Below are 56,033 nucleotides of genomic sequence, written 5' to 3' on the forward strand. Positions count from 1 at the left end.
GCGTGAAAGCGGTGCCTCGTTGATCACCTTGTGCCCGAGCCAGACGCCGTTGGCCGAACTGTCTACGGTCAATCTGGCGATCGATGTGCATGAAGACACTGAAATCTATACGCCGCTGACTTCGCGTATCGCCCACCTGGTGGTGATCGACGTGCTGGCGATGGGCGTGGCCATGGCGCGTGGCCCGAGCCTGGTCAACCACCTCAAGAGCGTCAAGCGCAGCCTGCGCAGCTTGCGGTTGTCGCCCAAGTCGGTGAAAGCGCTGGACGATTGAGCCAGGCCTGAGATTGCATGAAGGTCGTTCCGACCTTATCGCGAGCAAGCTCGCTCCCACATTTGATCATGCACGCCGCAGAACCTGTGGGAGCGAGGTCGCTCGCGATGGCGGCCTCGAATACACCGCAATTTTCATCAGTTTGTAACCCCCAAGCCGCCAAACCGTCATCCCCCGCGCCTATCTTGAAACTCCCGTACTCGCCTTGGGAGACTCGAAATGGCCATGCCCTACGAAGAACGCAACAGCGCTGTCAAAACCCGTCGTCAGCAAGAAGATCAGCGCCGCATGGAATTCCGTCGCGCCATCGAAGATCGCTGCGAACGCCGTCAGCTTCTGGCCGAGATTGGCGATTTTCCAGAGCTGGAACTTAACTTTTGGCAGACGTCTCCCGTAGCTTCCCGTCGAAACGCTCAACCAGCGCGCTGATCTGAATCCGTTCGCTACGGATAAACGCCAGGAAGGCATGAGCCACCGGTGACAGGCGCTTTGCCTTGGCCTGCACCAGGCACCAGCTACGGAATAGCGGCAGTTCTTCGACCGGCAATTCGATCAGCCCACCGGTTGCCAGCTCAAGGTTCAGGGCGTGGCGCGTCAACAGCGCAACGCCCAGGCCTGCCAGTACACATTCTCGCTGGGCTTCGGCAGACGAGACTTCCTGAGTCTGGTTGAAGTGCACGCGTTTCTCTTTGAAGTATTCTTCGCACGCCAGCCGCGTCCCGGAGCCTGGCTCGCGCAGCAGCAGTGTGTAGGGTTCGAGATCCTGCAAGCGCAGCGGCCCCATATGACACAGCGGGTGATCCGGTGGCGCCACGGCGACGATCGGGTTGTTCAGGAACGGCAGGAATTCCAGGCCCATGTCCTGAGGCACCATGGACATGATCACCAGGTCATCGCGGTTGTCCGACAGGCGCCGAATGACCTGACCGCGATTGACCACCGTCAGTTGCAGGTTCACCTCCGGGTGCTGGCGTTTGAATGCGGCAAACAAGTGCGGCACGAAATATTTGGCGCTGGATTCCACCGCCAGTTTCAATTGCCCCTGCAACGAACCCTGCATGTCCGACAGCTGCATGTCGAGGTTTTCCAGGCGTCCGAAAATATCCCGGCTGGCCCGCTGTAACGCTTCAGCCGCTTCGGTCATGTAGAGTTTTTTGCCGACGTAATCGAACAAAGGCTGGCCAATCAGCTCCTCAAGTTGACGAATCTGCAGGCTGACGGCAGGTTGTGTGAGCGACATTTCCTCGGCCGCGCGACTGTACGACCGCAAATCACAGACCTCGTTGAAGATCTGCAATTGTCGTAAAGTCATACGCATCAATGACTTACGCATTTTTTGATCACTCTCGTCGCTGGCTGGTGAATCAACTATAAGTCTTTACTTATGCGTGACCCAATAATTATTCATTTTTGTTAATCCCTTGTGAGCGCTAGTGTGGACCTGCGACCAAATTGAAACATTTGGTCACGCGTCGACCTGGTCTAGCAGGTCGTGGGTACCACCGGCTCAAGGGAATTTCCAAGTGATAACAAAGATCCTGATCGCCAACCGTGGTGAGATTGCCGTACGAATCGTACGTGCCTGTGCCGAAATGGGCATTCGCTCGGTCGCGATCTACTCCGATGCCGACCGTCATGCCTTGCACGTCAAGCGAGCGGACGAGGCCCACAGCATTGGTGCCGAGCCACTGGCCGGTTACCTGAACCCGCGCAAGCTGGTGAACCTGGCTGTGGAAACCGGTTGCGATGCACTGCACCCAGGCTACGGCTTCCTTTCGGAAAACGCCGAGCTGGCGGAGATCTGCGCCGAGCGCGGGATCAAGTTCATTGGCCCGTCGGCTGAAGTGATTCGCCGCATGGGCGACAAGACCGAAGCCCGTCGCAGCATGATCAAGGCCGGTGTACCAGTGACCCCGGGCACTGAAGGCAACGTGTCGGGCATCGAAGAAGCCCTGACCGAAGGCGATCGCATCGGTTACCCGGTGATGCTCAAGGCCACTTCCGGTGGTGGCGGTCGCGGCATTCGTCGCTGCAACAGCCGTGAAGAGCTCGAACAGGCTTTCCCGCGGGTCATTTCCGAAGCCACCAAGGCATTTGGTTCGGCGGAAGTGTTCCTGGAAAAATGTATCGTCAATCCGAAGCACATTGAAGCGCAAATTCTTGGCGACAGCTTCGGCAACGTGGTGCACCTGTTCGAACGTGACTGCTCGATCCAGCGCCGCAACCAGAAGCTGATCGAAATCGCCCCAAGCCCACAGCTGACCCCGGAACAGCGCGCCTATATCGGCGATCTGTCGGTGCGCGCAGCCAAGGCCGTGGGATACGAGAACGCCGGCACCGTGGAGTTCCTGCTCGCCGAGGGCGAGGTGTACTTCATGGAGATGAATACCCGGGTGCAGGTGGAACACACCATCACCGAAGAAATCACCGGCATCGACATTGTCCGCGAGCAGATTCGCATTGCCTCCGGTCTGCCGCTTTCGGTGAAACAGGAAGACATCCAGCACCGCGGCTTCGCCCTGCAATTCCGGATCAACGCCGAAGACCCGAAGAACAACTTCCTGCCGAGCTTCGGCAAGATCACCCGTTACTACGCTCCCGGCGGCCCCGGCGTGCGAACCGACACGGCGATCTATACCGGCTACACCATTCCACCGTTCTACGACTCCATGTGCCTGAAACTGGTGGTGTGGGCGCTGACCTGGGAAGAGGCGATGGACCGTGGCTTGCGCGCCCTGGATGACATGCGTCTGCAAGGGGTCAAGACCACCGCCGCGTACTACCAGGAAATCCTGCGTAACCCGGAATTCCGTAGCGGCCAGTTCAACACCAGCTTCGTTGAAAGCCACCCTGAACTGACCAACTACTCGATCAAGCGCAAACCCGAAGAGCTGGCCCTGGCCATCGCCGCCGCCATCGCCGCCCACGCAGGCCTGTGAGGAATAGAACAATGAGCAAACAAATCCACGTTACCGACACTATCCTGCGCGACGCCCACCAATCGCTGCTCGCCACCCGCATGCGCACCGAAGACATGCTGCCGATCTGCGACAAGCTCGACAAAGTCGGCTACTGGTCGCTGGAGTGCTGGGGCGGCGCGACGTTCGACGCCTGCGTACGTTTCCTGAAAGAAGATCCGTGGGAGCGTCTGCGCCAACTGCGCGCCGCGCTGCCTAACACCCGCCTGCAAATGTTGTTGCGCGGCCAGAACCTGCTGGGCTACCGCCACTACAGCGACGACGTGGTCAAAGCTTTCGTGGCCAAGGCAGCGGTCAACGGCATCGACGTGTTCCGCATCTTCGACGCCATGAACGACGTGCGTAACCTGCGCGTGGCCATCGAAGCGGTGAAAGCCGCCGGCAAACACGCCCAGGGCACCATCGCCTACACCACCAGCCCGGTGCACACCATCGAGGCGTTCGTGAACCAGGCCAAGCAAATGGAAGCCATGGGTTGCGACTCGGTGGCGATCAAGGACATGGCCGGCCTGCTGACCCCGTACGCCACCGGCGAACTGGTCAAGGCTCTGAAAGCCGAGCAATCGTTGCCAGTGTTCATTCACTCCCACGACACTGCTGGCCTGGCCGCGATGTGCCAAATGAAGGCCATCGAAAACGGCGCCGATCACATCGACACCGCGATCTCCAGTTTCGCCTGGGGCACCAGCCACCCGGGTACCGAGTCGATGGTCGCCGCCCTTAAAGGCAGCGAGTTCGACACCGGCCTGAACCTGGAACTGCTGCAAGAGATCGGTCTGTACTTCTACGCGGTGCGCAAGAAGTACCACCAGTTCGAAAGCGAGTTCACCGCCGTCGACACCCGTGTGCAAGTCAACCAGGTACCGGGCGGGATGATTTCCAACCTGGCCAACCAGTTGAAAGAGCAGGGCGCGCTCAACCGCATGAGCGAAGTGCTGGCCGAAATCCCGCGCGTTCGTGAAGACCTCGGCTTCCCGCCGCTGGTGACCCCGACTTCGCAGATCGTCGGTACCCAGGCGTTCTTCAACGTGCTGGCCGGCGAGCGCTACAAGACCATCACCAACGAAGTGAAACTGTACCTGCAAGGCGGCTACGGCAAGGCGCCGGGCACTGTGAACGAACAACTGCGTCGCCAGGCCATCGGCAGCGAAGAAGTGATCGACGTTCGCCCGGCCGACCTGCTCAAGCCGGAAATGGCCAAGCTGCGTGCCGACATCGGCGCACTGGCCAAGTCTGAAGAAGACGTGCTGACCTACGCCATGTTCCCGGACATCGGTCGCAAGTTCCTCGAGGAACGCGCTGCCGGCACCCTCACGCCAGAGGTTCTGCTGCCGATTCCTGAAGCGGGTGGCGTGGCCTCTGCCGGTGGCGAAGGCGTGCCGACCGAGTTCGTCATCGACGTGCACGGTGAAACCTACCGCGTCGACATCACCGGTGTTGGCGTCAAGGCCGAAGGCAAGCGTCACTTCTACCTGTCCATCGACGGCATGCCGGAAGAAGTGGTGTTCGAGCCGCTCAACGAATTCGTCAGCGGCGGCAGCAGCAAGCGCAAGCAAGCCACTGCACCGGGTCACGTCAGCACCACCATGCCGGGCAACATCGTCGACGTGCTGGTCAAGGAGGGCGACACCGTCAAGGCAGGCCAGGCCGTGTTGATCACCGAAGCGATGAAGATGGAAACAGAAGTCCAGGCAGCCATCGCCGGTAAAGTCACCGCCATTCACGTGGCCAAGGGCGACCGGGTAAACCCGGGCGAGATCCTGATCGAGATCGAAGGCTGAGTTAACAGCCTCGATACAACGCTTTATACCTCGGGGGGGCATGTGCTCCCCTTTTTTTATGCCTGCAAATCCGTGCCTGAAACCCTGTGGGAGCGAGCTTGCTCGCGATAGCGGAGCATCAGTCTCAACAATTGCTGAATGTGATGCCGCCATCGCGAGCAAGCTCGCTCCCACAGGTGCTGTGTCCCATCAGTGAAGCGGGTGTTAATTGATCAAGAGCTCGCTCGCGATGGCGTAATTCCAGGCGCTGACGATTACCCGCGACACTCCACCAACGACTTCACCTGCCCCGAACCGGTCTGGTTCTCATCGCTCAGCCACTTTTCAAACCCCGCACCAATTGCCGGCCACTCCGAATCCAGGATCGAATACCACGCCGTATCCCGGTTCTGTCCCTTGACCACCATGTGCTGGCGAAACACACCCTCAAAACTGAAGCCCAAACGCTCGGCAGCATATTTGGAGCGAGCGTTGGCGTTGTTGCATTTCCATTCCAGGCGACGGTAACCCAGGGCAAAGGATTCCTTGGCCAGAAGGTAAACCGCCTCTGTGCTTTTCGGCGAGCGCTGCATCGGGGCGCCGAAGGTGACGTGGCCGATTTCGATGCGGCCCTGGGCCGGGACGATGGACATCAGGCTGAGAATGCCCTGGACCTCGCCGCTGACGCGGTCGATCACGCTGAAGAAATACGGATCGCTGCTGGTCGCGTGGTTGTTCAGCCAGTCGTTGAAGACGCTGCGCTCCGGGAAGGGGCCGTAAGGCAGGTAGTCCCACAATTTCGGGTCAGCGCCCGGGCCTTGCAGGGCCTTGAACAGGTCGTCGCCGTGGCGCGCCGGGTCGAGTCTTTCCAGGCGGATGTAACGCCCTTCGATCAGTTGAGTCGTGGGGGGCGGGACGCCTTTCCAGTCGGCGAGTGAAATCGACATGTTGTTCTCCTTGAACCTAGATGGCTTTGCGAAACTGGATGAAACCGGGGCGTTCGGCGATGCGCTCGTAGAGCTGGATCGCGGTGGCATTGGTTTCGTGGGTCAGCCAGTGGACCTTGTTGCAACCGTCGGCCTTGGCTGTGGTGTAGACGAACTCGATCAACTGGCGGCCGACGCCGGTACCACGGGTTTGCGGGACCACCAACAAGTCTTGCAGGTAGCAGGAGTTTTCGATTGCCCAGTTCGAACGATGGTAGATGAAGTGCACCATGCCCACCGCTTTGTCATCGACCCAGGCGAGGGCGGCGTGGGTCGGTTCGCTCGGGTCGAGCATGCGCTGCCAGGTGCTTTGAGTGACGGTATCCGCAAGTTCAGTGTTGTAGAAGCGCAGGTAGGCGTGCCACAGCGGCAACCATGCCGCGTGATCACCGGCGGTGACTTGGCGAATGTCGATCTGACTCATGGTGATTTCCTTAGCGCATCAATTGGGCGAGGGTTTGGTCGTTGACGTCGGGGCTGGCGGCCAGGCCTTTGCGCACGCCGGCGATGTCGGCGGGGCTGCGGTTCTGGCTGAGCTTGCGCTTGCCTTCCAGACGGTCGATGGGAATGGCGAAACCGACGATGGCCTTGAGCATGCCGTCGATGTAATCGGCGGGGGCATCGGCCACTGACCACGGTTGGGCGCGGCCAGCTTCATGACGATCGGTGAGGGTGCTGACGATGTCGAGCAGCCGCCCGCCATCACTGAAGGTTTCGGCTCGGCCATAGGCGTGTACGGCGACATAGTTCCAGGTTGGCACGACTTTGCCGTGTTCGGCCTTGCTCGGGTAGAAGCCAGGGCTGACGTAGGCGTCGGCACCGGCAAAAATCAGCAGGGCTTCGGCGCCGTCGCGCAGGTCTTTCCACTGTGGATTGGCTTTGGCCAGATGCCCGTACAACGTGCCGTTCGAGCCTTGCTCGCAATGCAGCAGCACCGGTACATGGCTGGCTTGCAGGCCGCTTTCACCGTGGGTCACCAATATGGCGAGACGGGTGGCGAGGATCAGTTCATGCAGTTGGGACAGCTCGTCGATGGCAAAAGCACGTGGCGTGTACATGGAGATATTTTTCCTTGGCGAATGTCTGCATCCTAGGCAGGCTATTGGTCTGTTGTAAGAGCCATTAATGACCAATTTCATAGGTCCATTGTGATGACTAGCGAACCACTGTCCCTGACCTTCAACCCGGCAGGTATCGAACTTGATCGTCGCCAGGGGCTGAGTCGTCAGCTCTACCAGGCATTGCGCACGCGTGTGTTGGACGGGCGACTGGCCAGCGGTACGCGTCTGCCTGCCAGTCGTGATCTGGCAGCCGCGCTGGCGATTTCCCGCAACAGCGTAGTGCGCGCCTACGATCAGTTGTACGCCGAAGGGTTTATCGAAGGGCGGGTAGGCGATGGGACTTATGTCGCGCAACTGCCCCAGGCTACCGTGCCGGCAAAAAAACTATCCACAAAAGTATCCACAGGGTTTTCAACAGGGTTACCCACAACCTTATCCACAAATTGGCTCGATTTACCTGTTGATTCATCCAGCAAAGTTATCCACAGCGGTGCATTGACTCGCGTTGAAAAGAACCACTTACCCATGCCGCCCAGTGGTCCGCCCAAGGCTTTTCGGGTTGGTGTTCCGGCGTTCGATCTGTTTCCGTTCGAGGTCTGGGCCAAGTTGAATGCGGCTTTCTGGCGTAAACCGGATTTCCAGCAGCTGTGCTACGGCGACCCTGCAGGTGATGCGCGCTTGCGGGGGATGATCGCGGCGTATCTACGCAGCTCGCGGGGCATGCAGTGCACGGCTGAACAAATTGTGATCACCAGTGGCGCGCAGCAGGGAATCAGCCTTTGTGCACAGCTGCTGGTGGAGCCGGGCGATGGGGTGGCGATCGAAAATCCTGGCTACCGCGCGGCGGGTCATGCCTTCGCCGTGGCCGGGGCGCGCTTGCACGGGGTAGCGGTGGATAGCGAGGGTATCGACTGCGGTGAGCTGGCGGGGCTCAGTGATTGCCGCCTGACCTATGTCACGCCGTCACATCAATACCCGACTGGCGTGGTGATGAGCCTCGCTCGCCGTCTGGAGTTGCTGGCCTGGGCCGAGCGCACTCAAGGCTGGATTGTCGAGGATGATTACGATGGCGAGTACCGCTACAGCGGTGCGCCATTGGCGCCTTTGGCGGCACTCGATCGTCACGGGCGAGTGTTGTATGTCGGCACGTTCGGCAAGGTCGCGTTTCCGGCGTTGCGCCTGGGTTATCTGGTGTTGCCAATGGGGCTGGTGGACGCGTTTTCCCAGCGTCGTGCCGTGGATGTGCGCCACTCCGAGGTCAGCACGCAGGCAGTCATGGCCGAGTTCATGGCGGCCGGACACTTCCAGCGGCATATCCGCCGCATGCGCCGTGCGGCACTGAGTCGGCGCAATACGCTGCTCAGTGGTTGGCCGCTGGATATCCCCGGCGTTGGCCCGTTGCCCACAGTCGCTGCCGGGCTGCACATGACCGTGTCAGTCGAAAGCGTGGCGCGCGAACAGGAACTGATCGAATTGGCGCGCAGTGTCGATGTCGAGATCAACGGTTTGAGCAGCTATTGGCTGCCGGAATCCACCACGCCCTTCGATCAACGCGCCGGGTTGGTACTGGGCTTTGCGGCGGTGCCCGAAAAGTCGGTCGAGGCGGCGCTGGAGCGATTGCGAGAGGCGTGGCGCGCTCGATGAAGCGGGCGGACCAGCAGTCCGCCCGCAGTCGTTCATCAGGGTTGAGTTTCGAGTTTGAGGAACAGATTCGGGTCGCTGATACGCCGCAGCACGTAGTCGATTGGCGCCAGAGTCGTGAGTACCTGGCGGCGTTCGGTCGTGAACTGCTGCAGATGCGCTTCGGCGATTTTCAGGTGCGCCGCCGTGAACTGCTCCATCGGCGCATCAAGCGAATCGTAGTGAAAGTGCGCAAGCCGCAGAGGCTGATCCTTGTTGGTGGTGTCTAGCACCTGGTACTCCTGGAAATAATCCCTGCGCTTTTTGGTCTTGATTCGTCCCTGTTCGTTGCGGACGATACGGACCTGGTCGTTGTCCAGCAGCCACTGCAAGTACGCCTGTCGGGGCTGTCGATCCTTGAGCAGGCTGGCGCGAATACCGATGCCTTGAGCGCGTAGCTGGACGGCGGCACCATTGAGCTCCGAGCTCGGACCAGCGCCTGGGTCAGCGATTCGAACTGTGTGGGCATGGCCACGAGCGTGCCGTCGCGGACCCGCCATTGAGGCGTGCCGATCATGGTTTGGTCAGGGTCGATCTTGCGCTCGGGTTGCAGCGCCTTCAGCGCTTGGCGCAGTAGAAGGGCGGCGACGCTATCGACAGTGGGACCCCTGCTGGTCTGGTAATTCACTTGGCTCTTTTTTAGCAAGCCGGGGGTTTGGGTATTCTCTGGGTGGTCTGTCATCGTCATTTTCCTTTTTGACGTGGCGGCTTACGAAAAGAACAGCGAGCCCGCCAGTTGCGGGCTGATCGCACTGCGATAAATGGCGATCACCTGGCTGCTGGAGGCGGAATTAAGGTCGCCCCTTCCGGCCATCATCCGTTGATCACGCAGTTTCAAATGGGCGGCGGTAAACGCCTCGACGGGCGTGTCGGGGCCGGTGTAGTGAAAATGGGCGTACCACAACGGTTGCCCGGTGCCTCGCTCGCGAACTTCGTATTCCTGCAGGTAATCCTTGCGCGGGCCTTTGAGTCGGCGTCGATCACCACTGCGCACGATATCGATTTCATTTTTGCTCGATAGCCATTCGATGCGGGCGGCCGTGGGCGGCTGTTGCTTGATCATCTGGACGCGAATCCGGTAGCCCTCGGCGTACAGTCGAACACGCGCCGCGTTCAAGTCCGCACCCAGTGCTGTCGCAGCGTCGGTCGTATTCGAAGCGGTCAGGGTTTGCTCGAGTGTCTTCGCGCTTTTGTCGAGCTGTTCGGCTTTGTGCTGGAACAACTCTTCGATTTCCACCGGGATGCGGCCGGGTTTTTTTGCACTCGCTTCGGTTTTCTGGATGAAGCTTTCCACGCCATCGAGCAGCTCCTGACCTTGAGTGATTTGTGTGGCGAGGTCCGGTAGTTGTACCGCTGGGCGGCGACGTCTGGGTTGCACGCGCTCAATCCAGACGCCGGGTGTTTTTTCGTGAAAGGTGGCGATCACTTTGCCGGTCAAGGGCGATTTCACATCCAGCAGGACCGGCTCTCCCGATGCCGAGGGACGCACTTCGCCCACAACCGTACCCTTGAAGCGTGTCTTGACCACTCGTTTACGCGATGCCGATGCGGGCTTTGACGGACCGGGCCGGGGTTCTACCGGCCGTTGTTCGCGCAGCAGTTGCGCCAGATTGGCTTCGGTGTCCTGCTGGAATTCACTGATCCGTGTACGTACGTGTTTGAACGGTTGCTCCAGAACCGCGTCCTTGTGGGTGAGGCTGAAGTCTTCAAAGGCCTGGTCGATAGCGGCAAACTGTTCGAGCATGCCGTTGAGGCCTTCGATACGTTCGCCTGCCGCCCAGGCACTGTTTTGCAGCATCAGTTCTTGCGAGGTCTGTATGACCAGGTTGGTGGTATCGAGCAAGCGCTCGAATGCGCCCCGGGCGTCGATCAGCGCGGCACTGTTTCCTTCTTTCAAGCAGACGTCGCGAGCCAGCGAAACCTGGAGCGCCTTGAGATCGTTAACACTGAAAGCGGGCAGTTTTGCCCGGTAGGTACTGGCCACTTCAGCAGCATTTCTACCGAGTCGACTCAAGTCATGGAGCCGCGATTGGGCAAACTCTATTTTGCCGATCACACCCTCGGTCAGGTCGACCATTTTCCGGTAGGTTGCAGAATTACCGGTCCCGCCTGTCGTTTCCTCGGCATCGAGCAGCGCCAGGGTTTCCCTCAAGGTCTGCGTAAACGTTGCATTGTGCTGATCGAGCCACGTCTGGTTGAAGAACAATTGAGTGCCGAGCATCTCGACCATGGCGGTTCGGTAGTTGGGCACCGTTTCGAGCAGGTTCAGCGACTTCAACTGCTCGATAGGGGCGGCGTATTCTTGGGTACGGCGCTCGAGCTTCTCGAGGAACTGCGTTTGCGCGGCCGACAGTGCTTCGTCACCGACTGATTTTTTCATGGCGTTGTGGGCGTCCGTCAGCTCTGTACGTGCCCGCTCGCGTTCATTGTCAAACTCGGCCAGTTGCTTCTTGAGTTCGGCGATGCGTGCACGGTTTTGTTGCTTCAGTGCCTTGCGTCGGCTCGACAGACCGCCGCCGCGCAGGCGCAGGCGCGTGTCGACGAACCAGTCACCGCGTTGGTTGCTGATCAGTGCCGGACCGCTGCGCACGGGCTGCTGTCGAGAGTCGATGATCGACACTTCGCCCGTGTCCTCGACGGCCACCTCGAACCAGCGCTCGCCCACCGGCGCATAAAAGCTCTTTTCTTTTCGGTAGAGGTGGCGATAGACGCCGTTGCCACTATCGGGCGGTGTGAGCTGTTCGGGTGGAGTGACCTTGAACTGATCCAGGGTTTTTGTCAGGTCCAGGGCCGCATCGGTTGCCACTGTCTGGCGATGTTGCGCAGGAGGGGGCTCGCTGACGATGTCGGGCAATTGCACGACGGTCACAGGTTGCCGGGCCGGTTTTTCCTGTTGCTCGATCGCTTTTGCAATGGGCTTTTCCTGGACCCTGCGCGCAGGCGGATTACGCGTACTGGCGTGATGGGCAAGCACCATGGCCAGGGTCAGCAACAGGTCGGTCATGGCGGATTTTTGCTGCTGATAGTCGCCACTGTCGGCAGCATCGAGGGTTTGCTGCAAGTCATCCAGCACTTGCCAGATCCAGGCGGCCGTCCCGACGGTTCGACCAAGAAAGGGCAGCGCCGCATTGAGCAGCGTCCAGGCTGTACGCTTGAAAGTCGCCCAGCGATTTTGCGCGTTGGACAGCGATTGCCGTTGCGCCAGTTCGACCAGCGCATTGACGTTGGCCTTGTACAGGACGGCCAGGTAATTGCCGCTGAGAACCCGCGAGCCGAGGGAAATCGGGCCGCTCATTTGCAGGGAGGTCAGCGGGTCGCCCAGCAGTTGAGAAATGCTCCAGACCGAAGGTCGGTCACCGGTGAACACATAGTTGGCATAGTTGGCGCGGGCACCGTCCGGCAGCCAGGCGAGTACGGACTGGCGCAACGTCGGCGAGTGTTTGATGGTGTAGACCAGGTTGGCCGGCGTTGGATACTGGCTCAGCGGTTGTTCAAGCATTGGCCGGTAAAGCAGGCAAGGCCCCTTGTCCATCTGGCGGGGCCCGATCACGAACATGTTGGTCACTTCATCGGTGGCGCCACCGATGCGCCAGCCGGGCGCGAATGCCAGTGGGCGAATCACGATCTCCTGGCCATCCACCCAGCGATTGGCGTCGAGCACTTGCACCACGGCGGCGACATAGCGGTAACCGGTCTCGTCGATGCCGTGCTGCTTGCGAATCTTCAGCTGTAAGGCCAGCAGCGGTAACTCGACGCGCAAATGGCTGGTGAACAGGTTCTGACGCCGCAGGCTGTCCACGGGTTCGGCGAGCAGCTTGCTTTTGATCAGCGCCGGGTAGTGCTGGCCGATGTCGACGCGTGTAATCAGCTCCTCCAGATAGCTCACCGTCATCCACTGCGGCAGCGCGGCGGCGCTGGAACTGCGTACGAATTTGTTGCCTTGCGGCAGGGCAATCAGGTTTTGCAGCGCCAGGTCGACCAGGCTCAGGGTGGTGCGCTCAGGGTCCACCGTTGGCACAAAGCTGCCCCAGACCACCACGCTGTCGACCACGATTTCGATGTCCGCCAGGTTCAGATGTGCGGCATCGGCATGTTGCGCGAGCATGGCTTCGCGCAGTCGATCCAGCGCAAATTCGCGGATCGGTTTGAGCCCGTCCAGAAAGGACTTCCCGGCGTTCTGATTGCGCACCGTCACCAGATCCATCAGATGACGGCTGTAAGCGGTGAGATCGGTGGATGACGCATCGGCCATCCAGTCTGGCAGCGATTGCTCGACCTGATTGAATCGCGAGGATGACTGTTTGTCCGTCGGGTCGAGCTCGTTGGTCGTACGGCTGACGTGGGGCGCCAGGTCCGGGTTTGCCGCCGCGGGTTCGTTGGCCAGCGCACCGATTGCATCGGCCTGCAGGGCTATCAGGTTGCACGCCAGGCGGTCGAAATAATTGCCCGGCGGTTCGATCAGGCGCCAATGCAGGACATTTCCCGGTACTTGCCCATCGGTGTCCGCCAGCAACGACGCGCCCAGTTCCTGCAAGGAGTCAAACGCCTGGAAGCCACGGGTGATGGTGTGAGTGAGAACCAGAGTACGGCTACCCAGCGTCCCGATCAGTACTGCCGTGTCGACGATGTTAATGTGCGTCGAAGCCGCGCCGCTTTGGCCGTCCAGGTCAATCAGGCAGGCGCGTGACTGATAAGGGTCATGCGCACGACGTGCGTTTTTGTCCGGGTAGGCGAAAAGCTTGCCGGCCATGGCGTGCTGGTCGCTGTCCCAGTCCGGGTTGGCTTCGATGTTCCATAGGTCGCGCAAGGATTTGGACAGTGCCTGCCAGCGTGGAGCCGATGCGCGGGTGAACTGGTTCCAGTAATCGACTTGTTGCTCTTGAAACGCGACAAACAGCAGTGGCGCCAACTCATTGAGCAGGCGCCCAATGGCATCGATGCTGACGGGCAGTTGCGCCGGTGTCTGCACCTGGGGTTGCAACGTTAGGTAGTGCTCGCCGTCGAGGTAGACCACGGGCGTTCGCGCTACGCCATGGCGCACCAGTGCGTCTGTCAGCGACTCGAAGCGCCTTGACCCAGGCTCGACACTGCCATTGTGCAAGATCCAGGTCGGCGTCACCACCATGGCCAGGCGGGGATCGATTTGCAAATTCGGGTACAGCGCTTTCAGGGCTGGTTGCAGCGCATGTGTGGCGACTTCCCTGATCGAGGGGCCGGTTACCAATTGGGTGAGAAGGGCATCTTGATCAGAGGGGAGGCTGGTTTCAGACGAAGGGCTGGAGGTACTTGTCATGGTCACATCCTTTGTGAGGGTAGCAGGCACCGTGGAAGGTTCGGTGCGCGGTCCATTGCAAAGTAGCGACGGGTATAGCGGCGTTGGCGGTAAATAAATATCGCGGGCAAAAAAAAGACCTGCGCAAGCGCAGGTCAGGATAAACCCGCGTCGGTTATCAGGTGCCCGACTTGATCTTGGTCCAGGCCCGGGTCCGCGCGCGCTCGGCATCGCGCGGCAGCGGTTGCAGGGTGTAGAGCGTACCCATCGCCGCATCGGTCGGGTACAGGTTCGGGTTGTTGCGGATCGCCGGGTCGACCAGCTCCGTGGCGTCCTTGTTCGGGTTCGGGTAACCGACAAAGTCACTGACCGGTGCAATCACCTGCGGCTGTAGCAGGTAGTTGATGAAGGTGTAGGCGTCTTCGGGGTTTTTCGCCCCCTTCGGAATCGCCAGCATGTCGAACCAGATCGGCGCGCCTTCCTTCGGCAAACGCATGTCGACGACCACCCCATTCTTGGCTTCCTTGGCGCGATTGGCGGCTTGCGAGAAGCTGCCGGAATAGCCGACTGCGACACAGATGTCACCGTTGGCAATGTCAGCCATGTACTTGGACGAGTGGAAGTAGGTGATGTACGGACGGATCTTCATCAGCAGTGCTTCAGCCTTGTCATAGTCCGCAGGCTTCTTGCTGTTGGGGTCCAGGCCGAGGTGTTGCAGGGCCAGCGGCAGGATCTCCGAGGGCGAGTCGAGCAGGGCGACACCGCACTGCTTGAGCTTGCTGATGTTCTCTTCCTTGAAGATCAGGTCCCAGCTGTCTACCGGCGCATCGGCGCCCAGGGCTGCCTTGACCTTGTCCGGGTTGAAGCCGATCAGGATGGTCCCGTACATGTACGGCACGGCAAATTTGTTGCTCGGGTCGTTGGCTTCGATCAGCTTCATCAGCTTGGGATCGAGGTGGTTCCAGTTCGGCAGCTTGCTGCGGTCCAGGGGCTGGAATACGCCGGCTTCGATTTGCTTGGCGAGGAACACGTTGGACGGCACCACCACGTCGTAGCCGGAGTTGCCGGTCAGCAGCTTGGCTTCCAGTGCTTCGTTGGTGTCGAAGATGTCGTAGACCAGTTTGGTCTGGGCGTTCTGAGCCTTGAAGTCTTCCAGGGCCTTGGGGGTGATGTAGTCGAACCAGTTGTAGACGCGCAGGGTTCGCTCTTCAGCGTGGGCGGCGCCACTGAGCACCGTGGCGCACAGCGCTGGAAAAATAAAACGCTTAAGACTTTTCATTCTTCTACTTCCTCATCAAGCGCTTTCAAAACCTTCGAGAACGTTCACGGCATTGATGCCGATTTCTTCCACGGCATAGCCGCCTTCCATGACGAACAGCGTGGGTTTGCCGAGCGCCGCGATGCGCTTGCCCATGGCCAGGTAATCCGGGCTGTCGAGTTTGAATTGCGAGATCGGATCATCCTTGAAGGTATCGACGCCAAGGGACACCACGACGATGTCGGCGCCGTAGCTTTCGATCTCTTTGCAGGCTTGTTCCAGCGCTGCGCTCCAGGTATCCCAGCCTGAACCGGCGGCCAACGGGTAGTTGAAGTTGAAGCCTTCACCGGCGCCTTCGCCCAGTTCGTCTTCATAGCCTAGGAAGAACGGGAACTCGGCTTCCGGGTGACCGTGGATCGAGGTGAACAGCACATCGCTTCGCTCGTAGAAAATCGACTGGGTGCCGTTGCCGTGGTGGTAATCGACGTCGAGGATCGCGACTTTTTTGTGGCCCTGATCGAGGAACGCCTGGGCCGCGATGGCGGCGTTGTTGAGGTAGCAATAACCACCCATCAAATCGCTGGCGGCGTGGTGTCCCGGTGGACGGCACAGGGCGAAAGCAGAACGGGCGCCGCGCTGGATTTCAGCTTGGGCGGTGAGCGCGACTTGTGCTGCGCTGTACGCCGCTTGCCAGGTGCCGGCGGTGATCGGGGCGCCGCCGTCGAAGCTGTAATAGCCGAGTTGGCCGTGCAGGCTGGTCGGTTTGATCGGGCGCAAGGTGCGTGCAGGCCAGGTGTAGGGCAGCAGGTCACCGTCGGTGTTGAACTCGGTCCAGCGTGCCCAGGCACCTTTGAAGAAGTCGAGGTAGTCGCGGCTGTGAATGCGCGCGATGGGCTCAAGACCGAAATCCTTTGGCGCTTCGACTGGGCCAAGGTTTTGGTTCTGCACGCGTTGCAGCACATGATCGGCGCGCGATGGCATCTCGAAGCACGGCTTGAGCTGGCCGTCGATGAGTTCGCAGCGGCCATGGTGCAGGTGGTGATCGTCAGAGTAGATCGTCAGCATTTGTTGTTCTCCGCAGGGCTGATTCGGTTGCCCCCAGTGTTGCGGCGCACGGCGAATCGGAGAACGGCAGGAAAGGCCAAAAGGGGATCGATACGGCCAAAACATTTGACCGAAATTCGCCCCTTGATAATGCGGAGCTCTCGCGGCCGCCTTCGCGAGCAAGCTCGCTCCCACAGGTGAGCCTCAGTGCCCGCGATTTTTTTGTAAGACGCATACCCCTTGTGGGAGCGAGCTTGCTCGCGATGGCGGCAGATCGGTCACTACAGCCCTCAGGGCCGGAACTGACTCGGCGCCACACCACTCCAGCGCACAAAGGCATGGCGAAAACTCGCGGTCTCGCTGAAGCCCAACGCTTCGGCAATCTGATAGATCGGCAATTGATCCTCGCAAAGCATTTGCTTGGCCTGCTCGAAGCGCAGTTCGTCGAGCAGCTCCTGGTAGCTGCAACCCATGTCCTTGAGATGCCGGCGCAAGGTCCGCGCCGAACAGTTCATTTGCTCGGCCAGCCCCTCCAGCCCGGGCGCAGCATTCAGTTGCGCGCTGAGCAATTGGCGGATCCGCCCGAGCCAGGCCTGGCGCCCGGTGAACTCGATGTTCTGTTTGCGACAACGTTCGGCCATGGCCTGATGGGTGATCACATCGGCCAGCGGCAACGGCTGGTCGAGCCAGCGCTTGTCAAAGGCGAAGGCATTGTTGCGCGCGCCGAAGTGCACAGGGCAATCGAAGTGTTCGGCGTAGCTTGTCTCGTAGTCGGGCGCGGCATGTTCGAAGCGTGCGCCGAGCAAGGGCAAAGGATGGCCGAGCAGGTCGTCGCAGGTGACTTTCAGCGACACCAGGCAGAACTCGGCGTTGAACACCGCCATGGTCGGGCTCTCGCGGTAATCGGCGGCGGCGAACCAGATGCGTTCTCCATCGTCTTCAAGGCTCAGTTCGAAAAGTGTTCCCAGCAGCGCCGGATAACGCATCGCCAGACGCAAAGCGTCACCGAAGGTGGCACTGGTGAGCAAGGCGTAACCGAGCATGCCGTAGCAGGAGACGTGCATCCGCCGGCCCAGTTCCAGGCCGATGTCACGCTTGAGCGCGACAGCGTTGGCGCAGACCTGCATTTCCTGATTGGTGGTGATGCGCGTGTCGGCACGGTTCAGATCCGCCGCACTGATGCCGCTTCCGGCCAGCAGTGCTTCGCTGGACAAGCCTTGTGCCTTGAAGGCATCGAGTACCAGGGAGACGGCATTGAGGGTGGTGAGGTGGGAGTGGAGCATAAGGACTTCCAGCCTTGGGATAGCTGGAACACAGCAAGTTATATGCCGAGCGCTGGAAACTGTAGGAGCGAGCCCGCTCGCGAAAAGCCTGAGAGCGCCGCGGGGTGTCAGGCTCCCGGCGTTATCGTTAACGACCATCGCGAGCGAGCTCGCTCCTACACGTGGTGTGGTGTGTCAGCTCAATTCGCCGCAGAGGTCGAGTTCAACGAGACGGCGAACCTCGGCAGCTTCGAGTCCGGCTCCCAGCAAGCCATGCAACTTGCCAAACGCCGCCTCACGGGTCATGCCGCCACCGGACAGCACGCCAACGCCACGCAGGCGGCTGCCTGCCTCATACACATCGAGCTTCACGCCACCTTCATGGCATTGGGTAACGGCAACCACCACCACGCCGTTGTCCCGTGCACGGCCGAGGCTGGCGAGGAACTCTGGATTGTCGCTCGGCCCGGTGCCACTGCCGTAGCACTCCAGCACCAGACCTTGAATGCCGCTGTCGAGCAAACCATCCAGCACCTCGGCGCTAATGCCGGGAAACAGCGGCAATACCGCGACCTTCGCCAATTGCTTCGGCTGGTTGTAGTTCAGTTGTGCCGGAATCGAGGCCGCTTTCACACCGCCGCCCTGACGCACCAGTCGCTTGAAGGGATGACGGCCAAAACTGCGCACCTTGGCGCAACGGGTCGGGTCCAGCAGTTCGCCATGGAAGTACAGATGCACGCCCGGCGCCAGGCCCTGGCCCAGCGCAACCAGCGCGCCGCCGAGGTTTTCCCAGGCGTCGCTGTCAGTTACACCTGCCGGCAGCATCGAGCCGGTGAAGCACACGCGGGCATGCAGGCCGAGCAACTGGAAACTCATCGCGGCCGCGCTGTAGGCCAGGGTGTCGGTGCCATGCAGGATCAGCACGCTGTCGCAGCCCTGAACATCCACCGCATCGACCACCGCTTCACGCAACTGCTGCCAGTACGTCGGGGTCATGTTGGCACTGTCGATCAGCGGCGACATTTCACGGAAACGCCATTGCGGTACCACTAGCTCAGGCTGGCTGTGCAGATAGTCACGCATCCGCGCTTCGAAGCCGGACGCCGGGGCCAGGCCGTTGGCGCTGGCCTGCATACCGATGGTGCCGCCGGTGTAAAGCACCATGACGTGCTGAGCGGCGGGGTAGGTCGACGAATTCATGAAGATTCTCCGAAAGGAAGAGTTCCTGTGGGAGCGAGCTTGCTCGCGATAGCGGTATGTCAGACATCGCTCTATTGACTGACAGTGCGCCATCGCGAGCAAGCTCGCTCCCACAGTTTTTCGAACTTTAACTGACGGGCGCACGCGATGCGCCCGTCATTCACCTGTCAGCGTTGCGCTGCGGGTACGCCTTGCGGCTCAACTTCAGTCTTGCCGACAGCGGCAGGCGGGTTGGCCGGCCACGCCTGGCGATCCAGATCCAGATCCGGGAACTTGGCGGAGTCGAACACCGGAGTCTTGATCCCGGCGGCGCGTTGGTCATCGTAGTCACGCAGGATGCGCATGCCGACCTTGAACAGCAGGAAGAGCGCGATCAGGTTGACGAACGCGAGCATGGTCATGGTGATGTCGGCGAAAGCGAACACGGTGCCGAGGTTTTCGATGGCTCCCCAGAAAATCAGCACCAGTACCAGCGCGCGATAGCCCATCAGCGCTTTGCGGTTTTCACCGATCAAAAAGCGCAGGTTGTTCTCACCCAGGTAGTAGTTGTAGAGGATCGAGGTGAACACGAACAACGCCAGGGCTACGGAGATGAACATCCGGCCCCAGTCACCGACCACGGCGGCCAGCGAGTTCTGGGTCAGGGCAATGCCGTCGCCTTCGAAGCCAGGGGTGTAGAAACCGGAGAGCAGAATCAGCAACGCGGTGCAGGTGCAGATCACGAAGGTATCGAGGAACACGCTGAACGCCTGGACCACGCCTTGCGCCACCGGGTGTTCGACCGCTGCAACCGCCGCCACGTTAGGTGCACTGCCCAGACCTGCTTCGTTGGCGAACACGCCACGCTTCACGCCCATGATAATGGCGCTGCCGATCAGGCCACCGAAAGCCTGGTCCAGACCGAAGGCGCTCTTGACGATGGTCATCAGCATGTCCGGCACCTGGTCGAACTGCAGCACGATCACGTAGATGGTCACGCCGATGTACGCCAGGGTTTTCACCGGCACCAACAGGTCGGCGACCTTGGCGATGCGCTTGATCCCGCCGATGAACACCAGGCCCAGCAGTACGGCCAGGCCGATGCCGGTGTAAGTGGTGTCGAGGCCGAACGCGTTGTTCAGCGAGTGCGTCACAGCGTGAGCTTGCAGGCCGTTGAAGGCGAAGCCGAACGTCACCAGCAACAGGAACGCCATCAGCATGCCCAACCAGCGTTTTTGCAAACCGTGCTGGATGTAATAGGACGGGCCACCGCGGAACTGGCCTTCGGAATCGCAGCGCTTGTAGAGCTGGCCGAGGGAGCATTCGAAGAAGCTGCTGGACATGCCGACCAGCGCGGTCACCCACATCCAGAACACCGCACCTGGGCCACCGAGGGTCACGGCAATGCCGACACCGGCGATGTTGCCCGCACCGACGCGGCCGGCGAGGCTGAGCATCAGGGCCTGGAACGAGCTCAGTTGCCCGGCGCTGCTTTTGAGGCTGTCGCGGAACACCGCGAACATATGGAAGAAGTGACGCAATTGAACGAAACGCGAGCGGATCGTGAAGTAGCTACCGAGCCCGACAATGAGCACGATCAGTACTTTCCCTGAGAGGAAGTCGTTAATGACTTCGAGCATGGATTATTCCTCGCTGTTTTTTGTGTAGGCAACAATGCTGGCCGGACAGACACATCGAGTTACACCCCTTGGCGCACGGCACAATGGGCGGTACGAAGTTCGTCCCGGTTTCATATCGCGGGTTTGTTATTAGTTCGGGTTTCGCATGGGTTGTGGCCTCGCTACCGACGACCGCTCATGCGAAGAGGGGCGGCACTATACCGATGACAGTGCCGTCCGTCTGCACGGTTGTGGTGCATGCGGTGAAACGAAGCCTTTGAAACACCTGACATTTTTGCTGTCAGGCTATGTGGGAACTGCTCTTGGTGGGAGCGGGCTTGCTCGCGAAAGCGGTGTATCAGATACGTCATTGTTGAATGTGTCGCCGCCTTCGCGAGCAAGCCCGCTCCCACATTGGTCAGTTCCCAGACATACGGTTTTCACTGGCAAATGGTTAAAAAAAAGGGCCTGGGGACTAGATCCCCAAGCCCTCAAAAGGTGAGAGGTGTCTAGTCCCTCGACCTGGTGAGCGGTGCTACAAGTAACGCGTCGGGTTATGCCTTCAGAGGCACCAGACGCGGCGCAATCATGTTTTCCGGGCGCAGGATGTCGGCGAGCATGGCTTCGTCGAGCAGACCTTCTTCGCGCACCAGTTCCAGCACGCCACGGCCGCTTTCGAGGGCGAGGCCGGCGATACGGGTGGCATTTTTGTAGCCGATGTACGGGTTCAGCGCGGTGACCAGGCCGATCGAGTGCTCGACCAGTTCACGGCAGCGTGCTTCGTTGGCGGTGATGCCGACGATGCAGTGCTCGCGCAGCATGTCCATGGCACGTTGCAGCAGGCGGATCGAGTCGAAGATCTTGAAGGCGATCAGCGGCTCCATCACGTTCAGCTGCAGTTGGCCGCCTTCGGCTGCCATGGTCAGTGCCAAGTCGTTACCGATGACCTGGAACGCTACCTGGTTCACAGCTTCCGGGATGACCGGGTTGACCTTGCCAGGCATGATCGAGCTGCCTGGCTGACGCGCCGGCAGGTTGATTTCGTTGATGCCGGTGCGTGGGCCGCTGGACAGCAGGCGCAGGTCGTTACAGATCTTCGACAGCTTGACCGCGGTGCGCTTGAGCATGCCGGAGAACAGCACGAAGGCGCCCATGTCGGAAGTCGCTTCGATCAGGTCGGCCGCTGGCACCAGCGGTTGACCGCTGATCAGTGCCAGGCGCTGTACCGCCAGTGCTTGATAACGTGGGTCGGCGTTGATGCCGGTACCGATCGCGGTGCCACCCAGGTTCACTTCAGTCAGCAGTTCCGGGGCCAGCGTCTTCAGACGGGCCAGGTCTTCGCCCATGGTGGTGGCGAAGGCACGGAATTCCTGGCCGAGGGTCATTGGCACGGCGTCTTGCAGTTGAGTACGGCCCATTTTCAGGACGTGATCGAATTCTTTGCCCTTGGCCGCAAACGCCTGAATCAGGCTGTCGAGGCTGGCCAGCAGGGTGTCGTGACCGAGCAGCAGACCCAGGCGGATCGCCGTTGGGTAAGCGTCGTTGGTCGACTGCGCCATGTTGACGTCGTCGTTCGGGTGCAGGTACTGGTACTCGCCTTTCTGGTGGCCCATTGCTTCCAGAGCAACGTTGGCGATCACTTCGTTGGCGTTCATGTTGGTGGAGGTACCGGCGCCACCTTGAATCATGTCGACCACGAACTCTTCGTGGAAATCACCGCGGATCAATCGGGCACAGGCTTCGCTGATGGCGGCGTGCTTGGCTTCGCTCAGGTGACCCAACTCACGGTTGGCGTCAGCAGCGGCCTGTTTAACCATGGCCAGACCGACAACCAGTTTCGGGTAGTGCGAAATCGGAACGCCCGAAAGGCGGAAGTTATTCACCGCTCGCAGGGTCTGGATACCGTAATACGCTTGAGCCGGTACTTCGAGGGCGCCAAGCAGGTCATTTTCTGTGCGGAATGATGCAGCGGAGGACATGATAGAAATCATCTCAATATGGACCCGGTCTGTGCCGGAACGCTGTGAATGCTAGGCTTGTGTAGAATTTTGGGCCAATGCTGTTAAGCACTAGCCTATGCACATTCGGCATAATGCCCGTGTGACGCCGGCTTGACGGCGAACGTGTGACCTAAATTGGTGCGTGTCCGGGAGGACGTGATGAATCTGGAAAGCAAATGGCTGGAGGACTTCAGTGCCCTGGCCGCCACCCGCAGTTTCTCCCAGGCCGCCGAGCGGCGTTTTGTGACGCAGCCGGCGTTCAGTCGGCGAATCCGCAGCCTTGAAGCCGCGTTGGGGCTGACCCTGGTCAACCGTTCGCGCACGCCGGTGGAGCTGACGGCGGCAGGGCAATTGTTTCTGGTCACCGCGCGCACCGTGGTCGAACAGCTGGGCGAAGTATTGCGCCATCTGCATCACCTGGAGGGCGGGCAGGGCGAAGTGATGCAGGTCGCTGCCGCGCACTCCCTGGCGCTCGGTTTCTTTCCGCGCTGGATCGCGCAGTTGCGCAACGAAGGTTTGAACATCGCCACGCGGCTGGTGGCGACCAACGTCGGTGACGCCGTGCATGCCTTGCGCGAAGGCGGCTGCGATCTGATGCTGGCGTTCTATGATCCGGACGCGGCCATGCAAATGGACCCCGAAATCTTCCCCTCGCTACACCTTGGCCACACCGAGATGCTGCCGGTCTGCGCGGCAGACGCCGAGGGCAAGCCGCTGTTCGATCTGGAAGGCGAGGGCAGCGTGCCGCTGTTGGCCTACAGCGCCGGTGCGTTCCTCGGTCGTTCGGTGAACATGTTGCTGCGCCAACGGGCGCTGCGCTTCACCACCATCTACGAAACTGCGATGGCCGACAGCCTGAAAAGCATGGCTCTTGAAGGCCTGGGCATTGCCTGGGTGCCACAACTGAGCGTGCGTGCCGAACTGGCGCGCGGTGAACTGGTGGTCTGCGGAGGGCCGCAATGGCATGTGCCGCTGGAAATTCGTCTCTACCGCTGCGCCCTTGTGCGCAAGGCCAATGTGCGGTTGTTGTGGCGCAAACTGGAAGGCGGAGCGGCGGGTTCTGCTTCCTGAGGGCGAAGCGTGATCAAGGCCAATCGAGTTGGCCTTGATCTGTCGAAAACGGCGTCAATCAGATCAAGGGTACTGATTGAGGTAATTGCGAATGTTCTCTTGGTTTTTCTTGCTGAAGACAAGCGCCGACTTTCCTGTGGTTTTGTACATTATCGATTTGTAGGTTCCGTAGTAGGTGGAAACGTTTTCATCGCTATCTTCATGAACGGCATCGAGCATATGCCCAACCTCATGGGATGCCGTTAATTTCGATGTGATCGAGGCAATTCCTAGCGCACCTTGTCTTCGAGCAACACCCAGCGTACTTTTATTGATGTCGTCGCGCGTTAATAGCAAATACTTGTTGATAGTGGCATCGTTAGTGTCGCTCTCTTGATTTTCCAGATGGGTAAGGAGGGTGTCTTGAAATTGACTTATCAAGAGCTCCATATTTTCGGATTTATAGTTGAAGCTACTTAATGTTGGGGCGTCTGAAGGTTGTATTAAAATAACGTCCATTGTGCGGCCTGAGATTCGGGAGACCGTATCTGCCAGCCAGTCGAAATAATCTTGGTGGAGCAAGTCTTCGTTAATGCCTTTCAGATCTTCGTGCAGGAAGACGTTAAGCTTGATCGGTCGTTTTGACATAATATAATCCATTGGTTTTTCAAATCATAAATGGCTCGAGTTGAAATTGGGGGATGCGTTGAAGTTTCAATACAGGCTGTCTACATAGTCCTTGATGCGCTTTCGATTTGCATCGCTAAATACCATGCAATTCGACCTGAGCTGCAGGGCTGGGAGCATGAAGGTTTCGCACCACCAACCGTTATACAAAACTTCGCCATCTTCATGATCGGCGTTGAAGGTGTGCCCCAGTTCATGGCCGACCCCTTGCTTGAAATCAAGAGACGCAATGGCGGCTCTTCCCGGTTGTGCATCCGCGATACCTCCAACGCCTCCGAATAAGGGATGGCCGTTAATCATATCGTTAGTGATCAAAAGCACTCTGTCGTTGCGAGATATTCGAAATTCCTTATCATCATTTTTTTTCTTTCTGTATTGCCAGGCAAGTTCTCTCCATTCCTTTATTACTTTCTCCCGGTCGGAACTTCTGTATTTGAAGTTACTGTATGGGGCTATGTGTTCATCAAAAACCACATGGGCCTTGCGGCCGGTGATGCTTTGAAACTCTTCAATGAAAGGATGAATGTAATCACCATGTATGCTGTCTCTTTTCGACTTGGGTATGTCGTCATGGAAGATGAAGTAAATCCAAATTGGATCGAGACGGTCGTCTTTCAACGGCGGGCTATCGTTAGCGTGAATATTGAGGCTCAAAAGTAATGCAGCTATAAAAGTCATGAATTTCATCAATGGGTTTTGCATTTCGATATCTCATTGTGAATCCGCCTTCAAACTATGTGAGGGGAATTGACGCATCTATAAATAGGTTGGGGCGATTATTAAAAATAACTGTCGTGCAGTTATATATCATCCGGCGCATGGGTTTGCTTTTGATAGTGTTTTAAATAGTATTGCGCAGGGCAGTGATCGAAGTTTATTGGTTTGAAGTTGTTAGTGATCTTCGAGGCTTCATTACTAACTAAAATTCTTGACCTTAGAATCAATAAACCGCTGTTTGGCCCCAGATGACAGATGGTCGCGACAGGGGCTGTTTATCTGTCGTATTGCGGTATACTGCGCGGCCTTCGGCCGGTTACGACCGGCCATAATTCGTACAATCAAGCCACGCATCCTGCGTGGCTTGTTGTTTTTTGATGCGCCTGCGGGCGCCCAGAGAGAAGAGGCACGACGATGAGTGCACTGGTTGGCGTGATCATGGGCTCCAAGTCCGATTGGTCCACCCTTAGCCACACCGCCGATATGCTGGAAAAGCTCGGCATCCCCTACGAGGTGAAAGTGGTTTCTGCCCACCGCACCCCGGACCTGCTGTTCCAGTACGCTGAAGAAGCCGAGGCGCGTGGCATCGAGGTGATCATCGCCGGTGCCGGTGGCGCGGCCCATTTGCCTGGCATGTGTGCGGCCAAGACCCACCTGCCGGTGCTGGGCGTACCAGTACAATCGGCAATGCTGTCGGGCGTTGATTCGCTGCTTTCCATTGTGCAGATGCCGGCGGGCATTCCGGTCGCCACCCTGGCCATTGGCAAGGCGGGCGCGATCAACGCGGCGCTGCTGTCGGCGAGTATCCTTGGCGCCAAGCACCCGCAGTTCCACGCGGTGCTGAAAACCTTCCGTGCTGAGCAGACAGACAGCGTCCTGGACAATCCAGACCCACGCATCGCCTGAGGTTGTTGACGATGAAGATCGGTGTAATCGGTGGCGGCCAGTTGGGTCGCATGTTGGCGCTGGCGGGCACTCCGCTGGGCATGAACTTCGCTTTCCTGGACCCGGCTCCGGATGCTTGTGCAGCCGCGTTGGGCGAACACCTGCGAGCCGATTACGGCGATCAGGATCACCTGCGCCAGCTGGCCGATGAAGTCGATCTGGTGACCTTCGAGTTCGAAAGCGTTCCGGCCGAGACCGTGGCCTTCCTGTCGCAATTCGTCCCGGTCTATCCGAGCGCCGAAGCGCTGCGCATCGCCCGCGATCGTTGGTTCGAGAAGAGCATGTTCAAGGACCTGGGGATTCCTACCCCGGCGTTCGCCGACATTCAGTCCCAGGCTGACCTGGACGCCGCCGTGGCTTCCATCGGCCTGCCGGCAGTGCTGAAGACCCGTACTTTGGGTTACGACGGCAAGGGTCAGAAAGTCCTGCGCACGCCAGAAGATGTGGTTGGCACCTTTGCCGAGCTGGGCAGCGTGGCCTGTCTGCTGGAAGGCTTCGTGCCGTTCACCGGTGAAGTCTCGCTGATCGCCGTGCGTGCCCGCGACGGTGAAACCCGCTTCTATCCGCTGGTACACAACACCCACGACAGCGGCATCCTCAAGCTGTCCGTGGCCAGCACCGATCACCCGCTGCAAGCCTTGGCCGAAGACTACTCCAGCCGTGTGCTCAAGCAACTGGATTACGTGGGCGTGATGGCGTTCGAGTTCTTTGAAGTCGACGGTGGCCTCAAGGCCAACGAAATCGCCCCGCGAGTGCACAACTCCGGGCACTGGACCACCGAAGGCGCCGAGTGCAGCCAGTTCGAAAACCACCTGCGGGCCGTTGCCGGTCTGCCGTTGGGTTCGACGGCCAAGGTCGGCGAAAGCGCGATGCTCAACTTCATCGGCAAAGTGCCTGAGACCGAGAAGGTCCTGACCATCGCCGATTGCCATCTGCATCACTATGGCAAGGCGTTCAAGGTCGGTCGCAAGGTCGGTCACGCCAACCTTCGTTGTGCAGACCGCGAGACGCTGAGGGCCCAGATTCTCAAGGTTGAAGCACTGATAGCCGAATAGTATTTATGTGCAACGGTGGAACCTTCAGGTTGCACCGTTCTCTCATGGCAGGTCACGAAAGTCTGACTAGGCTTTCCAATAGCGACTTCATTGAGAGGGGAATGCCATGGGAATTATCGGAACCATCTTTATCGGCTTGATCGTCGGTCTGCTGGCACGGTTCCTGAAACCGGGCGATGACAGCATGGGCTGGATCATGACGATCCTGCTCGGCATCGGCGGTTCGTTGGCGGCCACTTACGGCGGTCAAGCCCTGGGCATCTATCAGGCCGGCCAAGGCGCAGGTTTCATCGGTGCGCTGGTGGGCGCCGTTGTGTTGCTGGTGATCTACGGCCTGGTCAAAAAGAACTGATCCAGGCGACAAAGTCCTCTCGGCCGCACAAGCCGGGAGGGCTAGAATGCTCGGCGTTTCCTGATCCTTCCTATACCGAGCACCTTCATGCGCCGTCTTCTGCTGATTCTACTTTTGTTGGGAACGGGCCTTGCCCATGCCGGTGAACTGCCGGAAACCGACTGGCTCGAATTGATGCCCAAGTCGGACCAGAAGGCCCTCGAGGCCATGCCTGAAATCGACCACAACTCCCCTGAAGCCAATGGCACTTTCACCGACAAGGGTGGGATGAAGCAGGCCAAAGGCTTGCCGGCGGTGATGTACTCGACCAAGACCGTTGCGTCGATGAACGACAAGAACATCCGCATTGGCGGTTACCCCGTGCCGCTGGAGTCCGATGCCAAGGGCCGCAGTACGTTGTTCTTCCTGGTGCCGTACCCGGGCGCGTGCATCCACGTGCCGCCGCCGCCGCCCAACCAACTGGTGCTGGTGCGCTATCCAAAGGGCCTGAAACTGAACGATATCTACACGCCGCTGTGGGTCACCGGCACGCTGAAGGTCGAGAAGGTCAGCAATGACTTGGCGGATGCGGCGTATGCGCTGGATGCGGCGACGGTACGGGTGGTGAAAGAGTCGGATTTGTAACGCGCCGTCAGATGGCATGGCACAAAAAACTGTGGGAGCGAGATTGCTCGCGATGAGGCCATAACATTCAACATTCATGTTGCCTGTTACGCCGCCATCGCGAGCAAGCTCGCTCCCACATTGGTTTTGTGGTGTTGCTTAGAGCGGCTTGCTACCGACGCTCACACCCAGGGTATGGCTGGCCCCTGGTTTCAGGTTCACCACATCGTCCATCACGTTCGCCGTCTCGATGCACAGCATGCGCTGCCAACCGTCGTCGGCCATGTCGCTGAACGCGGCGGCGCGGTCGATCCATGGGTTCCAGATCACTGCGGTGCGCGAGCCCGTGCTGGTCAGTTCGATGCGTCGCTCCCAGGCCGGATCGACGATGCTCAGCAGTGGCGGGGCATCGAGATAGATGCGGTCGGTTTCGCCGGTAAAACGCAAATCACCGGTCTGGGTTACGGTTTTCCAGTTATCTAGGGTTTCGATGTACTTGAGACCGCCCACACCTTCGACATGCACCTCGCGCACATCGCTGACGGCAAAATAGCTGTGCAGCGCCTGGCTGATGCTGACGGTTTCAGCGCCCCGGTTATGGCTGGTCAGGTGGATGTGCAACTGCTCGTCGAGGCGAATGCTCAGCGTCAAGTCCACCTGGTGCGGCCAGCCAGGAAAGCCGCCGTCGGGGTAGGGCAGGAGGAATTCGACTTTCAGGCTTTCGCCTTCGGCTTCGATGCCGCCCAGCTCCCAATCCATCGCTCGCACGAAGCCGTGAGCCGACGGCGCTTCATTGCTGACGCGCATCGCCTGCACGCTTTGCGGGTTACGGTCGAAGACGCCGAACCACGGCCAGCACACCGGCACGCCGGCACGGATGCTCTTGCCGGTCTTGAACACAGCCTCGTCATTGAGCCAGATCAGCGGCGGCTGGCCGGCCAGTTGATAACTGAGGATGTGCGCGCCTTGCTGGGCCACCAGTAATTCAGCCTGACCGTGGCGAATTCGCCAGCAGTTCAGTTCATCCAGTTTTACGGCTTCAACATTGGGCGTGCTCATGGGACAGCTCTCGATCAGTAACGTGGACGACTATCGACCGCAAAACGGCTACCAGGTTTAGAAGTTCTTTCAGCGAGCCCGGGGCGGAACCGAACGGGTGCGACCGCTGCCGTCGATGGCAACGAACACAAACACCGCTTCGGTTACTTTACGCCACTCGCTGGACAGTGGGTCGTCGCTCCAGACCTCGACCATCATCTTGATCGAGCTGCGGCCGATTTCCAGGGCCTGGGTATAAAAGGAGAGCTGAGCGCCCACCGCCACCGGAACCAGAAACGCCATGCGGTCGATTGCAACGGTGGCAACGCGTCCGCCGGCGACCTTGCTGGCCATCGCGGTGCCTGCCAAATCCATCTGCGCCACCAGCCAGCCGCCGAAAATATCGCCAAAGCCGTTGGTTTCGCGTGGGAGCGCGGTGATTTGCAAGGCCAGGTCGCCTTGCGGGATCGGATCTTCTTGTTCGAGTTCTATCATGCCGGGGGGCCTCTGACCCGTGACTCTTCGTTGGTATTGCTGGTGGTAGCCGTCTTCGGGAAAAACGATTCAGCACCGAACATACTACGTTCGTCACGTTTTCCATCAGGCGCCTAAAGGGAAACTCTGCGAAATCGCCTATGAACCTGACAGGCGCTTTCGCACAGCAACCCCTCAAAAACCGGAGCAGGCTTTGAGTATATCGGTCGGTAGACTCCGCGACGACCGTCCGGTTCTCATTTTGACTGTCAAAAACGCACCTCTATGTGCTTTTTCGAACAATTTGCTATCGTGCCGGACCTGCCCAAACCTCAGCCAGCGTTGTTGAGGTAGCAGATCCGACTATAAGAGAAGCCCTTGCCATGACCACAGCGCCCTCGAGCATCGCGCAGCCAGACCAACCTGCACGTCCACTGACGCGCAACGACTACAAGACTCTATCGTTGTCGGCCCTGGGTGGCGCGCTGGAGTTCTACGATTTCATCATCTTCGTGTTCTTCGCTACGGTGGTGGGCAAGTTGTTCTTCCCGGCGGACATGCCTGAGTGGCTACGCCTGATGCAGACCTTCGGCATCTTCGCCGCCGGCTACCTGGCGCGGCCGCTGGGCGGCATCGTGATGGCGCACTTCGGTGACCTGCTGGGCCGCAAGAAAATGTTCACTCTGAGCATTTTCATGATGGCGGTGCCGACCTTGATCATGGGTTTGCTGCCGACTTATGCGCAGATCGGCATGTGGGCGCCTATCCTGCTGCTGTTGATGCGGGTGATCCAGGGCGCGGCCATTGGCGGTGAAGTGCCGGGTGCATGGGTCTTCGTTTCCGAACACGTGCCGCAACGGCATATCGGCTATGCCTGCGGGACCCTGACCAGCGGCCTGACGGCGGGCATCCTGCTCGGTTCGCTGGTCGCCACGGCGATCAACAGTATCTACACCCCGGTGGAAGTAGCGGATTACGCCTGGCGAATTCCGTTCCTGCTGGGTGGCGTGTTCGGTCTGTTCTCGGTGTACCTGCGTCGCTGGCTGCACGAAACCCCGGTGTTCGCCGAGCTGCAACAGCGCAAGGCCCTGGCCGAAGAAGTGCCGCTGCGTGCGGTGTTGCGTGACCATCGTGGCGCCATCGCCATTTCGATGCTGCTGACCTGGCTGCTGTCGGCCGCCATCGTGGTGTTGATCCTGATGACACCGACTGTGTTGCAGACGGTCTATCACTTCTCGCCAACCACGTCCCTGCAGGCGAACAGCGTGGCGATCGTGTTCCTGAGTTTTGGTTGCATCATTGCCGGCGCACTGGCCGATCGCTTCGGTGCGGGACGAGTCTTCGTGATCGGCTGTACCGCATTGCTGGCCAGTTCCTGGACCTTCTACCACAGCCTGGCCGATCATCCCGACTGGCTATTCCCGATGTATGCCCTGACCGGTCTGCTGGTCGGCACCATCGGCGCGGTGCCGTATGTGATGGTCAAGGCGTTCCCGCCGGTGGTGCGTTTCAGCGGCCTGTCGTTCTCCTACAACGTCGCCTACGCGATTTTCGGTGGTCTGACGCCGATGATCGTCAGCCTGTTGCTCAAAGAAAGTGCGATGGGGCCTGCCTATTATGTGGCAGTGCTGTGCGGGGTGGGGATCCTGGTCGGCGCCTGGCTATGGAAGAAAGGCCGTTGATCCGTTAGTAGTGGCAACGGCGGGCGCTGCGCTCTCGGCTAAATCCAGCCAATTCCAACATTTACAGTTACAACTGAAAGGCCAGCCTTCCGAGCGGAATGCTGGCCTTTCATCCAATTGTCATATTTCAGCCATAGAGTGTTCACACGGCCTGCTGATACTTGGCCCCGACTTAACACACCCTATCTGCTAGGAGTAAGGCATGAAACTGAAGCGTTTGATGGCGGCAATGACTTTTGTCGCTGCTGGCGTTGCGACTGCCAACGCGGTTGCCGCTGTTGACCCTGCTATCCCGAGCTACACCAAGACCACTGGTGTGTCGGGCAACCTGTCCAGCGTCGGCTCCGATACCCTGGCCAACCTCATGACCCTCTGGGCTGAGAACTACAAAAAAGAATATCCGAACGTAAACATCCAGATTCAGGCCGCCGGTTCTTCTACCGCGCCACCTGCGCTGACCGAAGGCACCGCTAACCTGGGTCCGATGAGCCGCAAAATGAAGGACAACGAGCTGCAGGCCTTCGAAACCAAATACGGTTACAAGCCAACCGCTATTCCGGTTGCCGTGGATGCCTTGGCCGTATTCGTGCACAAGGACAACCCGATCAAGCATATGACCATGGAACAGGTCGATGCGGTCTTCTCGTCCACCCGTCTGTGCGGCGGCAAAGCCGACGTCAAAACCTGGGGTGACCTGGGTGTGACCGGCGACCTGGCCAACAAGCCGGTTCAGCTGTTCGGTCGTAACTCGGTATCCGGCACTTATGGCTACTTCAAGGAAGAAGCCCTGTGCAAAGGTGACTTCAAGCCAAACGTCAACGAACAGCCAGGCTCGGCTTCGGTTGTGCAGTCGATCAGCTCCTCGCTGAATGGCATCGGTTACTCGGGTATCGGTTACAAGACTGCCAGCGTGAAGACGGTGGCCCTGGCCAAGAAAGGCAGCACCGAGTTTGTTGAAGACACTGAAGAAAACGCCCTGAACGGCAAGTACCCGCTGTCGCGCTTCCTGTACGTGTACGTCAACAAAGCCCCGAACAAGCCTTTGGCTCCGCTGGAAGCTGAGTTCGTGAAGCTGGTTCTGTCCAAACAGGGCCAGGAAGTTGTGGTGAAAGACGGCTACATCCCACTGCCAGCCAAGGTTGCTGCAAAAGCACTGGCTGACCTGGGTCTGGCGGAAGGCGGCACTGCAGTCGTAAAAAAGTAACAAATTGAGTCCGGGGTGAATCCTTCCGGACTCAAGTAAAAGGCCGGATCTGCTTGCAGGCCGGCCTTTTACACACCTCAAATTTTCGATCCTCTGCCAGTCCCGCTGGCGGTGGATTTGGTGCGTCACTGCATTGTCATCTTTCTGTCATACAGGATCGCTAGGGTGAGCGCATGAATGATCTGGCCAATTCCAACATGACTACTAATCCCCCCAAGCGAATTGACTTCAATACGCCTGAGCTGCAACGCAAGCGCCGCATTCGCGCGCTCAAAGATCGCTTCACCCGTTGGTACGTCCTCATCGGCGGCCTGGCGGTGCTGGCAGCCATCACCCTGATCTTCTTCTTCCTCGCCTATGTTGTTGCGCCGCTGTTCCAGGGTGCCGACCTGACCGCGAAAGAATCCATTACCCCGGCCTGGATGCAGGACGCTGGCAAGCCACTGATGATCTCGCTCGAAGAGCAGAATCAGGTAGCCATGCGCGTTTCCGACAAGGGCCAGGCGTTGTTCTTCGATATTGACAGTGGCGCTGAATTGAAGCGCGTCGATCTGTCGATCCCGGCCGGCACCACCGTGACCTCCATCGGTGAAGACCAGCCAGGTCACCCGCTGGTGGCCGTAGGTCTGTCCAACGGTCAGGCCCTGGTGTTCCGTCACACCTATAAAGTCAGCTACCCGGAAGGCAAGAAAACCATCACCCCGGCCGTCGAGTACCCGTACGGCGAAACGCCAATCGCGGTCAACGAAGCCGGCGGTGCGCTGGAACACGTCAGCCTCAACGCCAATGATTCGACCCTGATGCTGGTCGGCTCCACCGGTTCGCAACTCAATGTTCTGTCGCTGACCAGCGAAGAGAACATGATGACCGGCGAAGTCACCAACGAGCAGAAGCGCATCGAACTGCCGCAAATGACCGAGCCGGTGAAGAATATTTTCGTCGACCCGCGTCAGCAGTGGCTTTACGTGGTCAACGGGCGTGCCCAGGCCGACGTGTTCAGCCTGCGCGACAAGAGCCTCAACGGTCGCTACAAACTGCTTGAAGACGGTGAGGCTCAAGTCACCGCCAGCACCCAACTGGTGGGCGGCATCTCGCTGATCATCGGTGACTCCAAAGGTGGCCTGGCCCAGTGGTTCATGGCCCGCGACCCCGATGGCGAACAACGCCTGAAGCAGATCCGCACCTTCCAGATGGGCACCACGCCTATCGTTGAAATCACAGCTGAAGAGCGCCGCAAGGGCTTCGTCGCCCTCGACGCTTCCGGCAAGCTTGGCGTGTTCCACAGCACTGCCCACCGCACCTTGCTGGTGGAGCCGGTCGCAGAAGGCCAAGGCGTTTTCGGTCTGTCGCCGCGCGCCAACCGCGTGATCGTGGAAGCCGGTGGCAAGTTGCACCCGCTGCTGCTCGACAACCCGCACCCGGAAGTCTCGTGGAGCGCGCTGTGGAGCAAGGTCTGGTACGAGAACTACGACGAGCCTAAATACGTCTGGCAATCGACCGCCGCCAACACCGACTTCGAACCCAAGCTGAGCCTGTCACCGCTGACCTTCGGTACCCTGAAAGCCGCGCTCTACGCCATGCTGCTGGCCGCTCCACTGGCCGTTGCCGCTGCGATCTACACCGCGTACTTCATGGCTCCCGGCATGCGCCGCAAGGTCAAGCCGGTGATCGAGCTGATGGAAGCGATGCCGACGGTGATCCTCGGTTTCTTCGCCGGCCTGTTCCTCGCGCCCTATGTTGAAGGGCATTTGCCGGGCATCTTCAGCCTGCTGATGTTGCTGCCAATCGGCATCCTGGTCGCCGGCTTCACCTTCAGCCGCCTGCCTGAATCGATCCGCCTGAAAGTCCCGGATGGCTGGGAAAGTGCGCTGCTGATTCCAGTGATCCTGTTTGTGGGCTGGCTGTCGCTGTACATGAGCCCGTTCATGGAGAACTGGTTCTTCGGTGGCGACATGCGCATGTGGATCTCCCACGACCTGGGCATCACCTACGACCAGCGCAACGCCCTGGTAGTGGGCCTGGCCATGGGCTTCGCGGTCATCCCGAACATCTACTCCATCGCCGAAGACGCCGTGTTCAGCGTGCCTCGCGGTCTGACCCTGGGCTCCCTGGCTCTCGGTGCCACACCGTGGCAGACCATGACCCGCGTGGTGATCCTCACCGCGAGCCCGGGCATCTTCTCGGCGCTGATGATCGGCATGGGCCGTGCGGTCGGTGAAACCATGATCGTGTTGATGGCCACCGGTAACACCCCGGTCATGGAAATGAACCTGTTCGAAGGCCTGCGCACCCTGGCGGCCAACGTTGCAGTGGAAATGCCCGAATCGGAAGTCGGCGGCAGCCACTACCGCGTGCTGTTCCTCTCGGCGCTGGTGCTGCTGTTGTTCACCTTCGTCATGAACACCCTCGCAGAACTGATTCGTCAGCGTCTGCGCAAGAAATACTCGTCGCTTTAAGAAAGGTAGAAGTCTGTGAAACAGAACTCCCTGAAAGGATGGTTCAAGAGCGGCGCCCCCGGCGTCTGGATCAGCGGTGGCGCGGTGTCCATCGCGGTCATCATGACCATTGGCCTGCTGGCAGTGATTGCCGTGCGTGGCCTGGGTCACTTCTGGCCGGCGGATCTGATCCACGCCAGCTATGACGTGCCGGGCCAGGGCCAACACCTGGTCATTGGCGAAGTGGTGCAGAAAGAAGAAGTGCCACGTGCCCGACTGAAGAGCGCCGGCCTGCCGGTGCCTGACGAAGGCCCGGAGTTCATGACCCGCGAGCTGATCAAGGTCGGCAACCGTGATCTGAACGGCAACGACTTCACCTGGGTCGTCGGCGAGTGGCTGACCAACCAGACAACCCCGGTCGAGTTGATGGCCATCGAGCGTCGCGAGTGGGGCAACTTTTACGGCTACCTCGTTAACGTCAAACAGGACGGCAAGGTTATCGCCGAGGGGGAAGCGGCATGGACTGAGCTGCAAGCGCGGATCGACCGCGTGAACAAGCTTGCTGCGCAACTGAAGTCACTGGAAAAGAGTGATATTGGTGCGATCAACGCAGGTCTGGAGCGCATCCGTCTGCACGGCCGCAAGCTGGAGCTGGAAGGCAAACTCGACGCAACCGCACAAGCGGACATGGAATCCGAGCGCGCTGAGCTGAACGCCCGCTATCAGGATATCGAAGCGCGTCTGACTGACTTGCATGCACAGTTCAACCGCGACGCTTTGACAGCCCGCGACGCCAATGGCAAAGAAATCGAAATCAGTCTGGGCAAAGTGGTTCACGCCTACCAGCCGAACGCCATGAGCACCTTCACCAAGATCGGTTTCTATTTCAGCAAGATCTGGGAGTTCCTGTCCGACGACCCGCGTGAAGCAAACACCGAAGGCGGGATCTTCCCGGCGATTTTCGGCACCGTGATGATGACCCTGATCATGGCGATGATCGTGACTCCGTTCGGCGTGTTGGCAGCGGTTTACCTGCGTGAATACGCCAAGCAGAACGCACTGACCCGAATCATCCGCATCGCGGTGAACAACCTGGCGGGTGTTCCGGCGATCGTTTACGGCGTGTTCGGCCTGGGCTTCTTCGTCTATGTGCTGGGCGGCTCGCTCGACCGTCTGTTCTTCCCGGAAGCACTGCCGGCACCGACCTTCGGTACGCCGGGTCTGCTCTGGGCCTCGCTGACCCTGGCGCTGCTGGCGGTGCCTGTGGTGATCGTGGCTACCGAAGAAGGCCTGGCGCGGATTCCTCGCACCGTGCGTGAAGGCTCGTTGGCCCTCGGCGCGACCAAGGCTGAAACCTTGTGGAAGATCGTGCTGCCGATGGCCAGCCCGGCGATGATGACCGGCATGATCCTCGCCGTGGCCCGCGCCGCGGGGGAAGTGGCACCGCTGATGCTGGTGGGTGTGGTGAAGCTGGCGCCGTCGCTGCCGGTGGACGGTAACTACCCGTACCTGCACCTGGACCAGAAGATCATGCACCTGGGCTTCCACATCTATGACGTCGGCTTCCAGAGCCCGAACGTCGAAGCCGCGCGACCGCTGGTGTACGCCACGGCGTTGCTGTTGGTGCTGGTGATCGCGACATTGAACCTGTCGGCGGTGTACATCCGTAACCACCTGCGCGAGAAGTACAAGGCGCTGGATAGCTGATTTCCAATGTGGGAGCGGGCTTGCTCGCGAAAGCGGTGGGTCAGGCAACATTGATGTTGAATGTGCCGGCCTCTTCGCGAGCAAGCCCGCTCCCACACTGGACCGCGTCCACCGGAATATTGATGGGAACTGCAATAAGCAGCGTTCCGAACCGAATTTGTTAGCACAGGGAGCCTCCCATGCAGCACGAAGCACATACCCACGGCATCAACATGTCGGCGCTGGGTCGCGACAAACAGAGCCTGAACCTCGAGCAGGAAACCGTAGCCATCGAAGTGCCGGGCCTGAGCCTGTTCTACGGCGAAAAACAAGCGCTGTACGACGTCAGCATGAACATCCCGAAACAGCGCGTGACCGCCTTCATCGGCCCGTCCGGCTGTGGCAAGTCCACGCTGCTGCGTACCTTCAACCGCATGAACGACCTGGTTGACGGCTGCCGCGTTGAAGGCGAGATCAACCTGTACGGCAACAACATCTATCGCAAGGGCGAAGACGTGGCCGAACTGCGTCGTCGCGTCGGCATGGTGTTCCAGAAGCCCAACCCGTTCCCGAAAACCATCTACGAAAACGTGGTTTACGGCCTGCGCATCCAGGGCATCAACAAGAAGCGCGTCCTCGACGAAGCCGTCGAGTGGGCGTTGAAAGGCGCGGCACTGTGGGATGAGGTCAAGGACCGTCTGCACGAGTCGGCACTGGGCCTGTCCGGTGGTCAGCAGCAACGTCTGGTGATCGCCCGCACCATTGCCGTGGAACCGGAAGTACTGTTGCTCGACGAACCGTGCTCGGCACTCGACCCGATCTCCACGCTGAAAGTCGAAGAGCTGATCTACGAACTGAAATCCAAGTTCACCATCGTGATCGTGACCCACAACATGCAACAAGCTGCGCGGGTGTCCGACTACACCGCGTTCATGTACATGGGCAAACTGGTCGAGTTTGGCGACACCGATACCCTGTTCACCAACCCGGCGAAGAAGCAGACCGAAGACTACATCACTGGTCGGTATGGCTAGTTGAGGCCGCCGCGAGCTACAAGCTGCAAGCGGCAAGAAAGAAGCGGTGCGATTCCAGGACTTGTACATAACTGCTTGAAGCTTGCAGCTTGAAGCTTGCAACTTTCGCGGAGCGAAAAAGATGATTAGTAAAGAAGGCCTTACCCACCACATTTCCGCGCAATTCAACGCCGAGCTTGAAGAGGTGCGCAGCCACCTCCTGGCCATGGGCGGGCTGGTGGAAAAGCAAGTCAACGACGCGGTGACCGCGCTGATCGAGGCCGACTCCGGCCTGGCACAGCAGGTGCGCGAGATCGACGATCAGATCAACCAGATGGAACGCAACATCGACGAAGAATGCCTGCGCATTCTGGCCCGTCGTCAGCCGGCAGCGTCCGACCTGCGCCTGATCATCAGCATTTCCAAGTCGGTGATCGACCTGGAGCGCATCGGTGACGAAGCGACCAAGATCGCCCGTCGTGCCATCCAGCTGTGCGAAGAAGGCGAAGCGCCGCGCGGTTACGTCGAAGTGCGTCACATCGGCGACCAGGTGCGCAACATGGTCCGCGATGCACTGGACGCCTTTGCCCGTTTCGACGCCGAACTGGCCTTGTCGGTGGCGCAGTACGACAAGATCATCGACCGCGAATACAAGACTGCCCTGCGTGAGCTGGCTACCTACATGATGGAAGATCCGCGTTCCATTTCGCGGGTTCTGAGCATTATCTGGGTGCTGCGTTCGCTGGAGCGTATCGGCGACCACGCGCGCAATATCTCGGAGCTGGTGATCTACCTGGTACGCGGCACCGACGTGCGGCACCTGGGTCTCAAGCGCATGAAGGAAGAAGTCGAAGGAACAACCGGCGAAAGCGCTAATGTTCCGGGCAAAACTGACGATAAGTAAGGTTGCCCAAGTAAAGCGCCCGGCCTTTTGGCCGGGCGTTTTTGTTTGAGCTTCACGAATTCGAAAAGCAGCACCCCGCGAACGAAAAGTCCGGCGTGACTGAAGGTTTTTGGCAATGTGCCATCAGCAAGGCGGTATGCTGGCCGGGATTTTTTAAAGGGGTTTTGGATGAGTAAGGTCAATGTGTTGGTCGTGGACGACGCGTCGTTCATTCGTGACCTGGTGAAGAAGTGCCTGCGCAACTATTTCCCGGGCATGCGGATTGAAGACGCGATCAATGGCAGAAAGGCTCAGGCCATGCTGGCCAAGGAAGCCTTCGACCTGGTCCTGTGCGACTGGGAAATGCCGGAAATGTCCGGCCTGGAACTGCTGACCTGGTGCCGCGAGCAAGACACCCTCAAAACAATGCCCTTCGTGATGGTCACCAGCCGTGGCGACAAGGAGAACGTTGTCCAGGCGATCCAGGCCGGAGTTTCCGGTTACGTCAGCAAGCCGTTCACCAACGAGCAACTGATCACCAAGGTCAAGCAGGCGCTGCACAAGGTCGGCAAACTCGACGCCTTGATCAACGTAGCCGCAACCAAAACCAGCCCTGCCTTCGGTAACGACTCCCTTGCCGCCTTGACCGGTGGCAAGGCACCCGTAGCGACACCAACGGCCGCACCCGCACCGTCCAAAGGCTTGCTCAACAGTCCACCGGTCAAGACGCCTGCGACCTCCTCGGCACCCACCAGTGGCCGTGGCCAGGGTCAACTGCGTTTGCCGAATGGCATCGCGCAATGTGTGATCAAGGCCTTGAGCCTCAAGGAAGCCCTGTTGGTGGTCAAACGCACCGAGACCCTGCCGCAGATCCTCGACAGCGCCGTGCTGGATCTTGAGCAGGGCGACAACGCCGAAATCGCCCGCCTCAACGGTTACCTGCACGCCGTCGTGGCCCACGAACCGAAGCCCGACAGCGACTGGCTGCAACTGACCTTCCGCTTTGTCGACCAGGATGCGCAGAAGCTCGATTACATCTCCCGCCTGATTGCACGGGGTACGGCGCAGAAGCACTTTGTTCCTGGCGCTTGATATAGGGCCGCCTGACAGTCCGCTTTCGCGAGCAGGCTCGCTTCCACATTTGTAATGCGTTCTCTTGTGGGAGCGAGCCTGCTCGCGAAGGGGCCATCACTGTTACCGCACATCTGCTGAACACCTTTTCTGAAACAACTGCCGACTACCCGGGTCCATTGCAGCTGCTAGGCTCAATCCCAGATCTCACTCGACAGAATCCTTGCTCATGTTCACGCGCCTGCTGTTTTTATGTGGCTTGTTCATGGTCGCCACCTCGGCCGTGGCCATGACCATCTACAAGTCCAAGGACGCCTATGGCGTGGTTTCCTACAGCGACCGCCCCAGCAAGGGCGCCCATGTGTTCGTTTTTCGCGATGGCATGGTCGAGCACCTTGAGCGTCAGGTGCGCCTCATCATCATGAAGAAGAACGGCGTGCACAGCGTGTACGTGCGCAATGACCTGTATGCGCCGGTAGAAGTCGAATTGAGTTTTGCCGGGGTGAAAAACGCCAGCGGCGTGCCGGGCGGGACGATTCGGCGGGTGATACCGCTACGCAGCAGCGTTCGTCTGGCGCGGCTCACGGCGACTAAAGGCGGGAGGCCCCTCGCATACGTCCCGAAGTTCAAATACTCCCTGGGCGACCCCTCTGGGCCCACGGTGGGCTATCGGTACCCGTTGCCCTGGCGTGGTGGACCATTCCGGATCAGTCAGGGCGCCAATGGCCCCTACAGCCACTTCGGGCCCAAGAGCCGATATGCCATAGACATCGCAATGCCTGAGGGCACGCCGATCATTGCCGCGCGAGGCGGGGTGGTGGTGAAAACCGAGAACAGGCAGAGCGGGCGCGGCACCGATGCTTCCGGCAATTTTGTGCGGGTGCTGCACGATGACGGGACCATGGGTGTTTACCTGCACCTGAAGAAAGGTTCGGTCTGCGTTCGGGAAGGTCAGCGGGTAACGGTAGGCAGTGCGTTGGCGTTGTCCGGCAACACCGGCAACAGCACCGGGCCGCATTTGCACTTCGTGGTGCAGCGCAATACCGGGCTGGGGCTGGTCTCGATTCCGTACCAGTTCAACCAGCCGGTGGGTGCGCTGCCCAACTTTGCGTTGGGCGGGAAGTGAAGTTTTCGGTGATCAACTGTGGCGAGGGGGCAAGCCCCCTCGCCACAAAATGCCCTTCAGCCGCAGATCAATCCAGCATCAACACCTTGGCCAGAACGATCTTCGGCCCTTTCATCTTCTTGATGATGATCCGCAGGCCTTCGACTTCCAGCACTTCTTCCTCTTCCGGAACGCGCTTGAGGCTCTCATAGACCAGCCCGGCAAGGGTTTCGGCTTCGACGTGGTCGAGGTCGATGCCCAGCAACCTTTCAACCTTGAAAAGTGGCGTATCGCCCCGCACCAGCAGCTTGCCCGGCTGATACGCGAGGATCCCGCGTTCGGCCTTGCGGTGTTCGTCCTGGATGTCGCCGACCAGCACTTCCAGCACGTCTTCCATGGTCAGGTAGCCGATGATGTTGCCGTCGGCCTCTTCGACCACGGCGAAGTGCGAGCCGCCCTTGCGGAACTGCTCCAGCAACTGCGACAGCGGCATGTGCCGCGACACGCGCTCCAGCGGGCGGGTCAGTTCGGCCAGGTTGAACGACTCGGGAATGTGGTCCAGCGCCGCCAGTTCCAGTAGCAGATCCTTGATGTGCAGCAGGCCGACGAACTCCTGGCGCTCGCTGTCGTACACCGGGTAGCGGCTGAACTTGTGGCGACGGAACATCGCCAGGATCTGCTTGAGTGGTGCGTTGAACTCCAGGGTCACCAGGTCTTCGCGGGAGTTGGCCCAGTCGACCACTTCCAGTTCACCCATTTCCACTGCCGAGGCCAGCACGCGCATGCCTTGGTCGCTCGGGTCCTGGCCACGGCTGGAGTGCAGGATCAGTTTCAGTTCTTCCCGGCTGTAGTGATGCTCGTGATGCGGGCCGGGTTCACCTTGCCCCGCAATGCGCAGGATAGTGTTGGCGCTGGCGTTGAGCAGGTAGATGGCCGGGTACATGGCCCAATAGAACAGGTACAGCGGCACGGCGGTCCACAGCGACAGCAACTCGGGTTTGCGGATGGCCCAGGATTTGGGGGCCAGTTCGCCGACCACGATGTGCAGGTACGAAATGATGAAGAAGGCGGTGAAGAACGAGATGCCTTTGACCACTTCGGCCGACTCGACGCCGACTGCGCTCAACACCGGCTCAAGAATGTGGGCAAACGCGGGTTCACCGACCCAGCCCAGGCCCAGGGAGGCGAGGGTGATACCCAATTGGCAAGCCGACAGGTAAGCATCGAGCTGACTGTGCACGGTGCGCAGGATGTGCCCGCGCCAGCCGTTTTTGTCAGCGATGGCCTCGACCCGGGTCGAGCGCAATTTGACCATGGCAAATTCCGCCGCAACGAAAAATCCGTTGAGCAAAACCAGGATCAGAGCAAAAAGAATCATGCCGAAGTCGGCGAAAATTGTAGCGAGGGTCAAGCCAGGGGAAGGGTCCATGATGGAGTTTTGCGGGTTCCGTATATTCGAGAGGGAAGTAAAAAACCGCGCCTGAAAGGCAGGCGCAAGTCAGCCAATGTAGCGGCTGACCGGCCAGTTGCCTAGTGGCGCGTGCTGGCCGGTATCAGTCAGCGGTGCTGATAACCCGTGATTTGGTGACCTGGGCCGGGGCAAAGTGGCAGGTAAAGGTACTGCCGTGGCCCGGCACGCTGCTGATTTCCATGCGTGCCCGATGTCGTAACAAGACGTGTTTGACGATCGCCAGCCCCAGGCCGGTGCCCCCGGTGTTGGAGTTGCGGCTGGAGTCGACGCGATAGAAGCGTTCGGTCAGGCGCGGCAGGTGTTTGGCATCGATGCCGATCCCGGAATCCTGGACGCTCAGGTGCGCCCCCTGGTCATCGCCCCACCAGCGAATGCGGATATTGCCTTCGGCCGGGGTGTATTTCACCGCGTTGAACACCAGGTTGGAAAACGCGCTGCGCAACTCCGCTTCGCTGCCCTTGAGCAGAATCGTCGGGTCGGCTTCCAGGGTGATTTTCTGGTTTTTCTGGCCAGACAACTGCTGCGCGTCACTCTTGATCGATTGCAGCAAGCCGTCGATCGGTACCGGCTGGTTGTCCGACGGATAATCGGTGGCTTCCAGCTTGGCCAGCAACAACAGGTCGTTGAGCAGGGTCTGCATGCGTCCGCCTTGTTGCTGCATCTGCTGCAAGGCACGACCCCAGCGCGGGTTCACCTCGTCGACGTTATCGAGCAAGGTTTCCAGGTAACCGCAGATCACCGTCAACGGCGTGCGCAGTTCATGGGAAACGTTGGCGATGAAGTCTTTGCGCATCTGTTCCAGCTGATGGATGCGTGTCACATCGCGCACCAGCATCAAGTGCTCGTTGTTGCCGTAACGGGTGATGTACAGCTGGATTCGTACACGGTCGTTGGTCGGCGAAGGGATTTCCAGCGGTTCGGCGTAACTCTCTTGCTCGAAATATTCCTTGAAGCGCGGATGACGCACCAGGTTGGTCACCGGTTGGCCGCTGTCCTGTGGCGTCTTGAGGCCCAACAGGGTTTCGGCGGCGCGGTTCCACCATTCCAGGTTGCCGTCGGTGTCGAGCATGATCACCGCATCCTTGAGCGCGGCGGTGGATTCCTGAACACGGTCGATCACCGCTTGCAGGCGCCCGCGTACCCGTTGGTCGCGGCGTTGCAGGTGGTAGATGCTGTCGAACACCTCGCCCCACAGGCCGTAGCCGTCGGGTGGTGCTTCATCGGGTTTGTGCAGGCGCAGCCACTCGTGCAGACGCAGCAATTGCTTGAGGGTCCAGGCCAGGTAAAGACCCAGGCCTGCGGCGAGGCTCCAGCCGTAATAGCCGGTAATCAGGCCGATCACCAGGCAGGCGGTGACCAGCAGCAGCATGTGGCGAATCAGGGTGCCATGCCAGTTTTGGTTCACTTGACGCGCGTCCTTGTCAGCTTGTCGGGCGGTAGAGGTCCGGGTCAGGCTTTGGTAGAAAAGCGGTAACCGGTGCCGCGCACGGTTTGTACCAGATTTTCGTAAGCATCGCCGAGGGCTTTGCGCAGGCGACGAATGTGCACGTCGACGGTACGCTCTTCAACGTAGACGTTGCCGCCCCAGACCTGATCCAGCAACTGGCCACGCGTGTAGGCGCGCTCCTGGTGGGTCATGAAAAATTGCAGCAGGCGGTATTCGGTCGGGCCCATCTCGGCAGGACGGCCGTCGATGGTCACGCGATGGCTGATCGGGTCCAGCAGCAGGCCGCCGACTTCGATTGGCGCCTCGCCATCGGTCGGGCCGGCACGGCGCAGTACGGCCTTCAGGCGCGCTACCAGCTCACGGGGGGAAAACGGCTTGGTGATGTAGTCGTCGGCGCCGACTTCCAGGCCCTGGATCTTGTTGTCCTCTTCACCTTTGGCGGTGAGCATGATGATCGGGATGTCCCCGGTCAATTCATCACGCTTGAGACGACGGGCCAGCTCGATGCCGGACGTGCCGGGCAGCATCCAGTCGAGCAGGATCAGGTCCGGTTTGCGGTCGACGATAATGGCGTGGGCCTGCTGGGAGTTTTCAGCCTCCAGGCAGTCATAGCCGGCCATTTCCAACGCAACGGCGATCATTTCGCGAATAGGCGCTTCGTCGTCGACGATCAGAATGCTCCTGCCAACCATGCCCTTAATCCTCTTGTCATTTAACTGTCTTGCGCCGCATTAGATAACGGAATTATTGCAGTCGTGTGACAGTATTTTAGTCGGTCGGCGATTGGCTGGATCCTGGGCTAAGCTTTAAGTCCGAATCCTGACAACCACAAAAGGAAGGTTTCCATGAAGCAAATCTCGCAATCCTTCAAGGCTCTGCTACTGGTTGCGGCGTTTTCCTTGCCGACCATGGCCTTCGCGGCTGAGCCGGCGATGATGAAAGACGGCATGATGGTCGACCATAAGGGCATGACCTTGTACACGTTCGACAAGGACACTGGCGGCACGTCGGTATGCACCGGTGAGTGTGCAAAACACTGGCCGCCGCTCAAGGCTGAAGCGGGTGCCAAGGCTGAAGGTAAATGGACAGTCGTCCAGCGTGACGATGGCACGATGCAATGGGCCTACGACGGCAAGCCGCTGTACTACTACGACGACGACAAGAAACCCGGAGACAAGACGGGCGACATGAAGAACAAGGTCTGGCACGTCCTCCAAGGGCCGAAGATGTAAGACATCTCATGTAGGAGCGAGCTTGCTCGCGATGAGCGTGAACGATTATGCGGGCCGTCTGGATAACCGCGTCGTCTTCAAATTCATCGCGAGCGGGCTCGCCCCTACACACGATATGGCGTTAACGCACTGCGTAATCCAAAACAATCCCCACAAAAATCGCCAACCCCGCCCAATGGTTGTGTAAAAACGCCTTGAAGCAACGCATGCGGTCCCTGTCGCGGGTGTACCAGAACTCCCAGGCAAAGCAGCCCGCGGCCGCCAGTAATCCAAGGTGGAACCAGCCACCGAGGTCGAACTTCGAACCCGCCAGCAACAGGCAACCCAGCGCCAGCCCTTGGAGGGTCAGGATGATCGCCCGGTCCGCGTCGCCGAACAGAATCGCCGTGGATTTCACGCCGATCTTCAGGTCGTCATCGCGGTCGGTCATCGCGTAATACGTGTCGTAACCCACGGTCCACATCAGGTTGGCGATCCACAGCAGCCACGCGACAGCCGGCAGTTCACCGGTTTCTGCGGTGAACGCCATCGGCATCCCCCACGAAAATGCAGCGCCCAGCACCACTTGCGGGTAATAGGTGTAGCGCTTCATGAACGGGTAACTGAACGCCAGCGCCAGGCCGCCCAACGACAGCCAAATGGTCGCGGCATTGGTGCACAGCACCAGCAGGAAACTCACGCCCATCAGCAGTGCGAAGAATACCAGTGCCTCTTTGGAGCTGATCTTGCCGCTCACCAGCGGCCGCTGCTCGGTACGCTTCACATGACCATCGACCTTGCGGTCCGCCCAGTCGTTGATCACGCAGCCGCCAGCGCGAGTCAGTACCACGCCAAGGACGAAAATCACAATGTTGGCCAAGGAGGGCGAACCCTTGCCGGCAATCCATAGCGCCCACAGCGTAGGCCAGAGCAGCAGGTAAATGCCGATCGGCTTGTCCATGCGGGTCAGCTGAATGAAATCCCAGGCCCGAGGGTTCAAGCGGTTCAAGGACTTGAGCAGGCTTTGGTACATCAACGGTTCTCCGATTGGGCGCAGGCGGCGTCCCACAGGGAAGGCAGGAAAATTTCGGCCACCAAAACGCTCAAGGCGCCGCGGTCGAAGCGCGAGCGGCGGCCCCACAGTCCAGGCGATTGCACCTCGGCGGGCAGCCACGCTTGCGGATAATGGCAAACCTCGATGGCCCGGCGCTGGAAGGCCTGATCGCAAAACAGCAATTCGCCCAGCGAGCGGCTGCCCAGTTCGTCCATGTGCAAGCCGTCGCCTTGCAATGCACTGCGTGACGCCACGCTGCGCGCAAACACCCACGCCTGGCCATGACCGCGCAAATACACCTCGCGGACCCAGCCCTCACTGCCATCGGCCAGGTCCAGTGCTGCGCATTCGTCGGCACGCAGGGGCTGCCAGCCTTCGAACATCGGCGAGACGCTGAAGGCGTCATTCGACAGATGAATCAGACGTCTGGTCAGCGAGCCTTCGTCGAACAGCCAGTCGAGGGTGGAGGCATCGGGGAGGGGCGCCAGTTCGCTGCGCGAGAGCCAGAGAGAAGCTGGAGAGGGGGATTCTGTGTGATGCACAATGAGTCATTATTGGCAGCAAATGAGGCGGCGAGCTTAACATGTCAGCCGCCGATATCGATTGAAATGGCCTGCCGTTGCGCCGAACAGGCTTGCATCCGATGGCTCCGATCAGTACAAAACGCGCTGAGTTGGACGGCAGTGCTACAACCATCGACCGTCCGGCCAGCAAAACGCCTGAACCCTGAGGAAGTACCTGATGAAAAAGTGGCAATGTATCGTCTGCGGCCTGATCTACAACGAAGCCGACGGTTGGCCGGATGACGGCATTGCGCCGGGCACCCGTTGGGAAGACGTCCCGGCAGACTGGCTGTGCCCGGACTGCGGTGTGGGCAAAATGGATTTTGAAATGATCGAAATCGCTGCCTGAATAATTGAGGAGTAAGGAATGAACGCACCTGTCGTAATCATTGGCACCGGCCTGGCTGGCTACAACGTGGCCCGCGAGTTTCGCAAACTCGATAGCGAAACCCCGCTGCTGCTGATTACCGCCGATGACGGGCGCTCCTACTCCAAGCCGATGCTCTCCACCGGCTTCGGCAAAAACAAGGATGCCGACGGCCTGAGCATGGCCGAACCCGGCACCATGGCCGAACAGCTCAAGGCTGAAATACGCACCCACACGCGCATCAGCGGCATCGACCCGGGCCACAAGCGCTTGTGGATCGGTGAAGAAGCGGTGATCTACCGCGACCTGATCCTGGCCTGGGGCGCCGAAACCGTGCGTGTCCCCATTGAAGGCGACGCGGCGGACTGCGTGTTCCCGATCAACGACCTGGAAGACTACGCACGCTTCCGTGCGGCGGCAGCCGGCAAGCGCCGCGTGCTGCTGCTCGGCGCCGGCCTGATCGGCTGCGAGTTCGCCAACGACCTGACCCTGGGTGGCTACGAAGTGCAGCTGGTTGCGCCGTGCGAACAAGTCATGCCGACCCTGTTGCACCCGGCGGCTGCCGCTGCGGTGCAGGCAGGCCTCGAAAGCCTTGGCGCTCGCTTCCACCTCGGGCCGGTGCTCAACCGCCTGCAGCGCGTGGCTGACGGCCTGGAAGCGCACCTGTCCGATGGCCAGGTGATCCCGTGCGACGTGGTGGTCTCGGCCATTGGCCTGCGACCGCGCGTCGACCTGGCGGCTGCGGCCGGTCTGCAGGTCAACCGCGGCATCATGGTCGACCGGCACCTGAAGACTTCCCACGCCAACATCTACGCCCTGGGCGACTGCGCCGAGGTCGACGGGCTGAACCTGCTGTACGTGATGCCCCTGATGAGCTGTGCGCGAGCGCTGGCGCAAACCCTGGCCGGCAACCCGACCGCCGTCACCTATGGCCCGATGCCGATCACCGTCAAGACCCCGGTCTGCCCGTTGGTGGTGTCCCCGCCGCCACGGGGCGCAGAGGGCATCTGGACAGTCGAAGGGCAGGGCGCCGACATCAAGGTTTTATGCCGCGATGCCGCGGGCAAGCTGCTCGGTTACGCCCTCACCGGTGCCGCCGTGATGGAAAAACTGGCCCTGAACAAAGAGCTTCCGGCCCTGTTGGCATAAATACCAGTCGTTCTGTCGGAATCACCCCCCTTTTGCCCTAACAATGGCCGCGCCGATACTGGCGCGGGGCCTCACTGCGTGCCATCCTCACTCCCGTCTGCCGCAGAGTAGAGCACCTGCGGCGCTTTGGGCGCTGCTCCATAGAGAGCAGCACGGACATAACAACAACAAACCGTCAAAGGGGCTTCACTCACATGCGTAAACCAGACCTCGCTGCAGCCATTGCTGAAAAAGCAGACCTCACCAAAGAACAAGCCAACCGCGTTCTCAACGCCGTTCTTGAAGAAATCACCGGTGCCCTGCACCGCAAAGACAGCGTGACGCTGGTGGGCTTCGGCACCTTCCTGCAACGCCATCGCGGTGCCCGCACCGGCAAAAACCCGCAAACCGGTGAACCCGTCAAAATCAAGGCCAGCAACACCGTTGCTTTCAAGCCTGGGAAATCGTTGAAAGACAGCGTTAATCCGTAATCCGTTTTCACCTCCCGCGTAGCGGGGGAGTGGAATAAAAAATGGGCACGCCAACCAGGGTTGGGTGCCCATTTTTTGTGGGTGACGAATCAGCCGAGCCCGCTTTGTTGCTTGGCGAGAATCGCCGCCATTTCCGGCTCATCCAGATGATTCAACGCCCGCTCTACCAGCAAATGCGCACCCTCAGCCACTCGACTGATCGCCAAGGCTACTGAGCGGCGTGAGCCGTCTACATCATCGGCCAGGTCAGCGGCAATGGCGCTGATGGACAGCAGATCTTCCGAGGCGTTGGCCAGGAGTGCTTCGGTGTTGATGTCCGGGCAGACGCTGAAGAGTTGGCCGCTGCGTTTCGTTGAGCTCCTACAGAATGTGTTTCGTTTGGTGTAGGAGTGGTGTGTGGAGTGGTCTTGAAGGAAGTTTTGATAATTGTGACTTGGTGGTCATCGTGAGGGTAATAGTTCTGATCTTCTTCTAACGCAAGCAGATACTGGTGTTATCGCCTGAAGCCGTTAAACTGCCCAAGCCGTTCATTTTCCTTCTGAGGCTGTGCGCATGAAATTTCGTTTTCTGCTGTGGATGCTGGGTTTGTTGATGGGTAAGGCCAGCCGGAATAATCCGGCGTTTCAGCAGCAGCTGGGTGACAAGGATCTGGTGTTTCAACTGCAGACCCTGGACGGGAAAGTGGCGCGGCATTTCCGCGTGAAGGATCAGCGCATCACCAGTCAATCGGGTGTGCATGCCGAGCCTGCATTTGCGATTGCCTTTAAAGATGCCGCGTATGGCTTTGCCACGATGCAGGCGAAGAACAAGCAGCTGGCGTTCATGACGGGGATTCAGGACAAGTCGATTCAGATCAAGGGCAACCCGGCGCTGGTGATCTGGTTCCAGGGGTTGACCAAGTATTTGAAGCCGAAGAAGGTGTAGGAGCGAGCTTGCTCGCGAGAAACTCAAGCCCCCCGCGGTTATCCAGGATGCACGCGTCATCGTTGACGACTTTCGCGAGCAAGCTCGCTCCTACAAGGTTTTGGTGATCCTTGTGGGAGCGAGCTTGCTCGCGATGCTTTTCAGCCTTGAGTGAATTGCGAAGCCAGTTCGCGCAGCAGCACTTCGGCCTCGAGGACTTTGCTGACCACATCTTCGGCCTTGGCGCGGCTCAGGCCTAGGCGCTCAAGCAGCGCGTCGGGGATGTCTTCGTCGGGGCCGGAGCCGATGTTACGGCTGCGCAGCAGGCGCACGGCCAGGCAGACCAGGTTCGGGTACTCGGCGTAGGCGCCGTCGTAAGCCGGGTCGTGCTGGAAGCGCAGCGCCGTGGACAGTTCTTCGGGCATGTCCCAGTGGCGCATCAGCCATGCGCCGATCTGTTCGCGGCTGATGCCCAGCAGGTGTTGCTCGATGTAGCTGTGGCACAGGTGCGGGTTGACCTCCAGGTGACGGCAGATCAGCGAGAAGTGCGGCGGGAACACATGGGCCAGCAGCAGGTAGCCGAAGTTGTGCAGCAGGCCGGCGAGGTAGGTCAGGCCGGCCTCCGGACGCTGGGCGCGCGGCATGGCGCGGGTCAGGCCTTCGATGACGGCGGCGGTGTAGATCGATTGCTGCCAGTACGGGGTGGAGTGTTGCGGGTGGTCCTTGGGCAGGCTCAGGGTTTTGCCCAGGGCCAGGCCCAGCGCCAGGTTGATCACCAGGTCGAAGCCCAGCACGCGCACGATGGCGTCTTCAACGGAGCGGATCTTTCCCGGCGACGCGTAGTAGGGCGATGCCGCCCAGCTCACCACTTGTGCGGCCAGCGCCGGGTCGGTTTCGACCACGCCGGTGATGTCGTCGATGGTGGCGTTGGGGTCGACGCGCAGCTTGATGATTTTTTGCGCGGTTTCGGCCAGCGGCGGAATTTCGATGGTCGCTTCCAGACGCTGCTGGATACGCCGTGCGGTGAACGCCTGGACGGCCTGGGTGATTTCCTCGCGGTCGTCATCGGGGCGGTCGAGGTTGGGACGGATGCTGGTCAGGTTTTCGCCGAAGTTGGCGGCGCTGGCCTTGGTCAGCATGGTCGCCTTGAAGTCTTCGCTGGTGATTTCCAGCAGCACGCCCGGCTCACCGGAGTTGATCAGCAACTTCGGCTCGCGCAGCAGGCTTTCGTCATACAGGCACGGTGAACTGGTCAGCGCCGGCAAGCCCGGCAGCAAGCTGAGATTGTGCTTGCCGAGCATTTTTGTCAGGCGTTCGGTGGGTACGGCGGCGAGGCGGCGACCGGTGAGCTCGGTCAGGCGATTGAGGTCCAGCAATTGGCTCTGCGGGAACAGCACCATCAATACGCCAATGCTGTCATCCAGGAGAACAGCCTGCACTTTGCGCGCGGCATTGAGACCGTGACGGTCCAGCACTTCTTCGTAGGCAATGCCCAGCTTGCCCAGCATCAGCCGAATAACCGACGGAGCGTGCGGGGTGTCGGGTGCGAAGGCAACGTCGGTCATGGTCTGTATCCGGACTTAAACAATTGCAGGAGTATAACCAGCTTGCTTGGGGCCACGCCTCAGAAACCGTGACGGTTGTCACACTTGGCCGTATTGTTGGCCATGACGCAGCCATCGATCGAGTAGCGGGCTGACGTGGGTCGGCCAGCGCTCGAGCAATGCCTGGGCGGCATCCCGCACGGCGGGCAGCAAATCGGCATCGCGCATCAGGTCGGCGACCTTGAATTGAAGTAAACCTGTCTGCCGGGTGCCGAGCATTTCGCCGGGGCCGCGCAGTTCCAGATCCTTTTCGGCGATGACGAAACCATCGTTGGTTTCACGCATGATGCCCAGGCGCTGGCGGCCGATCTGCGACAGCGGCGGATGGTAGAGCAGCACGCAATGGCTGACGGCGCTGCCCCGGCCGACGCGGCCGCGCAACTGGTGCAATTGCGCCAGGCCCAGGCGTTCAGGATTCTCGATGATCATCAGGCTGGCGTTGGGCACGTCCACGCCGACTTCGATCACCGTGGTCGCGACCAGCAATTGCAGGTTGCCGGCCTTGAATTCGGCCATCACCGCGGCTTTTTCCGCAGGCTTCATGCGGCCGTGGATCAACCCGACCTTCAGTTCGCCGAGGGCGGCGGTGAGGTCCTCAAAAGTGGTTTCCGCTGCCTGGCAGGTCAGCTCTTCCGACTCTTCGATCAGCGTGCACACCCAATAGGCCTGACGCCCTTCGGCGCAAGCGCTGCGCACTCGCTCGATGACTTCGACCCGCCGGGTGTCGGTGATCAGTACGGTGTTGACCGGGGTTCGGCCGGGGGGCAGTTCGTCGAGGATCGAGGTGTCGAGGTCGGCGTAGGCACTCATGGCCAGCGTGCGCGGAATCGGCGTAGCGGTCATGATCAGCTGATGCGGGCACATGCGCCCGCCGACGCCTTTCTGCCGCAGGGCCAGACGCTGCTGTACGCCGAAACGGTGCTGTTCGTCGATGATCACCAGTGCCAGGTTCTTGAATTGCACTTCGTCCTGGAACAGCGCGTGGGTGCCGACCACCATCGGCGTGCCGCTGGCGATTTGCTCCAGTGCGGCGACGCGGTTCTTGCCCTTGAGCTTGCCGGCCAGCCATGCGACTTCAATGCCCAGCGGCTCGAGCCAGCGCTTGAAGGTGATGAAGTGCTGCTCGGCGAGAATCTCGGTGGGCGCCATCAGCGCGACCTGATAACCGGCCTCCAGCGCTTGAAGTGCGGCAAGGGCGGCGACCACGGTTTTGCCGGCGCCGACATCGCCCTGGATCAGCCGTAGCATCGGTTCGTGCTGGCTGAGGTCATAGGCGATTTCGTTGCCGACCCGCTGCTGGGCACCGGTCGGGCTGAAGCCGAGGTTGGCCAGGTATTTGGCTGGCAGCTTGGTAGCTTTGGGCATCGCGGGCGCACGCAGGGCGCGCATGCTTTCACGAAGGCGCTGTTGCGACAGTTGATGGGTCAGCAGTTCTTCGAAAGCCAGACGGTGCTGTGCCCAGTGGTGACCGAGGGCCAGTTCATCGACGTCGGCATCGGCGGGCGGGTTGTGCAGGTAGCGGATCGCATCGGCCAGCGGCGCCAGTTGGTAGTCGCGGGCCAGTTCGCTCGGCAGCCAGTCGGGCAGGCTGCTGGGGCCGAGCAGGGTGAGGGTCTGCATGCACAACTGGCGCAAGCGCTGTTGGGTCAGGCCTTCGGTGAGCGGGTAGACCGGGGTCAGGGTTTCATCCACCGGCGGCGGTTCGTCGCCGGTGATGGCGCGGTATTCCGGGTGGTAGATCTCCAGCCCCGAAGCACCGGGCCGCGCTTCGCCGTAGCAGCGAATCCGCGTGCCGCGTTTGAGACCTTCCTTTTGCGCGTTGCTGAAATGGTAGAAGCGCAGGCTGAGTCCGCCGGTGCCATCCTGCAACCGGACCACCAGGCTGCGCCGACGCCCCATGACCACATCGGCACCGCTGACAGTGCCTTCGATGACCGCATCCTGACCGGGCCGCAGTGCGCCGATCGGCACCACGCGAGTGCGGTCCTGATAACGCAGGGGCAGGTGAAACAACACGTCCTGGAGGTTTTCCAGGCCGACCTTGGCCAGTTTCTCGGCCATGGCTTCACCGACACCCTTGAGTGCCGTCACCGACACTTGCGACAACTCGCTCATGACCGTTGCTTAGCCCGCAGCGACTTGCGCCGCTGGCTTGGCCACCGAGCACAGGCGAATGGAGTCAGCGAGAATTTCAATCGCTTTCGGGCGCGGGAAGCTGGCGCGCCAGGCAATGGCCACGGTGCGGAACGGTACGGGTGCCGACAACGGACGCACCTCGATCACGCCGGGGGCGTAGTGATGGCTGTCGACCGCCGACAACGGCAGGATCGAAATCCCGAGACCCGAGGCGACCATGTGGCGAATGGTTTCCAGGGAGCTGGATTCCACCGTGGTGTGCTTGGCGCCGTCGTTGCCTTTGGTCAGCGTCGGGCAGGCTTCCAGTACCTGGTCGCGGAAGCAGTGGCCTTCGCCGAGCAGCAACAGGCTCTTGTCATTGAGCAGGCTGGCGTCGATGGATTCCTTTTGTGTCCACGGGTGCTGCGCCGGCATCAGCACGTAGAACGGCTCGTCGTAGAGCTGCAGGGTCAGCACGTCGGCTTCATTGAACGGCAGGGCGATGATGATCGCGTCGAGCTCGCCGTTGCGCAGTTTGTCGCGCAGCACGTGGGTGAAGTTTTCTTCGATGTACAACGGCATCTGCGGGGCGACCCGGTGCAGTTGTGGAATCAGGTGCGGAAACAGGTACGGCCCGACGGTGTAGATCGCGCCGACTTTGAGTGGGGCGGTCAGCTGGTTCTTGCCGGCCTGGGCCAGTTCGCGGATGCCTTGGGCTTGTTCCAATACCTTTTGGGCCTGGGCCACGATGCCTTCGCCGACCGGCGTCAGGCGCACGGCGCTTTTGCTGCGCTCGAAAATCAGCACACCGAGTTCGTCTTCAAGCTTTTTCACACCCACCGACAGGGTCGGCTGGCTGACGTGGCAACGCTCGGCCGCGTGGCCGAAATGCTGCTCTTGGGCGAGGGTAACGATGTAGCGTAATTCTGTGAGGGTCATAGCAAGCGTCCATGTAGTTGCGGGCCAAGCATACCGGCTGCAATCGATAGACGCACGTTATCAGACTGAGTGTGTCGAGTGACACCGGGTAATCCCAGTTTGCCGCTGGCAGATATGCAAAAGGCACCTTTCGGTGCCTTTTGGGCTTGGAACGCGAGCTTCCTGCTGGCAGAAATCTCTGTGGGAGCGAGCTTGCTCGCGATGAGGGCCCAGCATTCGACATCTGCGTTGAATGTTAGACCGCTATCGCGAGCAAGCTCGCTCCCACAGGGGCAGTACTGTTTTAACGGCGGCGTTTTTCCAGCGAATAAACAAACGGTGCAACGATTTCGATGGAGCCATTGGTCAGCATGTCGGCCGGTGGCTTGGGCAGCGGTTGGGCGCGACGGATCATTTCCAGAGTGGCCCGGTCCAGATCGGCAGTGCCCGAGGCGCCTACCAGCTCAAACGACAACACATTGCCTTCGGCATCCACGACGAAACGCAGACGGTTCATGCCTTCCTTGCCCCGCGCCTGGGCACTTGCAGGGTACTTTTTGTACTTCTGCAGGTGTGCCAACAGCGTGCCTTGCCAACTGGCCTTGGCCGCCAATTGAGCAGGCGATGGGCCCGGCGCAGGCTGGGCGGATTTCTCCGTTGGTGCCTGAGTCTGTTGCGTTTCGGCAGGCTTTTCCTCGGCCGGTTTTTCCTTCGGCGGTTCGGGTTTTTTCTCTACCGGCTTGGGTGGCTGCGGCTTTGGCTTTGGCTTGACGGGCTTGGGCACGGCAATTTCAGCTTTCGGCGCTTCAGCGAGCTTGGGTATCGGCAGTTCTTCAACCGGAGCCGGTGGCTGCGGCGGGGTGACGACCTTCGGCGGAGCAGGCGGTGGCGGGGCAGGAACCGGTGCCAGTTCGACCATCATTGCCTGAGGGGGCAATTCGATGGGCGGACGGGCGGACCAGTTCAACGCCAGCGCGATGGCCAGCGCGTGAACGCCCAGCACCACGGCCAGGCTACCGCTGTAACGCGTCAGCTTATGGCGCGTCGTGATCATTTCTTGGCTGCCGTCTCGAGTCCGACCAGACCTACCTTCAGGTAACCGGCGGAACGCAGGTTGTCCATCACGCTCATCAGATCGCCGTAATCCACGCCTTTGTCGGCCTGGAAGAAGATTGTCGTGTCTTTCTTGCCCTGGGTCTTGGCGTCGAGGGTGGCGCCGAGTGCTTCGGCCTTCACTTCGTCTTCACCAAGGAACAGGCGCTGGTCAGCCTTGACACTGAGGAACACCGGTTTCTCTGGCCGCGGAGCCGGCTTGGCGGTCGAGGCGGGCAGGTCGACCTTGATGTCCACGGTGGCCAGCGGGGCCGCCACCATGAAAATGATCAACAGCACCAACATCACGTCAATGAACGGCGTAACGTTGATTTCGTGGTTTTCGGACAGATCGTCGTCTGCCCCTTCTTTCAAATGCAGGCCCATGGCCGATTACCCCACTTTCACCATGTGCGGTTGCGAGCTGCGCTCAGGCTGGTGGTCGAGGTCGCGGCTGACCAACAGCAGGACCTGTGCCGACGCATCGGACACCTGAGCCTTGTAACCGGCGATGGAGCGGGCAAAGACGTTGTAGATCACGACCGCAGGGATAGCTGCAACCAGGCCCAGTGCGGTAGCCAGCAAGGCTTCGGCGATACCGGGGGCGACGACGGCGAGGTTGGTGGTCTGGGTCTTGGCGATGCCGATGAAGCTGTTCATGATGCCCCACACGGTACCGAACAGGCCGACGAACGGCGCGGTGGAACCGATGGTGGCCAGCACGCCGGTGCCGCTGCTCATGTTGCGACCGCAGGCCGCGACCAGGCGCTCAAGACGGAAGCTGACGCGTTCCTTGATGCCTTCTTTCTCACGGCTGTTGACCGACAGGCGCATCTCTTCAAGGGCGTCATGTACCAGCAGGTTGGCCAGGGTGCCTTCCTTCGCCGCGGTGGCGCTGGCTTCCTTGAGGGAGGCGGATTTTTTCAGTTGGGCGATTTCACCGCGCAGACGACGCTTGGCGCCCATCAGCTCAAGACCCTTGGCGATCCAGATGGTCCAGGTGATGATCGAGGCGATGGCCAGGCCGATCATCACGATTTTCACGATGATGTCGGCGTTCTTGTACATGCCCCACGGCGACAGGTCGTGGGCCATGCCCAGGGTGTTGTCGGCTTCGAGGACTTCAGGGACGTCTTCACCCAACGCTTCTGTCGGTGCGGCCTGGGCAGGATCGGTCGCGACCGGAGCAACGGCCGGGGCGGCGTGATCGGCCGGAGCAGGCGCGGTGGCGGCTGGTGTGGCTGGCGCCTGGGCATCGGCGAAAGCGGCGACTGGCGCGAGCATCAGGCTGAAGAA

The 56,033-nt window shown here is 60.0% G+C and carries 50 protein-coding genes and 1 pseudogene (2 of these 51 running past the window's edge); 23 read left to right on the top strand and 28 right to left on the bottom strand.

Going from position 1 to position 56,033, the window contains the following annotated elements:
• Both hexR and AC1RS8_RS03555 read left to right on the top strand, forming a co-directional pair.
• Window positions 1-274: the end of a transcriptional regulator HexR gene (gene hexR, locus AC1RS8_RS03550; RefSeq protein ID WP_007954250.1), read on the top strand. The gene continues 593 nt to the left of window position 1, outside the view; 274 of the gene's 867 nt are visible here — the last part of the coding sequence; its start codon lies beyond the left edge, outside the window; its stop codon occupies window positions 272-274.
• A 219-nt stretch (window positions 275-493) separates the two neighbouring features.
• A complete protein-coding gene (locus AC1RS8_RS03555; RefSeq protein ID WP_085723603.1) occupies window positions 494-703 on the top strand; it encodes a PA3496 family putative envelope integrity protein in 210 nt (69 codons plus the stop codon).
• Here the strand turns inward: AC1RS8_RS03555 and AC1RS8_RS03560 are convergent.
• Entirely contained in the window at window positions 645-1,607 is a 963-nt protein-coding gene (locus tag AC1RS8_RS03560; protein ID WP_090452215.1) for a LysR family transcriptional regulator, read from the bottom strand. The two genes, AC1RS8_RS03555 and AC1RS8_RS03560, sit on opposite strands and share 59 nt — an antisense overlap.
• A 190-nt stretch (window positions 1,608-1,797) precedes the next feature.
• On the opposite strand from AC1RS8_RS03560, the gene AC1RS8_RS03565 reads away from it, so the two are divergent.
• Together AC1RS8_RS03565 and oadA are read left to right on the top strand one after the other, a co-directional pair.
• Entirely contained in the window at window positions 1,798-3,213 is a 1,416-nt protein-coding gene (locus AC1RS8_RS03565; RefSeq protein ID WP_007971702.1) for an acetyl-CoA carboxylase biotin carboxylase subunit, read from the top strand.
• Between the two features lie 11 nt (window positions 3,214-3,224).
• A complete protein-coding gene (oadA, locus tag AC1RS8_RS03570) occupies window positions 3,225-5,033 on the top strand; it encodes a sodium-extruding oxaloacetate decarboxylase subunit alpha (RefSeq protein ID WP_090452213.1) in 1,809 nt (602 codons plus the stop codon).
• A 254-nt stretch (window positions 5,034-5,287) separates the two neighbouring features.
• Here oadA and AC1RS8_RS03575 read toward each other — a convergent pair whose 3' ends face one another.
• The 3 genes from AC1RS8_RS03575 to AC1RS8_RS03585 are packed head-to-tail and all read right to left on the bottom strand — an operon-like array spanning window position 5,288 to window position 7,056.
• Window positions 5,288-5,959 carry a GNAT family N-acetyltransferase gene (locus tag AC1RS8_RS03575; protein WP_340312782.1) on the bottom strand — a complete coding sequence of 224 codons (672 nt, stop codon included), beginning with the start codon at window positions 5,957-5,959 and terminating at the stop codon, window positions 5,288-5,290.
• A gap of 16 nt (window positions 5,960-5,975) precedes the next feature.
• On the bottom strand, window positions 5,976-6,422 hold the full coding sequence (locus AC1RS8_RS03580; protein ID WP_489339477.1) for a GNAT family N-acetyltransferase: 447 nt from the start codon (window positions 6,420-6,422) through the stop codon (window positions 5,976-5,978).
• 10 nt (window positions 6,423-6,432) lie between these two features.
• Complete coding sequence (locus tag AC1RS8_RS03585) at window positions 6,433-7,056, bottom strand: FMN-binding negative transcriptional regulator (protein ID WP_057712705.1); 624 nt, start codon at window positions 7,054-7,056, stop codon at window positions 6,433-6,435.
• A gap of 93 nt (window positions 7,057-7,149) precedes the next feature.
• Between AC1RS8_RS03585 and pdxR the strand changes: the two genes are divergently transcribed.
• On the top strand, window positions 7,150-8,703 hold the full coding sequence (pdxR, locus tag AC1RS8_RS03590; RefSeq protein WP_489339476.1) for a MocR-like pyridoxine biosynthesis transcription factor PdxR: 1,554 nt from the start codon (window positions 7,150-7,152) through the stop codon (window positions 8,701-8,703).
• A gap of 35 nt (window positions 8,704-8,738) precedes the next feature.
• On the opposite strand, the gene AC1RS8_RS03595 is transcribed toward pdxR, so the two are convergent.
• The 8 genes from AC1RS8_RS03595 to AC1RS8_RS03630 all read right to left on the bottom strand — a co-directional run bounded on the left by AC1RS8_RS03595 (window position 8,739) and on the right by AC1RS8_RS03630 (window position 22,352).
• Window positions 8,739-9,239, bottom strand: a complete 501-nt coding sequence (locus AC1RS8_RS03595) for a hypothetical protein (RefSeq protein WP_489339475.1) — start codon at window positions 9,237-9,239, stop codon at window positions 8,739-8,741.
• Between the two features lie 209 nt (window positions 9,240-9,448).
• Complete coding sequence (locus AC1RS8_RS03600) at window positions 9,449-14,032, bottom strand: hypothetical protein (protein WP_489339474.1); 4,584 nt, start codon at window positions 14,030-14,032, stop codon at window positions 9,449-9,451.
• 157 nt (window positions 14,033-14,189) lie between these two features.
• Window positions 14,190-15,290, bottom strand: coding sequence for a polyamine ABC transporter substrate-binding protein (locus tag AC1RS8_RS03605; RefSeq protein WP_090452201.1), 1,101 nt, complete (start codon window positions 15,288-15,290; stop codon window positions 14,190-14,192).
• Between the two features lie 15 nt (window positions 15,291-15,305).
• Window positions 15,306-16,334, bottom strand: coding sequence for a histone deacetylase family protein (locus AC1RS8_RS03610; RefSeq protein ID WP_489339473.1), 1,029 nt, complete (start codon window positions 16,332-16,334; stop codon window positions 15,306-15,308).
• A gap of 269 nt (window positions 16,335-16,603) precedes the next feature.
• The gene (locus AC1RS8_RS03615) at window positions 16,604-17,596 is read right to left on the bottom strand and encodes an AraC family transcriptional regulator (RefSeq protein ID WP_090452197.1); all 993 of its coding nucleotides are present in this window, start codon (window positions 17,594-17,596) and stop codon (window positions 16,604-16,606) included.
• A 174-nt stretch (window positions 17,597-17,770) separates the two neighbouring features.
• Complete coding sequence (locus AC1RS8_RS03620) at window positions 17,771-18,775, bottom strand: asparaginase (RefSeq protein WP_429521710.1); 1,005 nt, start codon at window positions 18,773-18,775, stop codon at window positions 17,771-17,773.
• Between the two features lie 167 nt (window positions 18,776-18,942).
• Window positions 18,943-20,394 carry an alanine/glycine:cation symporter family protein gene (locus tag AC1RS8_RS03625; RefSeq protein WP_090452195.1) on the bottom strand — a complete coding sequence of 484 codons (1,452 nt, stop codon included), beginning with the start codon at window positions 20,392-20,394 and terminating at the stop codon, window positions 18,943-18,945.
• Window positions 20,395-20,927: 533 nt separating this feature from the next.
• A complete protein-coding gene (locus tag AC1RS8_RS03630; protein WP_034152112.1) occupies window positions 20,928-22,352 on the bottom strand; it encodes an aspartate ammonia-lyase in 1,425 nt (474 codons plus the stop codon).
• A gap of 180 nt (window positions 22,353-22,532) precedes the next feature.
• Between AC1RS8_RS03630 and AC1RS8_RS03635 the strand changes: the two genes are divergently transcribed.
• The gene (locus AC1RS8_RS03635) at window positions 22,533-23,444 is read left to right on the top strand and encodes a LysR substrate-binding domain-containing protein (RefSeq protein WP_090452193.1); all 912 of its coding nucleotides are present in this window, start codon (window positions 22,533-22,535) and stop codon (window positions 23,442-23,444) included.
• Window positions 23,445-23,507: 63 nt separating this feature from the next.
• On the opposite strand, the gene AC1RS8_RS03640 is transcribed toward AC1RS8_RS03635, so the two are convergent.
• Window positions 23,508-24,071: a hypothetical protein gene (locus AC1RS8_RS03640; RefSeq protein WP_489339472.1), complete on the bottom strand. Its 564-nt coding sequence runs from the start codon at window positions 24,069-24,071 to the stop codon at window positions 23,508-23,510.
• Between the two features lie 66 nt (window positions 24,072-24,137).
• Window positions 24,138-24,812 carry a hypothetical protein gene (locus AC1RS8_RS03645; RefSeq protein WP_489339471.1) on the bottom strand — a complete coding sequence of 225 codons (675 nt, stop codon included), beginning with the start codon at window positions 24,810-24,812 and terminating at the stop codon, window positions 24,138-24,140.
• Between the two features lie 429 nt (window positions 24,813-25,241).
• Between AC1RS8_RS03645 and purE the strand changes: the two genes are divergently transcribed.
• The 4 genes from purE (at window position 25,242) to AC1RS8_RS03665 (ending at window position 27,803) form a co-directional block, all read left to right on the top strand.
• Complete coding sequence (purE, locus tag AC1RS8_RS03650) at window positions 25,242-25,733, top strand: 5-(carboxyamino)imidazole ribonucleotide mutase (RefSeq protein ID WP_046038893.1); 492 nt, start codon at window positions 25,242-25,244, stop codon at window positions 25,731-25,733.
• A gap of 11 nt (window positions 25,734-25,744) precedes the next feature.
• Entirely contained in the window at window positions 25,745-26,827 is a 1,083-nt protein-coding gene (locus tag AC1RS8_RS03655) for a 5-(carboxyamino)imidazole ribonucleotide synthase (RefSeq protein ID WP_489339470.1), read from the top strand.
• A 106-nt stretch (window positions 26,828-26,933) separates the two neighbouring features.
• Window positions 26,934-27,179, top strand: coding sequence for a GlsB/YeaQ/YmgE family stress response membrane protein (locus tag AC1RS8_RS03660; protein WP_007928514.1), 246 nt, complete (start codon window positions 26,934-26,936; stop codon window positions 27,177-27,179).
• 87 nt (window positions 27,180-27,266) lie between these two features.
• The gene (locus AC1RS8_RS03665; RefSeq protein WP_489339469.1) at window positions 27,267-27,803 is read left to right on the top strand and encodes a DUF3299 domain-containing protein; all 537 of its coding nucleotides are present in this window, start codon (window positions 27,267-27,269) and stop codon (window positions 27,801-27,803) included.
• Window positions 27,804-27,941: 138 nt separating this feature from the next.
• On the opposite strand, the gene AC1RS8_RS03670 is transcribed toward AC1RS8_RS03665, so the two are convergent.
• Complete coding sequence (locus AC1RS8_RS03670) at window positions 27,942-28,841, bottom strand: D-hexose-6-phosphate mutarotase (RefSeq protein ID WP_489339468.1); 900 nt, start codon at window positions 28,839-28,841, stop codon at window positions 27,942-27,944.
• Between the two features lie 69 nt (window positions 28,842-28,910).
• Window positions 28,911-29,315: an acyl-CoA thioesterase gene (locus AC1RS8_RS03675; protein ID WP_007942704.1), complete on the bottom strand. Its 405-nt coding sequence runs from the start codon at window positions 29,313-29,315 to the stop codon at window positions 28,911-28,913.
• Between the two features lie 362 nt (window positions 29,316-29,677).
• On the opposite strand from AC1RS8_RS03675, the gene AC1RS8_RS03680 reads away from it, so the two are divergent.
• The 8 genes from AC1RS8_RS03680 to AC1RS8_RS03715 all read left to right on the top strand — a co-directional run bounded on the left by AC1RS8_RS03680 (window position 29,678) and on the right by AC1RS8_RS03715 (window position 40,394).
• A complete protein-coding gene (locus AC1RS8_RS03680) occupies window positions 29,678-30,976 on the top strand; it encodes an MFS transporter (RefSeq protein ID WP_057712720.1) in 1,299 nt (432 codons plus the stop codon).
• Window positions 30,977-31,178: 202 nt separating this feature from the next.
• Entirely contained in the window at window positions 31,179-32,180 is a 1,002-nt protein-coding gene (locus AC1RS8_RS03685; RefSeq protein WP_057712721.1) for a phosphate ABC transporter substrate-binding protein PstS, read from the top strand.
• Between the two features lie 422 nt (window positions 32,181-32,602).
• A complete protein-coding gene (locus AC1RS8_RS03690; protein ID WP_489340652.1) occupies window positions 32,603-34,636 on the top strand; it encodes an ABC transporter permease subunit in 2,034 nt (677 codons plus the stop codon).
• A 15-nt stretch (window positions 34,637-34,651) separates the two neighbouring features.
• Window positions 34,652-36,322: a phosphate ABC transporter permease PstA gene (pstA, locus tag AC1RS8_RS03695; protein ID WP_489339467.1), complete on the top strand. Its 1,671-nt coding sequence runs from the start codon at window positions 34,652-34,654 to the stop codon at window positions 36,320-36,322.
• A 179-nt stretch (window positions 36,323-36,501) separates the two neighbouring features.
• Window positions 36,502-37,335 carry a phosphate ABC transporter ATP-binding protein PstB gene (gene pstB, locus AC1RS8_RS03700; protein WP_007971742.1) on the top strand — a complete coding sequence of 278 codons (834 nt, stop codon included), beginning with the start codon at window positions 36,502-36,504 and terminating at the stop codon, window positions 37,333-37,335.
• 121 nt (window positions 37,336-37,456) lie between these two features.
• Entirely contained in the window at window positions 37,457-38,218 is a 762-nt protein-coding gene (gene phoU / locus AC1RS8_RS03705) for a phosphate signaling complex protein PhoU (protein WP_057712724.1), read from the top strand.
• A gap of 168 nt (window positions 38,219-38,386) precedes the next feature.
• Window positions 38,387-39,289, top strand: a complete 903-nt coding sequence (locus AC1RS8_RS03710; RefSeq protein ID WP_154860877.1) for a response regulator — start codon at window positions 38,387-38,389, stop codon at window positions 39,287-39,289.
• 208 nt (window positions 39,290-39,497) lie between these two features.
• Window positions 39,498-40,394 carry a peptidoglycan DD-metalloendopeptidase family protein gene (locus AC1RS8_RS03715; RefSeq protein WP_090452177.1) on the top strand — a complete coding sequence of 299 codons (897 nt, stop codon included), beginning with the start codon at window positions 39,498-39,500 and terminating at the stop codon, window positions 40,392-40,394.
• Between the two features lie 67 nt (window positions 40,395-40,461).
• Here the strand turns inward: AC1RS8_RS03715 and AC1RS8_RS03720 are convergent, their stop codons facing one another.
• From AC1RS8_RS03720 to phoB, 3 genes are all read right to left on the bottom strand, one after another.
• Entirely contained in the window at window positions 40,462-41,802 is a 1,341-nt protein-coding gene (locus AC1RS8_RS03720; protein WP_007975205.1) for a hemolysin family protein, read from the bottom strand.
• 124 nt (window positions 41,803-41,926) lie between these two features.
• On the bottom strand, window positions 41,927-43,213 hold the full coding sequence (gene phoR / locus AC1RS8_RS03725) for a phosphate regulon sensor histidine kinase PhoR (protein ID WP_256355771.1): 1,287 nt from the start codon (window positions 43,211-43,213) through the stop codon (window positions 41,927-41,929).
• 80 nt (window positions 43,214-43,293) lie between these two features.
• Window positions 43,294-43,983, bottom strand: a complete 690-nt coding sequence (phoB, locus tag AC1RS8_RS03730) for a phosphate regulon transcriptional regulator PhoB (protein WP_003229608.1) — start codon at window positions 43,981-43,983, stop codon at window positions 43,294-43,296.
• A 153-nt stretch (window positions 43,984-44,136) separates the two neighbouring features.
• Here phoB and AC1RS8_RS03735 point away from each other — a divergent pair, with 153 nt between their 5' ends.
• The gene (locus AC1RS8_RS03735; protein ID WP_090452175.1) at window positions 44,137-44,523 is read left to right on the top strand and encodes a COG4315 family predicted lipoprotein; all 387 of its coding nucleotides are present in this window, start codon (window positions 44,137-44,139) and stop codon (window positions 44,521-44,523) included.
• Between the two features lie 121 nt (window positions 44,524-44,644).
• Here AC1RS8_RS03735 and ubiA read toward each other — a convergent pair whose 3' ends face one another.
• Window positions 44,645-45,535 carry a 4-hydroxybenzoate octaprenyltransferase gene (gene ubiA / locus AC1RS8_RS03740; protein ID WP_057712729.1) on the bottom strand — a complete coding sequence of 297 codons (891 nt, stop codon included), beginning with the start codon at window positions 45,533-45,535 and terminating at the stop codon, window positions 44,645-44,647.
• Window positions 45,535-46,098 (bottom strand): chorismate--pyruvate lyase family protein, encoded by a 564-nt coding sequence (locus AC1RS8_RS03745; protein WP_489339465.1) that lies wholly within the window; start codon window positions 46,096-46,098, stop codon window positions 45,535-45,537. Before AC1RS8_RS03745 ends, ubiA begins: the two co-directional genes overlap by 1 nt.
• 199 nt (window positions 46,099-46,297) lie before the next feature.
• On the opposite strand from AC1RS8_RS03745, the gene AC1RS8_RS03750 reads away from it, so the two are divergent.
• From AC1RS8_RS03750 to AC1RS8_RS03760, 3 genes are all read left to right on the top strand, one after another.
• Window positions 46,298-46,468, top strand: coding sequence for a rubredoxin (locus AC1RS8_RS03750; protein ID WP_007995385.1), 171 nt, complete (start codon window positions 46,298-46,300; stop codon window positions 46,466-46,468).
• Window positions 46,469-46,486: 18 nt separating this feature from the next.
• Entirely contained in the window at window positions 46,487-47,635 is a 1,149-nt protein-coding gene (locus tag AC1RS8_RS03755) for an NAD(P)/FAD-dependent oxidoreductase (protein ID WP_489339464.1), read from the top strand.
• A 194-nt stretch (window positions 47,636-47,829) separates the two neighbouring features.
• Entirely contained in the window at window positions 47,830-48,105 is a 276-nt protein-coding gene (locus AC1RS8_RS03760) for an HU family DNA-binding protein (RefSeq protein ID WP_003195589.1), read from the top strand.
• 89 nt (window positions 48,106-48,194) lie between these two features.
• On the opposite strand, the pseudogene AC1RS8_RS03765 reads toward AC1RS8_RS03760, so the two are convergent.
• Window positions 48,195-48,455 (bottom strand): annotated as a pseudogene (locus AC1RS8_RS03765) (DUF6124 family protein); the annotation flags it as partial.
• A 202-nt stretch (window positions 48,456-48,657) separates the two neighbouring features.
• Between AC1RS8_RS03765 and AC1RS8_RS03770 the strand changes: the two are divergent.
• Complete coding sequence (locus tag AC1RS8_RS03770; protein WP_090452172.1) at window positions 48,658-49,029, top strand: helicase; 372 nt, start codon at window positions 48,658-48,660, stop codon at window positions 49,027-49,029.
• Window positions 49,030-49,169: 140 nt separating this feature from the next.
• Here AC1RS8_RS03770 and AC1RS8_RS03775 read toward each other — a convergent pair whose 3' ends face one another.
• The 6 genes from AC1RS8_RS03775 to exbB all read right to left on the bottom strand — a co-directional run.
• Entirely contained in the window at window positions 49,170-50,573 is a 1,404-nt protein-coding gene (locus AC1RS8_RS03775) for an aminoacyl-tRNA deacylase and HDOD domain-containing protein (protein ID WP_218494612.1), read from the bottom strand.
• A gap of 78 nt (window positions 50,574-50,651) precedes the next feature.
• The gene (recG, locus tag AC1RS8_RS03780; RefSeq protein WP_150812723.1) at window positions 50,652-52,727 is read right to left on the bottom strand and encodes an ATP-dependent DNA helicase RecG; all 2,076 of its coding nucleotides are present in this window, start codon (window positions 52,725-52,727) and stop codon (window positions 50,652-50,654) included.
• 9 nt (window positions 52,728-52,736) lie between these two features.
• Complete coding sequence (locus AC1RS8_RS03785; RefSeq protein WP_008047093.1) at window positions 52,737-53,666, bottom strand: hydrogen peroxide-inducible genes activator; 930 nt, start codon at window positions 53,664-53,666, stop codon at window positions 52,737-52,739.
• Between the two features lie 283 nt (window positions 53,667-53,949).
• On the bottom strand, window positions 53,950-54,699 hold the full coding sequence (locus tag AC1RS8_RS03790; protein WP_015097375.1) for an energy transducer TonB family protein: 750 nt from the start codon (window positions 54,697-54,699) through the stop codon (window positions 53,950-53,952).
• Window positions 54,696-55,124 (bottom strand): TonB system transport protein ExbD, encoded by a 429-nt coding sequence (gene exbD, locus AC1RS8_RS03795; RefSeq protein ID WP_007989589.1) that lies wholly within the window; start codon window positions 55,122-55,124, stop codon window positions 54,696-54,698. The genes AC1RS8_RS03790 and exbD overlap by 4 nt, the downstream gene beginning before the upstream one ends.
• Window positions 55,125-55,130: 6 nt before the next feature.
• A protein-coding gene (exbB, locus tag AC1RS8_RS03800) for a tonB-system energizer ExbB (RefSeq protein WP_090452168.1) crosses the window boundary here: on the bottom strand, window positions 55,131-56,033 show its 3' portion. The gene runs 69 nt beyond the window's last position; 903 of the gene's 972 nt are visible here — the last part of the coding sequence; its start codon lies beyond the right edge, outside the window; the stop codon is at window positions 55,131-55,133.

It is taken from the genome of Pseudomonas sp. GW821-FHT12A04 (genome assembly GCF_058807755.1).

What these genes read in the sequence shown, in the direction of transcription:
- AC1RS8_RS03555 (WP_085723603.1), top strand. Translation starts at nt 494, where the DNA reads ATGGCCATGCCCTACGAAGAACGCAACAGCGCTGTCAAAACCCGTCGT.
- AC1RS8_RS03560 (WP_090452215.1), bottom strand. Translation starts at nt 1,607, where the DNA reads ATGCGTAAGTCATTGATGCGTATGACTTTACGACAATTGCAGATCTTC.
- oadA (WP_090452213.1), top strand. Translation starts at nt 3,225, where the DNA reads ATGAGCAAACAAATCCACGTTACCGACACTATCCTGCGCGACGCCCAC.
- AC1RS8_RS03575 (WP_340312782.1), bottom strand. Translation starts at nt 5,959, where the DNA reads ATGTCGATTTCACTCGCCGACTGGAAAGGCGTCCCGCCCCCCACGACT.
- AC1RS8_RS03580 (WP_489339477.1), bottom strand. Translation starts at nt 6,422, where the DNA reads ATGAGTCAGATCGACATTCGCCAAGTCACCGCCGGTGATCACGCGGCA.
- AC1RS8_RS03585 (WP_057712705.1), bottom strand. Translation starts at nt 7,056, where the DNA reads ATGTACACGCCACGTGCTTTTGCCATCGACGAGCTGTCCCAACTGCAT.
- pdxR (WP_489339476.1), top strand. Translation starts at nt 7,150, where the DNA reads ATGACTAGCGAACCACTGTCCCTGACCTTCAACCCGGCAGGTATCGAA.
- AC1RS8_RS03595 (WP_489339475.1), bottom strand. Translation starts at nt 9,239, where the DNA reads ATGGCGGGTCCGCGACGGCACGCTCGTGGCCATGCCCACACAGTTCGA.
- AC1RS8_RS03600 (WP_489339474.1), bottom strand. Translation starts at nt 14,032, where the DNA reads ATGACAAGTACCTCCAGCCCTTCGTCTGAAACCAGCCTCCCCTCTGAT.
- AC1RS8_RS03605 (WP_090452201.1), bottom strand. Translation starts at nt 15,290, where the DNA reads ATGAAAAGTCTTAAGCGTTTTATTTTTCCAGCGCTGTGCGCCACGGTG.
- AC1RS8_RS03610 (WP_489339473.1), bottom strand. Translation starts at nt 16,334, where the DNA reads ATGCTGACGATCTACTCTGACGATCACCACCTGCACCATGGCCGCTGC.
- AC1RS8_RS03615 (WP_090452197.1), bottom strand. Translation starts at nt 17,596, where the DNA reads ATGCTCCACTCCCACCTCACCACCCTCAATGCCGTCTCCCTGGTACTC.
- AC1RS8_RS03620 (WP_429521710.1), bottom strand. Translation starts at nt 18,775, where the DNA reads ATGAATTCGTCGACCTACCCCGCCGCTCAGCACGTCATGGTGCTTTAC.
- AC1RS8_RS03625 (WP_090452195.1), bottom strand. Translation starts at nt 20,394, where the DNA reads ATGCTCGAAGTCATTAACGACTTCCTCTCAGGGAAAGTACTGATCGTG.
- AC1RS8_RS03630 (WP_034152112.1), bottom strand. Translation starts at nt 22,352, where the DNA reads ATGTCCTCCGCTGCATCATTCCGCACAGAAAATGACCTGCTTGGCGCC.
- AC1RS8_RS03635 (WP_090452193.1), top strand. Translation starts at nt 22,533, where the DNA reads ATGAATCTGGAAAGCAAATGGCTGGAGGACTTCAGTGCCCTGGCCGCC.
- AC1RS8_RS03640 (WP_489339472.1), bottom strand. Translation starts at nt 24,071, where the DNA reads ATGTCAAAACGACCGATCAAGCTTAACGTCTTCCTGCACGAAGATCTG.
- AC1RS8_RS03645 (WP_489339471.1), bottom strand. Translation starts at nt 24,812, where the DNA reads ATGCAAAACCCATTGATGAAATTCATGACTTTTATAGCTGCATTACTT.
- purE (WP_046038893.1), top strand. Translation starts at nt 25,242, where the DNA reads ATGAGTGCACTGGTTGGCGTGATCATGGGCTCCAAGTCCGATTGGTCC.
- AC1RS8_RS03655 (WP_489339470.1), top strand. Translation starts at nt 25,745, where the DNA reads ATGAAGATCGGTGTAATCGGTGGCGGCCAGTTGGGTCGCATGTTGGCG.
- AC1RS8_RS03660 (WP_007928514.1), top strand. Translation starts at nt 26,934, where the DNA reads ATGGGAATTATCGGAACCATCTTTATCGGCTTGATCGTCGGTCTGCTG.
- AC1RS8_RS03665 (WP_489339469.1), top strand. Translation starts at nt 27,267, where the DNA reads ATGCGCCGTCTTCTGCTGATTCTACTTTTGTTGGGAACGGGCCTTGCC.
- AC1RS8_RS03670 (WP_489339468.1), bottom strand. Translation starts at nt 28,841, where the DNA reads ATGAGCACGCCCAATGTTGAAGCCGTAAAACTGGATGAACTGAACTGC.
- AC1RS8_RS03675 (WP_007942704.1), bottom strand. Translation starts at nt 29,315, where the DNA reads ATGATAGAACTCGAACAAGAAGATCCGATCCCGCAAGGCGACCTGGCC.
- AC1RS8_RS03680 (WP_057712720.1), top strand. Translation starts at nt 29,678, where the DNA reads ATGACCACAGCGCCCTCGAGCATCGCGCAGCCAGACCAACCTGCACGT.
- AC1RS8_RS03685 (WP_057712721.1), top strand. Translation starts at nt 31,179, where the DNA reads ATGAAACTGAAGCGTTTGATGGCGGCAATGACTTTTGTCGCTGCTGGC.
- AC1RS8_RS03690 (WP_489340652.1), top strand. Translation starts at nt 32,603, where the DNA reads ATGCAGGACGCTGGCAAGCCACTGATGATCTCGCTCGAAGAGCAGAAT.
- pstB (WP_007971742.1), top strand. Translation starts at nt 36,502, where the DNA reads ATGCAGCACGAAGCACATACCCACGGCATCAACATGTCGGCGCTGGGT.
- phoU (WP_057712724.1), top strand. Translation starts at nt 37,457, where the DNA reads ATGATTAGTAAAGAAGGCCTTACCCACCACATTTCCGCGCAATTCAAC.
- AC1RS8_RS03710 (WP_154860877.1), top strand. Translation starts at nt 38,387, where the DNA reads ATGAGTAAGGTCAATGTGTTGGTCGTGGACGACGCGTCGTTCATTCGT.
- AC1RS8_RS03715 (WP_090452177.1), top strand. Translation starts at nt 39,498, where the DNA reads ATGTTCACGCGCCTGCTGTTTTTATGTGGCTTGTTCATGGTCGCCACC.
- AC1RS8_RS03720 (WP_007975205.1), bottom strand. Translation starts at nt 41,802, where the DNA reads ATGGACCCTTCCCCTGGCTTGACCCTCGCTACAATTTTCGCCGACTTC.
- phoR (WP_256355771.1), bottom strand. Translation starts at nt 43,213, where the DNA reads ATGCTGCTGCTGGTCACCGCCTGCCTGGTGATCGGCCTGATTACCGGC.
- phoB (WP_003229608.1), bottom strand. Translation starts at nt 43,983, where the DNA reads ATGGTTGGCAGGAGCATTCTGATCGTCGACGACGAAGCGCCTATTCGC.
- AC1RS8_RS03735 (WP_090452175.1), top strand. Translation starts at nt 44,137, where the DNA reads ATGAAGCAAATCTCGCAATCCTTCAAGGCTCTGCTACTGGTTGCGGCG.
- ubiA (WP_057712729.1), bottom strand. Translation starts at nt 45,535, where the DNA reads ATGTACCAAAGCCTGCTCAAGTCCTTGAACCGCTTGAACCCTCGGGCC.
- AC1RS8_RS03750 (WP_007995385.1), top strand. Translation starts at nt 46,298, where the DNA reads ATGAAAAAGTGGCAATGTATCGTCTGCGGCCTGATCTACAACGAAGCC.
- AC1RS8_RS03755 (WP_489339464.1), top strand. Translation starts at nt 46,487, where the DNA reads ATGAACGCACCTGTCGTAATCATTGGCACCGGCCTGGCTGGCTACAAC.
- AC1RS8_RS03760 (WP_003195589.1), top strand. Translation starts at nt 47,830, where the DNA reads ATGCGTAAACCAGACCTCGCTGCAGCCATTGCTGAAAAAGCAGACCTC.
- AC1RS8_RS03770 (WP_090452172.1), top strand. Translation starts at nt 48,658, where the DNA reads ATGAAATTTCGTTTTCTGCTGTGGATGCTGGGTTTGTTGATGGGTAAG.
- AC1RS8_RS03775 (WP_218494612.1), bottom strand. Translation starts at nt 50,573, where the DNA reads ATGACCGACGTTGCCTTCGCACCCGACACCCCGCACGCTCCGTCGGTT.
- recG (WP_150812723.1), bottom strand. Translation starts at nt 52,727, where the DNA reads ATGAGCGAGTTGTCGCAAGTGTCGGTGACGGCACTCAAGGGTGTCGGT.
- AC1RS8_RS03785 (WP_008047093.1), bottom strand. Translation starts at nt 53,666, where the DNA reads ATGACCCTCACAGAATTACGCTACATCGTTACCCTCGCCCAAGAGCAG.
- AC1RS8_RS03790 (WP_015097375.1), bottom strand. Translation starts at nt 54,699, where the DNA reads ATGATCACGACGCGCCATAAGCTGACGCGTTACAGCGGTAGCCTGGCC.
- exbD (WP_007989589.1), bottom strand. Translation starts at nt 55,124, where the DNA reads ATGGGCCTGCATTTGAAAGAAGGGGCAGACGACGATCTGTCCGAAAAC.